52 protein-coding genes and 1 riboswitch are annotated in these 56,446 nt (G+C 73.3%); of the genes, 28 read left to right on the forward strand and 24 right to left on the reverse strand.

The features are described 5' to 3' along the window. Window positions 1-22: 22 nt before the first annotated feature. Window positions 23-733, forward strand: a complete 711-nt coding sequence (locus tag QJS33_RS00555) for a TetR/AcrR family transcriptional regulator (protein ID WP_306365804.1) — start codon at window positions 23-25, stop codon at window positions 731-733. A gap of 121 nt (window positions 734-854) precedes the next feature. Here QJS33_RS00555 and QJS33_RS00560 read toward each other — a convergent pair whose 3' ends face one another. Both QJS33_RS00560 and QJS33_RS00565 read right to left on the reverse strand, forming a co-directional pair. Further along, window positions 855-1,349 (reverse strand): hypothetical protein, encoded by a 495-nt coding sequence (locus QJS33_RS00560; RefSeq protein ID WP_306365805.1) that lies wholly within the window; start codon window positions 1,347-1,349, stop codon window positions 855-857. A 185-nt stretch (window positions 1,350-1,534) separates the two neighbouring features. Further along, complete coding sequence (locus tag QJS33_RS00565; protein WP_306365806.1) at window positions 1,535-1,894, reverse strand: helix-turn-helix transcriptional regulator; 360 nt, start codon at window positions 1,892-1,894, stop codon at window positions 1,535-1,537. A 92-nt stretch (window positions 1,895-1,986) separates the two neighbouring features. On the opposite strand from QJS33_RS00565, the gene QJS33_RS00570 reads away from it, so the two are divergent. Both QJS33_RS00570 and QJS33_RS00575 read left to right on the forward strand, forming a co-directional pair. Next, on the forward strand, window positions 1,987-3,294 hold the full coding sequence (locus tag QJS33_RS00570; protein WP_306365807.1) for an MFS transporter: 1,308 nt from the start codon (window positions 1,987-1,989) through the stop codon (window positions 3,292-3,294). A 3-nt stretch (window positions 3,295-3,297) separates the two neighbouring features. Beyond that, window positions 3,298-4,512 carry an FAD-dependent monooxygenase gene (locus QJS33_RS00575; RefSeq protein WP_306365808.1) on the forward strand — a complete coding sequence of 405 codons (1,215 nt, stop codon included), beginning with the start codon at window positions 3,298-3,300 and terminating at the stop codon, window positions 4,510-4,512. 4 nt (window positions 4,513-4,516) lie between these two features. On the opposite strand, the gene QJS33_RS00580 is transcribed toward QJS33_RS00575, so the two are convergent. After that, window positions 4,517-5,272, reverse strand: coding sequence for a TetR/AcrR family transcriptional regulator (locus QJS33_RS00580; RefSeq protein ID WP_306365809.1), 756 nt, complete (start codon window positions 5,270-5,272; stop codon window positions 4,517-4,519). A 185-nt stretch (window positions 5,273-5,457) separates the two neighbouring features. On the opposite strand from QJS33_RS00580, the gene QJS33_RS00585 reads away from it, so the two are divergent. Continuing rightward, the gene (locus QJS33_RS00585) at window positions 5,458-7,056 is read left to right on the forward strand and encodes an MFS transporter (protein ID WP_306365810.1); all 1,599 of its coding nucleotides are present in this window, start codon (window positions 5,458-5,460) and stop codon (window positions 7,054-7,056) included. Window positions 7,057-7,122: 66 nt separating this feature from the next. Here the strand turns inward: QJS33_RS00585 and argJ are convergent, their stop codons facing one another. Beyond that, entirely contained in the window at window positions 7,123-8,283 is a 1,161-nt protein-coding gene (gene argJ, locus QJS33_RS00590; protein ID WP_306365811.1) for a bifunctional glutamate N-acetyltransferase/amino-acid acetyltransferase ArgJ, read from the reverse strand. 171 nt (window positions 8,284-8,454) lie between these two features. Here argJ and QJS33_RS00595 point away from each other — a divergent pair, with 171 nt between their 5' ends. Further along, window positions 8,455-9,486 (forward strand): serine hydrolase, encoded by a 1,032-nt coding sequence (locus tag QJS33_RS00595; RefSeq protein ID WP_306365812.1) that lies wholly within the window; start codon window positions 8,455-8,457, stop codon window positions 9,484-9,486. Between the two features lie 94 nt (window positions 9,487-9,580). On the opposite strand, the gene otsB is transcribed toward QJS33_RS00595, so the two are convergent. After that, window positions 9,581-10,402, reverse strand: coding sequence for a trehalose-phosphatase (gene otsB, locus QJS33_RS00600; protein WP_306365813.1), 822 nt, complete (start codon window positions 10,400-10,402; stop codon window positions 9,581-9,583). Window positions 10,403-10,661: 259 nt separating this feature from the next. Further along, window positions 10,662-10,946: a DUF3263 domain-containing protein gene (locus QJS33_RS00605; protein ID WP_306365814.1), complete on the reverse strand. Its 285-nt coding sequence runs from the start codon at window positions 10,944-10,946 to the stop codon at window positions 10,662-10,664. Between the two features lie 208 nt (window positions 10,947-11,154). Between QJS33_RS00605 and QJS33_RS00610 the strand changes: the two genes are divergently transcribed. Continuing rightward, the gene (locus QJS33_RS00610) at window positions 11,155-12,294 is read left to right on the forward strand and encodes a S8 family serine peptidase (protein ID WP_306365815.1); all 1,140 of its coding nucleotides are present in this window, start codon (window positions 11,155-11,157) and stop codon (window positions 12,292-12,294) included. A 617-nt stretch (window positions 12,295-12,911) separates the two neighbouring features. Continuing rightward, window positions 12,912-13,505 (forward strand): GrpB family protein, encoded by a 594-nt coding sequence (locus tag QJS33_RS00615; protein WP_306365816.1) that lies wholly within the window; start codon window positions 12,912-12,914, stop codon window positions 13,503-13,505. A gap of 13 nt (window positions 13,506-13,518) precedes the next feature. Here the strand turns inward: QJS33_RS00615 and QJS33_RS00620 are convergent, their stop codons facing one another. Further along, window positions 13,519-13,983, reverse strand: coding sequence for a hypothetical protein (locus QJS33_RS00620; protein WP_306365817.1), 465 nt, complete (start codon window positions 13,981-13,983; stop codon window positions 13,519-13,521). A 162-nt stretch (window positions 13,984-14,145) separates the two neighbouring features. Next, window positions 14,146-15,582, reverse strand: a complete 1,437-nt coding sequence (locus QJS33_RS00625; protein ID WP_306365818.1) for a trehalose-6-phosphate synthase — start codon at window positions 15,580-15,582, stop codon at window positions 14,146-14,148. Between the two features lie 352 nt (window positions 15,583-15,934). Beyond that, a riboswitch (SAM riboswitch) is annotated at window positions 15,935-16,076 on the forward strand. A gap of 13 nt (window positions 16,077-16,089) precedes the next feature. Here QJS33_RS00625 and thrC point away from each other — a divergent pair. Next, the gene (gene thrC, locus QJS33_RS00630) at window positions 16,090-17,349 is read left to right on the forward strand and encodes a threonine synthase (RefSeq protein ID WP_306365819.1); all 1,260 of its coding nucleotides are present in this window, start codon (window positions 16,090-16,092) and stop codon (window positions 17,347-17,349) included. A 73-nt stretch (window positions 17,350-17,422) separates the two neighbouring features. Next, window positions 17,423-17,701, forward strand: coding sequence for a ubiquitin-like small modifier protein 1 (locus QJS33_RS00635; protein WP_306365820.1), 279 nt, complete (start codon window positions 17,423-17,425; stop codon window positions 17,699-17,701). A 287-nt stretch (window positions 17,702-17,988) separates the two neighbouring features. Here QJS33_RS00635 and QJS33_RS00640 read toward each other — a convergent pair whose 3' ends face one another. Continuing rightward, complete coding sequence (locus QJS33_RS00640; RefSeq protein ID WP_306365821.1) at window positions 17,989-18,735, reverse strand: TetR/AcrR family transcriptional regulator; 747 nt, start codon at window positions 18,733-18,735, stop codon at window positions 17,989-17,991. Between the two features lie 145 nt (window positions 18,736-18,880). Here QJS33_RS00640 and QJS33_RS00645 point away from each other — a divergent pair, with 145 nt between their 5' ends. The 7 genes from QJS33_RS00645 to QJS33_RS00675 all read left to right on the forward strand — a co-directional run bounded on the left by QJS33_RS00645 (window position 18,881) and on the right by QJS33_RS00675 (window position 25,758). Continuing rightward, the gene (locus QJS33_RS00645; RefSeq protein WP_306365822.1) at window positions 18,881-19,663 is read left to right on the forward strand and encodes a DUF2306 domain-containing protein; all 783 of its coding nucleotides are present in this window, start codon (window positions 18,881-18,883) and stop codon (window positions 19,661-19,663) included. Window positions 19,664-19,722: 59 nt separating this feature from the next. Then, the gene (locus QJS33_RS00650) at window positions 19,723-20,205 is read left to right on the forward strand and encodes a GNAT family N-acetyltransferase (protein WP_306365823.1); all 483 of its coding nucleotides are present in this window, start codon (window positions 19,723-19,725) and stop codon (window positions 20,203-20,205) included. Between the two features lie 79 nt (window positions 20,206-20,284). After that, window positions 20,285-20,887, forward strand: coding sequence for a PadR family transcriptional regulator (locus tag QJS33_RS00655; protein WP_306365824.1), 603 nt, complete (start codon window positions 20,285-20,287; stop codon window positions 20,885-20,887). Window positions 20,888-20,994: 107 nt separating this feature from the next. After that, window positions 20,995-21,960: an ATP-binding cassette domain-containing protein gene (locus QJS33_RS00660; protein WP_306365825.1), complete on the forward strand. Its 966-nt coding sequence runs from the start codon at window positions 20,995-20,997 to the stop codon at window positions 21,958-21,960. Continuing rightward, window positions 21,957-22,757 carry an ABC transporter permease gene (locus QJS33_RS00665; protein ID WP_372339557.1) on the forward strand — a complete coding sequence of 267 codons (801 nt, stop codon included), beginning with the start codon at window positions 21,957-21,959 and terminating at the stop codon, window positions 22,755-22,757. Before QJS33_RS00660 ends, QJS33_RS00665 begins: the two co-directional genes overlap by 4 nt. Window positions 22,758-23,060: 303 nt before the next feature. Continuing rightward, window positions 23,061-24,689 (forward strand): chaperonin GroEL, encoded by a 1,629-nt coding sequence (groL, locus tag QJS33_RS00670; protein WP_306365826.1) that lies wholly within the window; start codon window positions 23,061-23,063, stop codon window positions 24,687-24,689. 466 nt (window positions 24,690-25,155) lie between these two features. Next, window positions 25,156-25,758, forward strand: coding sequence for a Uma2 family endonuclease (locus QJS33_RS00675; protein WP_306365827.1), 603 nt, complete (start codon window positions 25,156-25,158; stop codon window positions 25,756-25,758). Window positions 25,759-25,848: 90 nt separating this feature from the next. Here the strand turns inward: QJS33_RS00675 and QJS33_RS00680 are convergent, their stop codons facing one another. The 3 genes from QJS33_RS00680 to QJS33_RS00690 form a co-directional block, all read right to left on the reverse strand. After that, entirely contained in the window at window positions 25,849-27,567 is a 1,719-nt protein-coding gene (locus QJS33_RS00680; protein ID WP_306365903.1) for an ABC transporter ATP-binding protein, read from the reverse strand. Between the two features lie 47 nt (window positions 27,568-27,614). Then, window positions 27,615-29,333, reverse strand: a complete 1,719-nt coding sequence (locus tag QJS33_RS00685) for an ABC transporter ATP-binding protein (RefSeq protein ID WP_306365828.1) — start codon at window positions 29,331-29,333, stop codon at window positions 27,615-27,617. 63 nt (window positions 29,334-29,396) lie between these two features. Further along, window positions 29,397-29,816: an NUDIX domain-containing protein gene (locus QJS33_RS00690; RefSeq protein ID WP_306365829.1), complete on the reverse strand. Its 420-nt coding sequence runs from the start codon at window positions 29,814-29,816 to the stop codon at window positions 29,397-29,399. A 503-nt stretch (window positions 29,817-30,319) separates the two neighbouring features. On the opposite strand from QJS33_RS00690, the gene QJS33_RS00695 reads away from it, so the two are divergent. From QJS33_RS00695 to QJS33_RS00705, 3 genes are all read left to right on the forward strand, one after another. Further along, window positions 30,320-31,645, forward strand: a complete 1,326-nt coding sequence (locus tag QJS33_RS00695) for a glycoside hydrolase family 6 protein (protein WP_306365830.1) — start codon at window positions 30,320-30,322, stop codon at window positions 31,643-31,645. A gap of 499 nt (window positions 31,646-32,144) precedes the next feature. Further along, window positions 32,145-33,245: a zeta toxin family protein gene (locus QJS33_RS00700; protein ID WP_306365831.1), complete on the forward strand. Its 1,101-nt coding sequence runs from the start codon at window positions 32,145-32,147 to the stop codon at window positions 33,243-33,245. A 422-nt stretch (window positions 33,246-33,667) separates the two neighbouring features. Continuing rightward, window positions 33,668-34,255 (forward strand): LURP-one-related/scramblase family protein, encoded by a 588-nt coding sequence (locus QJS33_RS00705; protein WP_306365832.1) that lies wholly within the window; start codon window positions 33,668-33,670, stop codon window positions 34,253-34,255. A 37-nt stretch (window positions 34,256-34,292) separates the two neighbouring features. Here the strand turns inward: QJS33_RS00705 and QJS33_RS00710 are convergent, their stop codons facing one another. Then, window positions 34,293-35,243: a R2-like ligand-binding oxidase gene (locus QJS33_RS00710; RefSeq protein ID WP_306365833.1), complete on the reverse strand. Its 951-nt coding sequence runs from the start codon at window positions 35,241-35,243 to the stop codon at window positions 34,293-34,295. Window positions 35,244-35,453: 210 nt separating this feature from the next. On the opposite strand from QJS33_RS00710, the gene QJS33_RS00715 reads away from it, so the two are divergent. Further along, window positions 35,454-35,690, forward strand: coding sequence for a hypothetical protein (locus QJS33_RS00715; RefSeq protein ID WP_306365834.1), 237 nt, complete (start codon window positions 35,454-35,456; stop codon window positions 35,688-35,690). Between the two features lie 216 nt (window positions 35,691-35,906). On the opposite strand, the gene QJS33_RS00720 is transcribed toward QJS33_RS00715, so the two are convergent. From QJS33_RS00720 to QJS33_RS00755, 8 genes are all read right to left on the reverse strand, one after another. Further along, window positions 35,907-37,553: a DNA repair helicase XPB gene (locus QJS33_RS00720; protein WP_306365835.1), complete on the reverse strand. Its 1,647-nt coding sequence runs from the start codon at window positions 37,551-37,553 to the stop codon at window positions 35,907-35,909. A gap of 91 nt (window positions 37,554-37,644) precedes the next feature. Continuing rightward, window positions 37,645-38,049 (reverse strand): DUF4190 domain-containing protein, encoded by a 405-nt coding sequence (locus QJS33_RS00725; RefSeq protein WP_306365836.1) that lies wholly within the window; start codon window positions 38,047-38,049, stop codon window positions 37,645-37,647. A 42-nt stretch (window positions 38,050-38,091) separates the two neighbouring features. After that, window positions 38,092-38,529 carry a hypothetical protein gene (locus tag QJS33_RS00730; protein ID WP_306365837.1) on the reverse strand — a complete coding sequence of 146 codons (438 nt, stop codon included), beginning with the start codon at window positions 38,527-38,529 and terminating at the stop codon, window positions 38,092-38,094. Between the two features lie 130 nt (window positions 38,530-38,659). Then, window positions 38,660-39,082 (reverse strand): hypothetical protein, encoded by a 423-nt coding sequence (locus tag QJS33_RS00735; protein ID WP_306365838.1) that lies wholly within the window; start codon window positions 39,080-39,082, stop codon window positions 38,660-38,662. A 49-nt stretch (window positions 39,083-39,131) separates the two neighbouring features. Further along, window positions 39,132-41,594 (reverse strand): helicase-associated domain-containing protein, encoded by a 2,463-nt coding sequence (locus QJS33_RS00740; RefSeq protein WP_306365839.1) that lies wholly within the window; start codon window positions 41,592-41,594, stop codon window positions 39,132-39,134. 215 nt (window positions 41,595-41,809) lie between these two features. Continuing rightward, window positions 41,810-42,109: a hypothetical protein gene (locus QJS33_RS00745; RefSeq protein WP_306365840.1), complete on the reverse strand. Its 300-nt coding sequence runs from the start codon at window positions 42,107-42,109 to the stop codon at window positions 41,810-41,812. Then, complete coding sequence (locus tag QJS33_RS00750) at window positions 42,094-42,315, reverse strand: sigma factor (protein ID WP_306365841.1); 222 nt, start codon at window positions 42,313-42,315, stop codon at window positions 42,094-42,096. Before QJS33_RS00750 ends, QJS33_RS00745 begins: the two co-directional genes overlap by 16 nt. Before the next feature lie 18 nt (window positions 42,316-42,333). After that, window positions 42,334-44,064 (reverse strand): L-aspartate oxidase, encoded by a 1,731-nt coding sequence (locus QJS33_RS00755; RefSeq protein ID WP_306365842.1) that lies wholly within the window; start codon window positions 44,062-44,064, stop codon window positions 42,334-42,336. Between the two features lie 266 nt (window positions 44,065-44,330). On the opposite strand from QJS33_RS00755, the gene QJS33_RS00760 reads away from it, so the two are divergent. From QJS33_RS00760 to QJS33_RS00775, 4 genes are all read left to right on the forward strand, one after another. After that, window positions 44,331-45,116 carry a hypothetical protein gene (locus tag QJS33_RS00760; protein WP_306365843.1) on the forward strand — a complete coding sequence of 262 codons (786 nt, stop codon included), beginning with the start codon at window positions 44,331-44,333 and terminating at the stop codon, window positions 45,114-45,116. 360 nt (window positions 45,117-45,476) lie between these two features. Then, on the forward strand, window positions 45,477-45,860 hold the full coding sequence (locus QJS33_RS00765; protein WP_306365904.1) for a cold-shock protein: 384 nt from the start codon (window positions 45,477-45,479) through the stop codon (window positions 45,858-45,860). Between the two features lie 188 nt (window positions 45,861-46,048). Then, window positions 46,049-46,804: a DUF3027 domain-containing protein gene (locus QJS33_RS00770; protein WP_306365905.1), complete on the forward strand. Its 756-nt coding sequence runs from the start codon at window positions 46,049-46,051 to the stop codon at window positions 46,802-46,804. A gap of 102 nt (window positions 46,805-46,906) precedes the next feature. Then, window positions 46,907-49,978, forward strand: coding sequence for a sacsin N-terminal ATP-binding-like domain-containing protein (locus tag QJS33_RS00775; protein ID WP_306365844.1), 3,072 nt, complete (start codon window positions 46,907-46,909; stop codon window positions 49,976-49,978). Window positions 49,979-50,237: 259 nt separating this feature from the next. On the opposite strand, the gene QJS33_RS00780 is transcribed toward QJS33_RS00775, so the two are convergent. Continuing rightward, the gene (locus QJS33_RS00780) at window positions 50,238-51,092 is read right to left on the reverse strand and encodes an MOSC domain-containing protein (protein ID WP_306365845.1); all 855 of its coding nucleotides are present in this window, start codon (window positions 51,090-51,092) and stop codon (window positions 50,238-50,240) included. 158 nt (window positions 51,093-51,250) lie between these two features. Between QJS33_RS00780 and QJS33_RS00785 the strand changes: the two genes are divergently transcribed. From QJS33_RS00785 to QJS33_RS00795, 3 genes are all read left to right on the forward strand, one after another. Next, window positions 51,251-51,682 (forward strand): hypothetical protein, encoded by a 432-nt coding sequence (locus tag QJS33_RS00785; protein ID WP_306365846.1) that lies wholly within the window; start codon window positions 51,251-51,253, stop codon window positions 51,680-51,682. A gap of 69 nt (window positions 51,683-51,751) precedes the next feature. Further along, a complete protein-coding gene (locus QJS33_RS00790; protein ID WP_306365847.1) occupies window positions 51,752-52,114 on the forward strand; it encodes a helix-turn-helix transcriptional regulator in 363 nt (120 codons plus the stop codon). A 52-nt stretch (window positions 52,115-52,166) separates the two neighbouring features. After that, complete coding sequence (locus QJS33_RS00795) at window positions 52,167-52,823, forward strand: SRPBCC family protein (protein WP_306365848.1); 657 nt, start codon at window positions 52,167-52,169, stop codon at window positions 52,821-52,823. A 49-nt stretch (window positions 52,824-52,872) separates the two neighbouring features. Here QJS33_RS00795 and QJS33_RS00800 read toward each other — a convergent pair whose 3' ends face one another. Beyond that, window positions 52,873-54,369, reverse strand: a complete 1,497-nt coding sequence (locus tag QJS33_RS00800; protein ID WP_306365849.1) for a class I SAM-dependent methyltransferase — start codon at window positions 54,367-54,369, stop codon at window positions 52,873-52,875. 62 nt (window positions 54,370-54,431) lie between these two features. Continuing rightward, the gene (locus tag QJS33_RS00805) at window positions 54,432-54,713 is read right to left on the reverse strand and encodes a DUF2530 domain-containing protein (RefSeq protein WP_306365850.1); all 282 of its coding nucleotides are present in this window, start codon (window positions 54,711-54,713) and stop codon (window positions 54,432-54,434) included. Window positions 54,714-54,933: 220 nt separating this feature from the next. On the opposite strand from QJS33_RS00805, the gene QJS33_RS00810 reads away from it, so the two are divergent. Beyond that, window positions 54,934-56,385 (forward strand): NCS2 family permease, encoded by a 1,452-nt coding sequence (locus QJS33_RS00810; RefSeq protein ID WP_306365851.1) that lies wholly within the window; start codon window positions 54,934-54,936, stop codon window positions 56,383-56,385. The last annotated feature ends 61 nt before the right edge of the window (window positions 56,386-56,446 follow it).

The following is a 56,446-nucleotide window of genomic DNA, read 5'->3' on the forward strand; positions in this document are numbered from 1 at the left end:
CCGCTCTGTTAGGCTGCGCCCCATGAAGGCAAGCCAGACCGCCCGGGAGCGCGCCCGCGCCGAGCTGACCGGCGAGATCACCCGGACCGCGCGCCGACATCTCTCCACCGAGGGCGCCGCCGGACTCTCCCTGCGCGCCGTCGCCCGCGACCTCGGCATGGCCTCCTCCGCCGTCTACCGGTACTTCCCGTCCAAGGACGATCTGCTCACGGCGCTGATCATCGACGGCTACAACGCGCTCGGCCGGGCGGTGGAGGAGGCCGACGCCGATTGCGACCCCGCCGACTTCACGGGGCGGTGGCGGGCCTCGTGCCACGCGGTGCGCGACTGGGCCCTGGCCCGTCCGCACGAGTACGCGCTGCTCTTCGGCTCACCCGTGCCCGACTACCGCGCACCCCAGGACACCGTCGGCCCCGCCACCCGGCACAGTGCCGTCCTCGCACGCCTCGCGACGGAGGCGTGCCGCGCGGGCGCACTGCGCCTGATGGGCCGACCGGACCCGGACCCGGGACCGCTCGATCCGTCCCCGGCCGTCCGAGAGCTCTTCGGCGACAGCCCGGAGGAGGTCGTGGCCCGCGCGCTGTCCGTCTGGACGGGCCTGCACGGGTGGATCGGTTTCGAGGTCTTCGGCCAGTTCGACGGGGTGCTGGAGGACCGTGAGGGCGCCTTCGCCCGGCACGTGGCCCACCTCGGCGACATCCTGGGGCTCACCGGACGGTACGGGGAGCGCTGATCCCGCGGGCCGCCGTTCGCCCGGGCCCCGCCGCGGCCCGCCTCCTCTGCCTCCCCGGAGGAAGAAACGCGACCTTCGTGCCAAGGGGTGCCCCCGAGCCGGCCCGAGCCCGGGGCCTTCGTCATCCGCGGGCCCCGGCCCCGTCCCCGCCCCCCGCGGTCGCGAGTCGGGGCGGCCCCAGGATCGGGCGCACCCGGTGCCAGTCCCAGCAGATCAGGTACACGGCCCCCACGAGCATCAGCGACGTGACCACCGGGGTCCCCACCCCGAAGTCCAGCGACACCGTGATCACGACGATGCCGGTGATGATCGGCAGGTACACCGCCGCGCCGAGCGCCGCCGTGCGCGGGACGAGCAGTAGCAGCGCCGCGCCGACCTGGCACAGGCCGATGAAGACGTACAGCGCGCCGAAGTCCTGGTGCAGCGCGGTGAACATCACGTAGATCTCGCCGAGCGACTCCGCCACGGTGAAGGGTTCGTCGACGATCTTGCGGTACCCCGAAGGCAGGAACCCGAGTGCCAACAGAATCCGGACGAACCAGGTGAAGTAGCCCAGCGCCCGGACCCCGTGCACGCGTGAGTGGAGCCTGTCGAGTGCGGCCGACAGTCGGCCCATGGGGCCCATGGAACTCATAGAGCCCGTAGGGGGCATGGGGGGCATGGGGTTTCTCCCTCCGGGGGCGGAACCGGTCCCTCCATCGTCGCCTGCGCGGCCACGGAGCGCGTCCGCCCGCGGTCCGGTTCCCGTCACCGACGAAAGTCAGCCTCACCCTGCCCCCGCCCCGACGGAAGTCGGCGCCGTCACTCGTGGAAGGGCTCGCCGGTCACCACATGGTCCGCGTGGCTGAGGGCTTCCAGGACCAGTCTGCGCAGGTGGCCGTCGGTCAGGCTGTAGATCACGTGGCGGGACCGCCTCCTCGACTCCACCAGCCCCGCCAGGCGCAGCTTGGCCAGGTGCTGTGACACCGCCGTCCGCGAGGCCCCGCAGGCCTCGGTGAGGCGGCCGACGTCGGCCTCCTCCTCCGCCAGCAGCCACAGCAGGTGCAGCCGGGTCTGGTCGGCCAGCAGGGCGAACACACCCGCCGCCACGGCGAGCCGCTCGGGTTCGGGTGGGGCCGGGTGGGACAGGCTGGGCGCCCGTTGTTCGTCGCTGGTCCGCATGTGCGCAGTCTAGGCGGGCGGACCTTCCGTCAATATGTGCGTACTTGCGCACATGTATGATGCGAAAAACGCTCCCCTCGGAGGTGCCCCTCATGTGGCGTGTCCTCGTGGACTTCCCCGCCTACCGGCGCATGTTCGCCGCCCAGGTCATCGCCCTCGCCGGAACCGGCCTGGCCACCGTCGCCCTCGGGCTGCTCGCCTTCGACCTCGCCGACGACCGCGCCGCCGCGGTCGTCGCCACCGCCCTGACCATCAAGATGATCGCCTACGTCGGCGCCGGCCCCCTGCTCACCGCCGCCCTGGCCCGCGTCCCCCGGCGGGCCGTCCTGGTGGGCGCCGACGCGGTCCGGGCGCTCGCCGTCGCCGCGCTGCCCTGGGTCGACCAGGTGTGGCACGTGTACGTCCTGATCGCCGTCCTCCAGTGCGCCTCCGCCGTCTTCACCCCCGCCTTCCAGGCCGTCATCCCCGAACTGGTCGACGACCGCGGCTACACGGGCGCCCTCGCCCTCTCCCGCCTGGCCTACGACCTGGAGGCCCTCGCCTCGCCGCTGCTCGCCGCCGCCCTGCTCACCCTCGTGCCGTTCCACGGCCTCTTCGTGCTCACCGCGGTCACCTTCGCGGCCTCCGCGGTCCTGGTGCTCACCACGGCCCTCCCCACCGACACCGGCGACCCCCGCCGGGCCGCCGCCTCCTGGCGGGTCTTCGCCACCGACCCCCGGCTGCGCGCCGTCGTCCTCCTCGACCTCGCCGCCGCCGTGATCACCGCCCTGGTCCTGGTGGACACCGTGGTCCTGGTCCGCGCGCACCTGGGCGGCACCGACGCCGGGGTGGCCGTGGCGCTGGCGTTCTTCGGCGCCGGCTCCATGGCCGTCGCCTTCGCCCTGGGTTTCCTGGTGGACCGCTTCGGCCCCCGGAAGCCCATGGTCGCCGGTCCCGCCGTGCTGGCCGCCGGGTCCGCCGTCCTAGCGGTCGGCTGGGCCCTCGCCCCCGGCTTCGCCGTGCTCGGGACGGGCTGGACGGTCCTGGGCCTGGGCTGTTCGCTGATCGCCGCCCCCGCCGGGCGGGTGCTGCGGGACGCCGCCCCCGAGGGCGCCCTGGCCGGGGTGCTGGCCGCGCGGTTCGCGCTCTCCCACGCCTGCTTCCTGGTCACCTACCCCCTCGCCGGATGGGCCGGGGGCCTGGACCCTGCGGCGGTGTTCGCCGGGACGGGTGCCGCGGTCGCGGTGTGCGGCTCGGTCGCGGCGCTGCTGTGGCGTCCGAGGCCCGTGAGTGCCCAGCGGCCTCCGTGCCGTACGTGCCCGGCGACGGGGCCGGGCGGGAGATACACGGCCCGTGGCCGGGTAGGGTCCCTTTGCCGGGGCCCGTGTCCCGGCACGGGCGTCCACCACACCAGGAGGTAATGCGTGCCCACCCGGAGCAGGACCGTTCTCGTCGTCGGCGCAGGCGTGGCCGGTTCCGCCTTCGCCCACTGGGCCGCCCGGCACGGCTTCGCCCCCACCGTCGTGGACCGGGAACCCCGGCTCTCCTCCCGGCTGTCCCGCCTGGAGATCGGCTTCGGCGGCGTCGGCGTCCTCGCACGCATGGGCCTGCTCGACCGCCTCGCCGACGAGGTCGGCCCACCGCCCGTCGTGGAGTTCCGCTTCGGTGAGGACGGCGAACCCGTCCGCTGCCCCGCGCCCTCGGCCGAGCACTCCATGGTGATCCGCCGCGACCCGCTGCTGCGCGAGCTCCGGGACCTGACCTCCGCCGACGCCGAGTTCCTGTTCGGGGACTCGGTCACCGCCCTGCGGGAGACCCCCGACGGTGTCGACGTGGAGTTCGAGCACGCCCCGCCCCGCCGGTTCGACCTGGTCGTCGGCGCGGACGGCCTGCACTCGACCGTGCGCGGCCTCGCCTTCGAGGGGACCGCCGACGACCACATCCACGACCTCGGCGTCACCGTCGCGGTGTTCACCGTGCCCGACTTCACCGGCCAGCGCGCCCTGTCCACCGTCCTGGTCAAGCCCGGCCGCGGCGCCATGCTCACCGACATCCCCGGGGAGGACGCCCTGGAGGCCGTCCTGCTCCGCCGCAGGCCGCACAACGAACGCGGCACCGGCCGGGAGACCCCCCGGGACCTGGCCCGGGCCTTCGCCGACGACGGCGGGGAGGTCCCGCGCATCCTGGCCGAGATGACCCGCGCCGACGTGCAGATCGCCTCCATCCGCCAGGTCCGGCTGGACACCTGGAGCCGCGGCCGGGTGGTGCTGCTCGGCAACGCCGCCTTCTGCGCCGACCCCATGTCCGGCATGGACACGGTGCTGGCCCTCAAGGGCGCCATGTCGCTGGCCGGTGAGCTCGCCCGGGTCGACGGCGACCACCGGTCGGGTTTCTTCGCCTACGAGGCCGCCATGCGCCCGCACGTGGAGCACGCCCAGCGGATGGGCGAGGACACCGTCGACGGGGTGGCGCCCTCCGGCGGGTCGAGCGGTCTGCGGGTGATGCGCACGGCCCTGCGCGCGGAGATCCTGGCGACCAAGGTGATCTCGTTCTTCACCGGTGGCGGCGGCACCGCTGAGACGGGCCCCGAGTTCCCCTTCGATCGCTACCTGCCGGCGGGGGAGCGCGGCACCGTCTGACACGTCATCCGGCCGCGCCCCGGTCCGCGGCCGGGGTGTTCCAGTCGGAGCCGATGACCTCGGGGACCAGTTCCAGCTGGCGCATGAAGCTGCGCAGGAGTCCGTCGAGTCCCGGGGCGCCGGCCTGCTCCCACTCCTGGTGGCCGTTGGCGAGCGCCGCGAAGAAGATCGCCGACACCAGCTCGGGACGGGGGTCGGCGGGCCCGGTCCCGGTGCGCAGCGCGATCGCCTCGGCCAGGCGGGTCTGGCGGCGCCGGCAGTAGGTCATGCCGGTGCGCATCAGTTCGGGGCTCTCGGCGATGATCTCCGCCGCCCCGCCCTTGAAGTGGTGCATCGCCGTCCGGCCCAGCGTTTCCCAGTGGTCGCGCATGGCGTTGCACAGGGCCTCGAAGGGGGTCTCGTCGGCGGGCCGGGCCAGGAAGTGCTCGATGAGCACCTCGTCGACGCTCCCCATCGCCTCCAGGACCACGTCCTCCTTGGTGGGGAAGTAGCGGAAGAACGTGCGCTGGGAGACGCCCGCGCTGGCGGCGATCTCCTCGGTGGTGGTGTTCCCGTAGCCCCGTTCGTGGAACAGGCGCAGCCCCGTCTCGATGAGCGCCCTGCGCGTGCGCGCCTTCTTCGCCTCGCGCAGTCCCGGGCGGCAGTCCCCGGCGGTCTCTCGGGAAGCCTCTCCGGCGGCTTCTCGGGCGGCCTCCCCGGAAGCCTCTCGGGCGGCCTCCCGGGAGGCCGCGCCGACGGTGCCGGGGCTCGTCGTGCTCATGGGCGCGCCTCCCGCTTCCCCGTGGTCTCCCCGCGGTTCTCCCCGTGGTCTGCCCGCGGCGTGCCGCAGGTTCCCCACGAGGATACCCCTGAGGGAATGTGCTGTCAGTCACTGTAAAAAGTCAGTGGCTGACAACTGGCAGTCGCTGCCATAATCTTGGGCGAGCCGACTTCCAAGGGGGACCCATGACCGCAGAGACCGTTCCGCCCGAGACCACGGCTCCGCCCGGCCGGCGGACGTCCGGTTGGACGCGCAGCCCCTGGGCGACGCTGGTCGCCATCGCGTTCGGCGTGATGATGGTGGCGTTGGACGGCACGATCGTGGCCGTCGCCAACCCCGCCATCGGTGCCTCGCTGGGCGCCTCACTGGCCGAACTCCAATGGGTCACCCACGGCTACCTCTTGGGCCTGGCCGTCTTCCTCATCACCGCGGGCAAGCTCGCCGACAGGTTCGGCCACCGCCGCGTCTACCTGGTGGGCGTGGTCGGGTTCGTCGCCTCGTCGGTGGCGATCGCGCTGTCCTCGGGGGTCATCATGCTGGTGGCCTTCCGCATCGCACAAGGCGTTTTCGGCGCGCTGCTGCTGCCCTCGGCCATGGGCCTGCTGCGCTCGGTGTTCCCGCCCAGCAGGCTCGGCCAGGCCTTCGGCGTGTTCGGCAGCCTCATCGGTGCCTCGACCGCCGCCGGGCCGATCATCGGCGGCCTGCTGGTGGGCTCGTTCGGCTGGGAGGCGGTCTTCTACATCAACGTCCCGGTCGGCGCGGTCGCGCTGGGCCTGGGCCTGTGGCTGCTCTCCGCCAACCGCCCCACCGACGCCGACAGCCGCATGGACCTCCCCGGCATCATCCTGGTCAGCGTCGCCGTCTTCGCCCTGGTGTGGGCGCTGGTCGAGGCGCCGGTGGTGGGCTGGGCGCACCCGGTCACCCTCGTCTCGCTCGGCGCCGCCCTGCTCCTGGGCCTGGCGTTCGTGCTGTGGGAGCGCCGCCCCGAACAGCCGCTGCTGCCGCTCTCCCTGTTCGCCGACCGGTCGGTGTCCATCGGCGTGGTGCTCACCGTGGTGATGGCCGTGAGCCTGATGGGCTCGCTGTTCTTCGTGACCTTCTACCTCCAGGGCGTGCGCGGGCTGACCCCCGCACAGACCGGGATGCAGCTCATCGCGATGACCGCCACCATGGCCGTCACCTCGCCGCTGGCGGGACGCCTGCTGGACCGGGTCGGCGCGAAGCCGCCCACCACGGCGGGCCTGCTGTCCGGGGCGGTCGGCATGTTCCTGCTCTCGGGCATGGACGCCGACACCGGCATCCTGTACACCTCCGCCGCGTTCCTGCTGTTGGGCGCGGGCCTGAGCCTGGTCATGACCGGTGCGACCGCGGCGATCATCGGCAACGCCCCCGTACGGCTGGCCGGGGTGGCCTCGGCGCTCCAGCAGGCCGCCATGCAGCTGGGCGGATCGCTGGGCACGGCCGTCCTGGGCGCGGTGATGTCCGGGACGATCCTGGCCACCCTGCCCGGACACCTCACCGCGGCCGGACAGGACGCCCCCTCGGCGGCCGACCTCGCCGCCGCGCAGAGCACCGTCGCCCAGGGCGGGGCGGTGATCCCCGAGGGGGCCGCCGCGGAGGTCGCCGACGCGGTCACCCGCGCCAGCAACCTGGCCTTCCTGGACGGGCTCCAGCTGGCCTTCCTCATCGCGTCCGGGCTGCTCATGGCCGGTGCGATCCTGTCGCTGTTCATGCGTGCCGGGCGGATGGAGGACGACCAGGAGTCCCCCGTCGTCCACGTGTGAGCCCCCGGGCGGGAGGGGGCGGGGCCGCACGGCCCCGCCCCCTCTCTCACACACGCCCGGATCGGATCAGGTGGTGTAGTCCGCGTTGATGCGGATGTACCCCTCCGTCAGATCGCAGCCGTAGGCGGTGAACCCGCCCCCGGCGATCCCCAGGTCCACCGAGATCACCACCTCGTCGCCCTTCATGTGCTCGGTCGCCCGCGCCAACACCTCGTCGGTCGACTCCGCCGGGTAGGTCTCCACGTCCCCGAAGAGGATGCGGGTGTTCTCCGGCAGGATGTCGGTCTCGTCCGAGCACTTGCCGATCGCCATCGCCACCCGCCCCCAGTTGGGGTCGGCGCCGTGCACGGCCGTCTTGACCAGCGGTGAGTTCACGACGGCCTTGGCGACCCGCTTGGCCTGCGCGTCGTCGCGCGCCCCGGTCACCCGGACCTCCAGGAGCCTGCTCGCGCCCTCGCCGTCGGAGGCGATCATCCGCACCAGCCGCAACGCCACCTCGAACAGCGCCGCCTCGAACCCGGCGGGGTCCACCGGCCCCGCCAGGCCGTTGGCGAACAGCGCCGCGGAGTCGCTGGTGGAGGTGTCGCCGTCGATGCTCAGCGCGTTGAAGGTGCGGCCCACCACCCGGCGGAACACCTCGTCCAGCAGCGGCTGCTCGATCTCGGCGTCGGTGAAGAACCACGCCAGCATCGTCGCCATGTCCGGTTCGATCATGCCCACGCCCTTGGCGATCCCGGTCAGGGTCGCGTTCCCCACCCGCGCCGAGGCGATCTTGGGGTGGGTGTCGGTGGTCATCATCGCCGCCGCGGCCCGGTCCAGGTCGGCGGGCGGGAACTCCTCGGGCAGCCCGTCCAGGTGGGCGCGGACCTTCTCCATCGGGTACGGGCGGCCGATCACACCGGTGGACGCCACCAGGATCTCGTCGGCCCGCACCCCGGCCGCCGCCGCCACCCGCTCCTGGAGCTCGCGCGCGTTCTCCTCGCCCACGCCCCCGGTGGCCACGTTGGCGTTGCGGGCGATCACCGTGACGCCCCGCGCCCGGCCGTCGGCCGCCGCGCGACGGCTGAGCACCACGCTGGGCCCCGCGAACCGGGACCGGGTGAACACGGCCGACACGTGCGCGGGCACCTCGGACACCACCGCGAAGAAGTCGTCGTTGGGGTCCTTGATCCCGATGTTCCCGGCGACACCGCGGAAACCGGCGGGAACGGGGGTCTTGCTGCTCAATCGTCCTCCTCGGGGTCGTGGGCGCCAGACTACTCCGCTCGGGACCAAGGCCCTGATTACGGCCCTGACCTGCGAGGGTTTCGTCCTGCGCGGAGTCCGGCACGGTGTGACAACGAGCAGACAACGGGGTATCCGCGGGAGTGAGTGGAGAACGTCGGGGGGAGGCGTGTGGTGCGTGATGGAGATTGGCTCACGGAGACGGGGGCGCGGATACGCGGTGTCCTGAAGGTGATGGTGGACGCGGGCTGGCTGCCCGGCGGCGCCGCCGTCATCGGCACCGGGGGCATGTGGGAGTTCGTCGCGGTCGGCCGGATCGACGAGGACAGCGACACCGCCCCCGACGTCGCCTACGACGTCGCGAGCCTGACGAAGGTGATGGCGACCTGGCCGCTGGTCGGTCAGGCGGTCGCCGAGGGGATGCTGGATCTGGACACCCCGATGTCCGAATACCTGCCCGCGGACGGGCTGCCCGGGGCCGCGGTCACCACCCGGCAGATCCTCACGCACACCAGCCGCCTCAACCAGGTGACCTGGTTGGAGAGGTACGTGGGCACCGGCCAGGACCTGGCCGAGGCGATCCTGGCCGACCCGCTGGAAGAACCGGGGTACCGGTACATCGACCGGGGGTTCATCCTGCTCGGACTGGTGCTGGAGCGGCTGTACGGGACGGGGCTGGACCGGCTGGCCGCGGACCTGTGGGACGAGCTGGGCATGCGGTCCACGGAGTTCGGCCCGCTGGCGCGCTCGCCCGGGGTGGCGCCCACCGAGCGCCGGCTGCCCGGCGCCGGGCCCGCCTGGGGTGTGGTGCACGACGAGGCGGCGGCGCTGATGGGCGGGGTGGCGGGGCACGCGGGCGCGTTCACGACCGCCATCGACCTGGGCGCGTTCGCCCGGGAACTGCTGCGCATCCACGAGGGCGGGGACGGGCCGGTGCCGTCGTCGTTCGTGCGGGCGAGCTGGCGGCCGCACGTGGACGCCGGACAGCGGCTCTGGCGCGGGCTGGGGTGGCTGGTGACCCCGGAGGGGGTGGTCTACCACAACGGGTTCACCGGGACGAGCCTGTTCATGCACCCCGAGAGCAGCAGGTACGTGGGTGTGCTGACCAACGCGGTGTACTACGGCCGGGACCGCACGGGTCTGGTGGACCTGCGCTCGGCGGCCCGGTCGGCGGTGTCGCCGCAGGCGCACGACTCCACCCCGTAGGCCGGGGCGGTCGTCCGGGACGGCGACCCGGCGCAGCGGGCCGCGGCCGTCCCGGGGCGCGGGACCGGTCGGCCGCCGCGCGGCGCGGCCCCGATCAGGGGCGGGCCAGGGCCCGGGTGAGCACTTCGAGGAACCCGGCCAGCCCGGCCGGGCCCGGCACCGTCAGGTCGGCTGCCTCGGCGACCCGGGCGGCCTCGCCGGAGGCCGCGCACACGGTCAGCCCGGGGATCCCGTCGGAGCGCAGCCGGGCCACGGCGTCGAAGGCGGGCAGGTCGCCCAGGTCGTCGCCCGCGTACAGGACCGACCCGGCGGCCCGCTCCGCCACCAGCGCGGACAGGGCCGCGCCCTTGTCCACGCCCGCGGGGCGCAGTTCGATGACCATGCGGCCGGGCTCCACCCGGAGCCCGGCCCGCTCCGCCAGCGCCGCCAGGTGCGGGGCGAGCAGCTCCAACGCGGCGTCCGGCTCGGCGGTGCGGCGGGTGTGCACCGCCAGCGAGCGGCCCTTGTCCTCGATCCAGGTGCCCTCGGGCGCGCCGAGGGAGTCGATGAGGCCGGGCAGTTCGGCGCGGACCACGGCCACCCCCGGCGGCGGGTCGGCGGCCGCCACACGGCCGTTCATCCAGCGTTCGGCGCCGTAGTGGCCCAGCACGGTGATGCCCGGGACGCGGTCCAGCCCGCCCAGGTCGATGGCGGTGGCGGCCGGGCGCCCGGTGATGACCGCGATCGTGCCCAGCCGCTCGGCCAGGCCCGCGAGCAGCTCCACGATCCCCGGCTGGGGCGCGGAGGTGCGCGGGTCGTCGACGATGGGTGCCAGGGTGCCGTCGAAGTCGAAGGCGGCCAGGGCCTTGGCGGGGTCGGTCAGCAGGGCGTCGAGCGCGGTGCGCCCCTCGGCCGTGCTCGGTTCGGGCAGCTGCATGGCGGACCTTTCCGGACGGGCGGCGCCTCCAACCTATCCGGGGCGGGTGAACGGGGGGCGTCCCGGAACGTGGCGGAACCGGCGCCCGATGGCCGTGCCGTGTTCGGCCGCCGTTCATCGGCTCCGGTGCACCATGGGGATTCGTGTGGGATGAGAGAGGCGGGTGCGCACCTGAGGGTGCGCACCCGCGTTCTTGTCTGGTTTCGGACCTGTGGTCGCATCCATGGTGCTTCGGGCAGGGAGCGACCGAAAAGGGGCCTCAGAGTCGGATGCCCAGCCGCCGTGCATTGCGTTGGCGCTGGCGGTCGGCGCGCACCCGGCGCAGCCGCTTGACCGTCATGGGATCGAAGGCCAGCGCCTCGGGGCGGTCGACCAGCCCGTTCAGCAGCTGGTAGTACCGCGTGGCGGAGAACCCGAACTCGTCGCGGATCGCCTGTTCCTTGGAGCCCTCGAACTTCCACCACTGGCGCTCGAAGGCCAGGATGCGCTGATCGCGTTCGGCCAGTGCCGACTGACCGTCTTCGGTCGGACCGATATTCGGCATGGGACACCCCCTGGGCGGGAAATTGGTTTGTCCGGATCGGCCCGACTCATGCTAGCGACTCGACATGCCGGATGAGGAGCGGAAAACCCAGGACTGGCAGCGGGGATACAGTTGCCTTTCCTACCCCCACGGCCACTTGTCCACGCCGGAAACCTGTGCTCATGACAGAATTACGGTGGTACAGGGGAGCAACATTAGGGAGCCTGTCGTGCTCGGGGGCATCAGCCGTCACAGGGAACACACCGGGATCGTGGCCATCGCCGCGATCGTCGTCCTCGGTCCGGCCGCCGCCCCCGCGGCGGCCGACGGGGTTCCCGATTTCCGCCCCGAGCAATGGGGTCTCCAGTCCGTCGGTGCCCAGGAATTGTGGCCGGAAACACAGGGACAGGGCATCACCGTGGCCCTGCCCGGGGCCTCGGTCCACGCCGACCACCCGGACCTGGTCGACAACCTGACCGTCGACGAGGAGTTCGGCGGCAACGACGGCGACGCCGACACGGGCAGTGCCGCGGCCGCCCTGGTGGCGGGCCACGGGCACGGCATGGACGCCGACGGCGGTGTGCTCGGCGTGGCCCCCGCCTCCGGACTGCTGGTCATCCCGACCGGGGACCGGCTGGCCGCCGCGGTGCGCCACGCGGCCGACTCCGGGGCGCAGGTCGTCCTGCTGCCCGAGATCCCCGAGGGGACCGACCTCACCGGGGCCACCCGCGACGCCGTCGCCGCCGGGGCCCTGGTGGTCGGCCCGGCCGACGACCGGGCCGACCCCAACGTGCTGGCCGTCGGCGGTATGGACGAGGACTCCGAGCTGATCTCCGGTTCGCCGGACCCCGGGGCGATCGAGCTGGTCGCCCCCGGCGCCGACCTGGAGACGGCCGGACCCGACATGGGGCAGGTCGAGGTCACCGGCACCGAGTACGCGGCGGCGATGGCCGCCGGGGCCGCCGCGCTGCTCCGCTCGGCCCACCCGCAGCTGCGCCCCGAACAGATCCGCGAGGCCCTGGTGGAGGGCTCCCAGCCCGGCCCGGACGGACTGCCGAGCCTGCACCTGCCGTTCGCGGAGGCCCAGGCCGCCGGAACCGCCCAGGACGTCCCGCTCTTCGACGAGGAGCTGGCCGACCGGGCCGAGGAGGGCCCCGCGGTGCCGGTGTGGGTGTGGTTCGCGATGGTCGGCCTGGTCCTGGTGCTGGGGGTGGCGCTGATCGTGGTGTGGGTGCGCCGATCCTCCGCCGACCCCTACGGCGTCAAGGCCGAACGCGCCCTGGAGGAGGCGGAGATCGCCGAGCAGCGCGCCACCGAGGCGCCGCCCGCCTCCCGTCGGAAGAAGGGCGGCCGCCGCCGCAAGGGTTGATCGCGGTCGGCCGGGTCGGTCGCGGTCCTCCCCGACGTCCCCGACCCCCGGACCCGCTGCGCGGCTTCCGGCCGTGCGAGTGCGCCCCCGAGGTTCCGGACACCGGGGCCCACCTCTATCCGTCCCCGGACACCCCGGCCGAAGGCCCGAGCGGGAACATTCGGGCCGTTCCCGTGCCCATTCCGCCGGACCGCCCCGCCGAATCCGTCGGGGCGTACCGCGGCCGCCCGGATCGGCCGCCGGGCGAGGGGCGCGGCCGCCTCCTGCCCGGCGTGGAGTTCTTTCGGGCGAGGGGCCGAGCGGCGTTTCGTCGAACACCCGTCCCGCGACCTCGCCGCCGGTGCCCGGGGCAGGAGGCACAGGCGGCTGCGCGAGCCGCCCGAGCTGGTCGGATCCCCGGTCCCGGTGGTCGCTTTGTCGGGAAGGCGGGTCTCGGAAGGAAAGATGCGCGAAAAAGGGAGAATCAGAAGAAAAAGAAGAGGAATTCTCTCCATGTGTACCCGAGGCGTTGCTCTCCGTGGTGACTCAAGTGCTGGTGGCGTTACGAATACACGTGCATATGTAAGCGACGCCGGATGCTCTTGACTCAGGCGGGTGAACGGAGAAACCTTTGTGGAATGTCTCCCCTCGAAGCATCGCCGTTGCCCTCCCGCGGGGAAACGCGGATCGATCCGGCCCCCCGACACCGCAACCTCGTCAACGGTCGGGTCCACATCCTGGACTACGACCCCAAGTGGCCCTACCTGTTCGAGCGCGAGGCCGACCGGGTGCACGGCATCCTCGGCGACCGCGTCCTGCTCTTCGAGCACGTGGGCTCCACCGCCGTCCCCGGCCTGCCCGCCAAACCCTGCGTCGACCTGCTGCTGGTCGTCGCCGACTCCGCCGACGAGGACTCCTACCTCCCCGACCTCACCAAGGCCGGGTACACGCTGGTCGTCCGCGAACCCGACTGGTACGAGCACCGGGTGTTCAAGGGTCCCGACGTCAACCTCAACCTGCACGTCTTCAGTGAGGGCTGTGAGGAGATCGAGCGGATGCTCCGCTTCCGCGACCACCTCATCGCGAACCCCGAGGCCCGGGAACGCTACGTCGAGGTCAAACGGGAACTGGCCGAACGCACCTGGGAGAGGATCCAGGACTACGCCGACGCCAAGAGCGCGGTGGTGCGCGAGATCCTCGCCGAGGCCGGAGCCCCGCTGCCCGAGGCCTGACCGGCGCCGCCGGTCAGGTGCGGCCCCGGGCCAGGTCCACCAGCACCTTCGCGGACAGGGCCGACCACACCAGGCAGTACAGGCCGAAGACCGTGCCGCCGACCCCCGAGGACAGGTCCCGGTAGATCATGCCGACCGCGCCCGCCAGCGCCATGAGCGCCACCGCCCCCACCGGCGGCAGCGACAGCCACCGGGGCACCCGGCGGGCGACGGACAGGGAGCACAGCAGGAAGAGCAGGGCCACGGCCAGTCCGACCCCGGCGTTGGCCCACTGGGCGGCGGCCACCTCACCGGGGCCGAATCCGGCGTAGGAGTCGGCCGGAACCTCGGGGCCGCCGGTCACCCCCAACCGGCCGGCCAGGGCGTACCCGACCTTGGACACGGCGTAGAGCAGGGACCACAGCGCCGCGGCCACCGCCCAGCGGGCGGCGCGGTCCGGCGGTCGGGCGGCGGTTCGGTGCGGGGTCCGGTCGTCCATGGACCCAGCATCGCCCACGGCGCGGCCGCGTTCCTCCCCCGCACGGGGGACCGGTTCCCCCGGCGGTGGGATTCCGCCGGGAGCCGGACGACGGGTACGGTGGCGGGCCGGACCGTGCCGCAGGCTCCGCTGAGGGCGTTGGCGGGCGACGGGCGGGAGGGGTCAGCCCAGGGAGCGCAGCTGGTCCTGGAACCACCGGCGCGGCGGCAGCGCCACCGCGGCCTCCGCCAGACGCTCCCGCCGGGCCCGCCGCTCGGCCGCGGGCATCGACAGCGCCCGGTGCAGTGCCTCCGCCGTCTCCACTGTGTCGTAGGGGTTGACCGTCAGGGCGTCCGCGCCCAGCTCGTCGGCGGCCCCCGCCTCCCGCGACAGCACCAGCACCGAGTCCCGCTCCGACAGCACCGGGCCCTCCTTGGCGACCAGGTTCATGCCGTCCCGGATCGGGTTCACCAGCAGCACGTCGGCCAGCTGGAACGAGGCCAGCGAACGCGGGTAGTCGTCGTTGACCTCCAGGATCAGCGGCGTCCACTCGGCCGTCGCGAACTCCTCGTTGATCTCCTTGGCCACCCGCAGCACCGTGTCGGTGTACTCGCGGTACTCGGGCACGTCGCCGCGGCTCGGGTAGGCGAACGCCAGGTGGGTCACCCGCCCGCGCCACTCGGGGTGCGCGCGCAGCAGCTCGCGGTACGCCTCCAGGCCCCGCACGATGTTCTTGGACAGCTCGGTCCGGTCCACCCGCACGATGAGCCTGGTGTCCCCGACCAGCTCCTCCAGGGTCTCCCGGCGGACCGCCACCAGCGGATCGGCGGCGCTCTCGCGCAGCCCCGCCTCGTCGGCGCCCAGCGCGTGCACGCCCACCCCGATCACCCGGCCGCCGTACTCCACGGTCCGGTTGCGGAAGTCCACGTCCGCGCGCAGGATCTCCGCGCAGCAGCGCAGGAAGGCATCGGCCCAGCGCGGGCTGAGGAAGCCCAGCCGGTCGGCGCCGAGCATGCCCGACAGCAGCTCCCGGGCGATGTCGTCGGGCAGCATCCGGAAGTACTCCGGCGGCGCCCACGGGGTGTGCGAGAAGTGCGCGATGCGCAGGTCGGGGCGGCGGGCCCGCAGAATGCGCGGCACCAGCGCCAGGTGGTAGTCCTGCACGGCCACCCGGGCGTTGTCGGCGGCCCCCGACACCAGCGCTTCGGCGAAGGCGTTGTTGTAGGCGGTGTAGTCCTCCCACCGCCGCCGGAACCCCGAGCCGAAGGACGGCTTGTTCGGGGTGTCGTACATCATGTGCTGGAGGAACCACAGCGTCGAGTTCGCGATCCCGGTGTAGGCCCCCTGGAACGTCTCCTCCGGGATCTCCAGCATGTGGACGCGCATGCCGCCCAGGTCGTGGTCGCGGTCCAGCCGGGCCCCCGGGGACTCGGCCGCGGCCCGCCGGTCCCCTTCGGACAGGGCGGCGCACACCCAGATGCTGTCGATCTCGGTGGCCACCGAGATCATGCCGGAGACCAGCCCGCCACCACCGCGGCGGTGTTCCAGGGCGCCGTCCTCGGTGATCGAGAAGGACACCGGTCCTCGGTTGGAGGCGATGAGGATCTGTGCCTTGTCCACGTGGTCTCGTCCTCTCGGGAGCGCGGGATCCGGTCGAGCGCAGGATACGGAAACGGCCCCCGTGTCCGATGCCGGGCCCGGTGCGGAAGGGGCGGACGACGGACGGCGGAGGGCGCACCCTAGGTCTCGCCGGTCGACGCGTGCCCCAAACCCGCCCCAGGTCACGGGCACACGATGTCACACGGCGGAAACAGGGCACGTGCACGGGTCCGGCCCGGACCTGCTCCGTCTCACCATGTGAGTCGGTTCGTGTTACCCGGATCACGCCCCGTGGAAAACCGGTCAACGCGTCCGTTACAGTGACCATGCCGGTTCCGGGAGGAGCCGGTGCGACACCACGACAACTTCATATTGCTCATCCAGAGGGGTGGAGGGACCGGCCCTGCGAAGCCCCGGCAACCATCTCGGCGTACATCGCTCGCGGACACGCGAGGCGGCCGGGACAGGTGCCAACTCCGGCCTGGGGACAAGGTGTCCGCCAGGGAAGATGAGGGGAGACGCCTCGCCATGGCGATGACCGCCACCGAACCCACCTCCGTCCGCGCCTTCGGCCCCGCCGCCGCGCTGTCCTGTCGCGAATGCGGCGAGCGCTACGACCTCGCCCCCCGGTTCGCCTGCGAGTTCTGCTTCGGCCCGCTGGAAGTCGCCTACGACTTCGGCACCGTCACCCGGGCCGACATCGAGAGCGGCCCCGCCAACATCTGGCGCTACCGCCACCTGCTCCCGGTCCCGACGAACGTCGCCGAACTGCCCAACATGAACCCCGGCCTCACCCCCCTGGTCAAGGCCGACCGCCTCGCCGCCGAACTGGGCCTGGACTCCCTGTACGTCAAGGACGACTCCGGCAACCCCACCCACTCCTTCAAGGACCGGGTGGTGGCCATCGCCGTCGAGGCGGCCCGCAACTTCGGGTTCACGACGCTGTCCTGCTCCTCCACCGGCAACCTGGCCGGCGCCGTCGGCGCGGCCGCGGCCCGTGCCGGGTTCGAGTCCTGCGTGTTCATCCCCGCCGGACTGGAGGAGGCCAAGGTCGTCATGGCCGCCGTTTACGGCGGCAAGGTCGTGGCCATCGACGGCAACTACGACGACGTCAACCGGTTCTGCTCCGAGCTCATCGGGGACCCGGCGGGCGAGGGCTGGGGCTTCGTCAACGTCAACCTGCGCCCCTACTACGGCGAGGGCTCCAAGACGCTGGCCTACGAGATCGCCGAGCAGCTCGGCTGGCGGCTGCCCGAGCAGATCGTCGTCCCGATCGCCTCCGGCTCCCAGCTCACCAAGATCGACAAGGGCTTCCAGGAACTGGTCAAGCTGGGCCTGGTCGAGGACCGGCCGTACCGGATCTTCGGCGCTCAGGCCACCGGCTGCTCCCCCGTGGCGCAGGCCTGGGAGAAGGACCTGGACGTCATCCAGCCGGTCAAGCCCGACACCATCGCCAAGTCGCTCGCCATCGGCAACCCGGCGGACGGCCCCTACGTGCTCGACATCGCCCGCCGCACCGGCGGCTCGGTGGAGCACGTGGGCGACGACGAGGTCGTCGAGGCGATCTCGCTGCTGGCCCGCACCGAAGGGATCTTCGCCGAGACCGCGGGCGGCGTCACCACCGGTGTGCTGCGCAAGCTGGTCCGCGAGGGGCGGCTCGACCCCGGGGCCGAGACCGTCGTCCTCAACACCGGTGACGGGCTCAAGACCCTGAACGCGGTGAGCGCCGGGGTGACGGCCACCATCGCGCCGTCCCTGACGGCGTTCACCGAGGCCGGGTTGGCCTGACCACCTCCGCTCCCCGGGGCGGCGCCACGCCCCGGGGCCCTCTCCACGACCACCACTACAGAAGAAGGACGCCATGAGCGCCAGCGTTCGCGTGCCCACCATCCTGCGCACCTACACCGACGACGCCGCGGAGGTCACCGCGCAGGGGAGCACCCTCGCCGAGATCCTCGACGACCTGGAGGCCAACCACCCGGGCATCCGGGCGCGCATCCTCGACGACACGGGGAAGGTGCGGCGCTTCGTGAACGTGTACGTCGGCGACGAGGACGTGCGCTTCGCCCAGGGGCTCCAGACCGAGATCGCCGAGGGTGCGCAGATCTCGATCATCCCGGCGGTCGCGGGCGGCTGCTGACGGGGACCGCCGGCCGTCGGCCCCCGTCGCCCCCGACGGCGGCCGCCGACGAGCCGCGGAGCGGCCTCGTCAGGGCCTTCGGAACGGATCTCCCTGCCATCGCGCCCGCCACCCGCTCCCGACGGGCCCCGGCGCCGTCCTCCGTCGACCTCCGGCCCCTCCGTGCCGCGCCCCCTTCTGTACCGCGTCTCCTCTGAACCCCGCCGGCCCGCGAGGTCCGGCGGCTCCCCGGCCCCGCGTCCACCGGACGCGGGGCCGCCCTCGTCCCCGGGTCCGTCGCGGGCGGTTCAGGTGGTGCGCGCGGCGGACCAGGAGGTGATGCCGTCCAGGAGGCGCTCGACGGCGAACCGGGCGTCGGCCGGCAGCCCCCGCCCGTCGGCGACCGCCCGGGCGTCGCCGAACCCGGGTGCGGCGGCCGCCGCGGCCAGGCCGGGGAAGCGCTCCGGGTCCACGATCCGGGCCAGTATCCGCCGGGCCTCGGCGCTCTCCCGCGCACCGGCGCCGGTGAGGTCGGCGGCCACCTGCGCCATACCGCGGATCGCCGCGATGAGGTGCAGGGCGGCGGCCATCGCCTCGTCGCCGGTCAGGCCGCCGTCGAGCAGGCGGCGCACCACCAGGTCGAGCCAGGCCAGTTGGTGGGGGCCGAGCGGGGCGTGCTCCAGTGTCACCCGCAGTATCCAGGGACGGGCGCGGAACGCCCGCCACAGGGCGTCCGCCCAGGCCAGTACCGCCTCACGCCAGTCCCCGGCACCGTCGAGGTCGGGTGGGGTCCCGGCCGCGGCATCGACCATGAGTTCCAGCAGGACGTCCTTGTTGGGGACGTGGTTGTAGAGGGACATGGTGGCGCAGCCCAGTTCGGTGGCCACCCGCTGCATGGAGAGCGCCTCCAGCCCCTCGGCGTCGGCGACGCGGATCGCGGCGTCGGCGATCCCCGTCACGGTGAGCCGGGGCCGCGGGCCGCGCCTGCCCGCGGCGCGCTCACCCCAGAGCAGGGCCAGTCGCCGTTCCAACTCGCTGCCGTTGTCGTCCGCCACCGTTGTCCACATCTGTTGGTCCGGGCCTTGCCGCCATCCTAGAACTACGTATGATGTACGTGAAAAGACGTATGATGTACGTGGTTTTCACCCCGGGCCGGTCCGAGGAGAGCGCGGACCGGCCCGGGGTGAGGGAGGAGTCCCTGTGACCGTCACCGACCCCGTCGCGTCGCGGCCGCCGCCGCGCGCCGCCGTCCGCTGGTGGCGGCGGCCCTGGATCGGCCCGCTGATGCTGGTGGCCGCGGTGTTCCTGGGCGTCTCCGTCCCGCGCTACCTCACCTTCGACCCCGCCCTGTCCCGGCTGGAGGGGCCGCCGGGCGATCCCGTGTACCACCCGGTGCTGGTCGCGCACGTGCTGTTCGGCACCGTCGCGATGGTCGCCGCCTGCTTCCAGGTCTGGCCGCGCTTCCGGGCCGGGCACCCCTGGGGGCACCGGATGACCGGCCGGGTGTACGTGCTGGGCGGGGTGCTGCCGGGCGGGCTCACCGCGCTGTACGTCGGGGCGCACACGCCCTTCGGGCCGGTGGTGATGGTCGGCAACCTGTCCATCGCGGTGCTGTGGCTCGCCGTCACCCTGCTCGGGTGGCGTGCGGCCCGGGGCCGGAGATTCACCGACCACCGGGTGTGGATGCTCCGGAGCTTCGCGCTCACCATGTCCATCGTGCTCAGCCGGGTGCTGGGCGGGCTGGCGATCCTCGCCCTGGTGCCCTGGCTGGAAACCGGCTTCGGGGGCGATGAGGACCTGCTGGTGCAGAGCGCCACGGCCATCGGGGTGTGGCTGAGCGCGCTGCTCTCCCTGGGTCTGGCCGAGGCCGGCATCCGCCGTTGGGGCCGCCGCCCGGGCCGTTCGGGTGATCCGGGCGCCGCGCGCCCCGAACGACGGCCGGGCCGCCCGCGGCCGGAGCCGGACCGACCACCGGCCGTGTAGGGGCGGCGGGTCGTTAAAAGCCTTTGTCCGGGCGCGGGGCGGCTGAGTACGGTTCCGCTATGGGTATCGAGATCAGGGATTTCCGGGACGGCGACCGTGAAGAGGTCCTGGAGCTGTCGGTGCGGGCCTGGGAGCCGGTGCACGCGTCGCTGCGGCGGGTGCTCGGCGCTCGGATCTACGACCGGATGATCCCCGACTGGCGGGAGAGCCAGCGGGCGGAGGTCGGCGGCGCCCTCGACGACGCGGACATCACCGTGCGGGTGGCCGTCCGAGACGGCGCGGTCGCCGGGTTCTACGCCGTGGTGATCCGGCCCAAGGACGACACCGGTGAGGTCACCCTGCTGGCCGTGCACCCCGACCACCAGCGGGCCGGGGTGGGGGAGGCGCTCACCCGGCACGCGGTCGACTGGATCCGCACCCAGGGCATGGGCATGGCCGTCATCGAGACCGGAGGGGACGAGGGGCACACCCCGGCCCGGCGGACCTATGAGAAGGCGGGTCTCACCGAACTGCCGATCTCCCGCTACTTCCAGGCCCTTTGAGATCCGGGCCGTGGTGTGCCGCGCCGTAATCTGGAGGCCCACCGGGGACCGGCCCCGGGGATCTCCGGATGAGGCGGCGATGTCGGCGACGCGGTTGTTGGTGCTGGGTGTGGTGCGCATGTCGGGGCGTGCCCACGGGTATCGGGTCGGCCGCGAGCTGATGGACTGGGGCGCCTCGGAGTGGGCCAACGTCAAGTGGGGGTCCATCTACCACGCACTGCGCAAGCTCACCGCCGAGGGCAGGCTGCGCGAGGTCACCGCCGAGGGCGACGACGTGGTGGAGCGGGTCTCCTACGAGATCACCGAGGACGGCGAGGCCGAGCTGCACCGGCTGCTGCGCACGGCGCTCTCCCACGCGGGTGACGACCACGGGCTGCTGTGCGCCGGGATCACCCTGATGACCTCACTGCCGCGGGCCGAGGTGATCGACCTGCTCCGAAGCCGGATCGCGGAGCTGGAGAGGAGCGGTGCCGAAGCGCTGAAGACCGCACGGCTGAGCACCGAGGAGTGGGACAAGCCCGAACACGTGCGCCCGCTCTTCAGGCTGTGGGAGCTGTACGTGGGGGCGGCCGTCGAGTGGACCCGCGGGCTCATCCGCGAACTGGAGGAGGGTCGCTACACCATGGCCGACGACAGTCCGCGGGCCTTCGGGCAGCCGCCCGCGGAGAGTCCGCGGGGGTAGGGGCGCACCGCGGACCGGGCACCCGCGCGCCCCTCGTATTAAAACTTGAATATGCGTTGGGGGTGGGGCAGACTCAGGCGTATTCAACTTTGAACAAGGAGCCGCGGATGATCCGTACCCGGGATCTCACCAAGCACTTCCGCGTCGGCAGGGAGACCGTCGAGGCGGTCCGGGGCATCGACATCGACATCGCCCAAGGCGAACTCGTCGCGCTGCTCGGTCCCAACGGCGCGGGCAAGTCCACCACCCTGCGCATGCTGACCACCCTGCTCGAACCCACCTCCGGCACCGCCGTCGTCGCCGGGCGCGACGTGCGCACCGAGCCGGCCGAGGTGCGCCGCCGCATCGGGTTCGTCGGCCAGGGCCACGGCGCCGGCGAGGACCAGCGAGCCGGGGAGGAGCTCTACACCCAGGGCCTGCTCTACGGTCTGGACCGGGCGACGGCCAGGGCGCGCACCGCCGAGCTGCTCGACATGCTGGAGCTGTCGGGGGCGACCGACCGGGACGTCACCAAACTCTCCGGCGGGCAGCGGCGCCGCCTCGACATCGCGATGGGGCTCATCCACCGGCCGCCGCTGCTGTTCCTCGACGAGCCGTCCACCGGCCTGGACCCGCACAGCCGCGCCAACCTGTGGGAGCACATCACCCGCCTGCGGACGGAGTTCGGCACCACCATCGTCCTGACCACCCACTACCTCGACGAGGCCGACGAGGCGGCCGAACGGGTCCTGGTCATCGACCACGGCCGGGTCATCGCCGACGGCACCGCCGACGAGCTCAAGGGCGGGGTCTCCGGCGACCTCGTCACCTTCACCGTCGCCGACGAGGAGGCCGCGGCCACCGGCGCCGCGATCGCCGGGAAGCTGCCGACCGCCCAGGAGGTCCAGGTCGTCCCCGGCCGCGAGACCGAGGTGCGGCTGAGGATCGAACGCGGCGACGCCGCCCTGCCCGAGCTGCTGCGCTCCCTGGACGGCTCCGGGGTCGCCCTGACCACGGTGCGGGTGCAGCGCCCCACCCTCGACGACGTCTTCCTGACCCTCACCGGCCGCAGCCTGCGGGAGGAGAACCCGTGACCACCGACACCACCACCGCCACCACGGCCGACGCCGCCGTGCGGCCGTCGTCCCCGTTCCGGGACACCTGGCTGGTCTTCGTCCGGCAGTTCCGACCGCTGCTGCACCGCCCGGTCTTCCTGCTGTTCGGCATGCTCCAGCCGATCCTGTACCTGGTGCTGTTCGCGCCGCTGCTCACCGGCCTGGCCGGGGCCCAGGGGCAGAACCCCTGGCAGTGGTTCGTGCCGGGGCTGCTGGTCATGCTCGCTCTGTTCACCGGCGGTTTCGCCGGGTTCGGGCTGCTGCCGGAGATCGCCTCGGGGGCGCACGAGCGGCTGATGGCGACCCCGGCCAGCCGGGTGGCGCTGCTGCTGGGGCGGGTGCTGCGCGACGTGGCCGTCATGGCGATGCAGATGGTGCTCATCGTCGTCCTGGTCGCACCGTTCGGGTTCCGCGTCCCGGTGCTCGGCTTCGCCGTCGGCCTGCTGCTGCTCGTCGTGCTGGGGATCGGCCTGTCGTCGCTGTCGTACCTGGTCGCCCTCAAGGTGGAGCAGACCTACGTGTTCGCGCCCATCGTGCAGACCGCCGTGATGCCGCTGATGCTGCTGTCGGGGGTGCTGCTGCCGATGGACCTGGCACCGGGCTGGCTGTACGCGCTCTCCCGGGCCAACCCCATCGCCTACGTGGTGGACGCGGAGCGGGCGCTGTTCGCCGGCGAGTGGACCGCGGCCGTGGGCATCGGCTGGGCGGTGGCCCTGGTGACCACCCTGCTGGTCCTGGCGCTGGGGTCGCGGGCGATGCGCCGGATCTCCGCCTGACCTCGCCCTACCGGCCCCGACCTCGTCCGCCGCGAGCGGAAAAATCCGCTGCATGGGAAGTTTGTGCAGGTGAACGCGTGTCGAAGAGGTGGTGGAATCGTGACCGCATCGTTTGCACTCTCCCATGCCGAGTGCTAAAAAGGGATCTGGTTAGCACTCGCCCCGGCTGAGTGCTAAACCGGATCGAGGCTGCGAGACCGCGGCCGCCGGCAACAGGGTCGCCGGAGGGTTCGCGGTCGTCCGTCGCGGGCGCACGCCTCGTCCCATCGCGTATCAGCCCGGTCACGGGAGGACAAGAACTCAATGGCAGCCAAACTGATCGCGTTCGACGAAGAGGCCCGTCGCGGCCTTGAGCGCGGCATGAACCAGCTTGCGGACGCCGTCAAGGTGACGCTCGGCCCCAAGGGCCGCAACGTCGTCCTGGAGAAGAAGTGGGGCGCCCCCACCATCACCAACGATGGTGTCTCCATCGCCAAGGAGATCGAGCTCGAAGACCCGTGGGAGAAGATCGGGGCCGAGCTCGTCAAGGAGGTCGCCAAGAAGACCGACGACGTCGCGGGTGACGGCACCACCACCGCCACCGTCCTGGCCCAGGCGCTCGTGCGCGAGGGCCTGCGCAACGTCGCCGCCGGCGCCAACCCGATCAGCCTCAAGCGGGGCATCGAGGCCGCCGTCGCCCGCATCAGCGAGGAGCTCGGCAACCTCTCCAAGGAGATCGAGACCAAGGAGCAGATCGCCTCCACCGCCTCCATCTCCGCCGGCGACCCGCAGATCGGCGAGACCATCGCCGAGGCGATGGACAAGGTCGGCAAGGAAGGCGTCATCACCGTCGAGGAGGGGCAGACCTTCGGGCTCGAACTGGAGCTCGCCGAGGGTATGCGCTTCGACAAGGGCTACATCTCGCCCTACTTCGCCACCGACCTGGAGCGCATGGAGACGGTCCTGGAGGACCCGTACATCCTCATCGCGAACTCCAAGATCTCCAACAACAACGAGTTCCTCCCCATCGTGGAGAAGGTGCTCCAGGCCGGCCGTCCGCTGGTCGTCATCGCGGAGGACGTCGAGCAGGGTGCGCTTCAGACCCTGGTCGTCAACAAGATCCGCGGCACCTTCAAGTCCGTCGCCGTCAAGGCCCCGGGCTTCGGTGACCGCCGCAAGGCCCAGCTCGGCGACATCGCCGTGCTGACCGGCGGCCAGGTCATCACCGAGGAGGTCGGCCTCAAGCTGGAGAACACCGAGCTCGACATGCTCGGCCGTGCCCGCAAGATCGTCGTCACCAAGGACGAGACCACCATCGTTGACGGTGCCGGCGACGCCACCGCCATCGCCGGTCGCGTCAACGAGATCCGCAACGAGATCGAGCGCACCGACTCCGACTACGACCGCGAGAAGCTCCAGGAGCGCCTCGCCCGCCTGGCCGGCGGCGTCGCGGTCATCAAGGCCGGTGCCGCCACCGAGGTGGAGCTCAAGGAGCGCAAGCACCGCATCGAGGACGCCGTCCGCAACGCCAAGGCCGCGGTCGAGGAGGGCATCCTCCCCGGTGGTGGTGTCGCGCTGCTCCAGGCCAGCGTCCCCGCGTTCGCGAAGCTGGAGCTGGAGGGCGACGAGGCCATCGGTGCCGACATCGTTCGCCGCGCCATCGCCGAGCCGCTGAAGCAGATCGCCGTGAACGCCGGCCTTGAGGGCGGCGTCGTGGCGGACAAGGTCCGCAACCTGGAGCCCGGGTTCGGCCTGAACGCCGCCACCGGTGAGTACACCGACCTGTTCAAGGACGGCGTCATCGACCCGACCAAGGTCACCCGTTCCGCTCTGCAGAACGCGGCCTCCATCGCCGGTCTGTTCCTGACCACCGAGGCCGTCATCGCCGAGAAGCCGGAGAAGGCGGCCCCCGCGGCCGACCCGACCGGTGGCATGGGCGGCATGGACTTCTAAGTCCCACCGCTTCCGGGGTCGGGATACGCGACCCCAGCCCGCGACGACCGGGCGGCCCTTCGGGGCCGCCCGGTTTCGCGTGTCCGGGGCCCGTTCCGGTGCCCGGGGCCGTACGCTCCCGGGGTCTGCCCGCCGGTCGGTCCCGGACGATGAGGGCGCGGACGGCGGTCGACCTCCCGGCGCGGCTCCACCGCCGTGCCCACCACCACCGCCGCAGGCGCGGGCGGCACCACGAACGCCATCGGGTCGCCGAACCCGGTCGGCGCACCCCAGGCGGTCGCGACCACCGCCGCCACCCTGCTGCCCGCCGCCGCCCCGGGCGGCCCGGCCGCCGCCGTCCCCGGACCCGGATGCCCTGATTCCTGCGCCGGGAGGAGCCCGGAGGTTATTCTGCGAAGTGTCGGGCGGGCGGGTGCACGCAGCGTTACGCTCCTGCCCGGAGGTGCAAGACGAGATGAGCCTGGCTATGACGGAGATCGCTCCGGAGACGGAGACGTCGCGATGGGACTACCTTCTCGGCACCTGGCGAGAGCTGGACGTGCCCGACGGTTGGCGGGCCGAGATCCTCGACGGCAACGGAGTCGTACTGGTGGCCCCCCCTTCCGATCCGCACAACTACATCGCAGTCCGGGTGACTCGAACTCTGAACCGCGCGATCCCTGATGATTGGGATGTGTATCAGACACTGGGCATCCAGATCCCGGCCGTCGAGCGTCTGTTCGTGCCCGACCTGGTCGTCATGCCCGAGAAGGTGGTGCTCGACCCGACCCGGTCCCCCTGCCCCGCGCACGAGGCCGAACTCGTGGTGGAGATCGTCTCCAAGAGCAGCGGGGACACCGACCGCAAGCGGAAGCTCTGGGGCTATGCCCATGCTCCTGTGCCGCTTTACCTGCTCATCGATGCCTGGGCCGATGCCGGGCCCTCGGTGACGCTCTACGAGAACCCCGGCAACGGCATGTACCACAAGGCGACCAGCGTGCTCTTCGGCGAGACCATCGAGCTCCCCGACCCCTTCGGGATCGAGCTCGATACCTCCCGTTTCCCCGCTCCGGACCAGTGGCCGACGTGACGTCGCCGGGGCGTCGCCCCTGATGTCCGACGGACCGGCCGGGCGCCCCACGGGGCGGCCCGGCCGCCGCCGTTCCCGGGCCCCGCAGGGTCAGGAGTCGCCGTGCCAGGCGTGCCAGAGGGCGGCGTAGGAGCCCCCGGCGGCGAGCAGTTCGTCGTGGGAGCCCAGCTCGGAGACACGGCCGTCCTCGACCACCGCGACGCGGTCGGCGTCGTGGGCGGTGTGCAGGCGGTGGGCGATCGCCACCACCGTGCGTCCCGCCAGCACACCCGCCAGGGAACGCTCCAGGTGGCGGGCCGAGCCCGGGTCCATCAGCGAGGTCGCCTCGTCCAGCACCAGCACCTCCGGATCGGCGAGCACCACACGGGCCAGGGCCAGCTGCTGCACGTGGGCCGGGTCCAGGGCCAGGTGGCCCGAGCCGACCCTGGTGTCCAGGCCGTCGGGCAGGGCGCGCACCCAGCCGTCGGCGTCCACCGCGGCCAGCGCACGCCACAGGGCGTCGCGGTCCACCTCGTCGCGGTCCAGGGCCAGCGCCAGGTTCTCGGCGACGGTACCGCGGAACACGTGGCTCTCCTGGCTGAGCAGGATCGCCTTGTCCCGGCGGGCCTGCGGGGCGAGCCCGGTCAGGTCCTCGCCGCCCACCCGGACGGTCCCGGAGGCGGGTGTGTGGATGCCCGCGATGAGCTTGCCCAGGGTGGACTTGCCCGCCCCGCTGGGGCCCACCACGGCCAGCCGCTCGCCCGGGGCCAGGGACAGGTCGACCCCGTGCAGGACCTCGGCGTCGGTGTAGCCGAAGCGCAGCCCGGAGATCTCCACGGCGCCCGGTGTCCCCGGGCCGCCGGAGCCGGCATCCTCGGCGGTGTCCTCGACCAGCTCCACGCCGATCAGGCGGCGCAGGCTCGTGAACCCCATCATCAGACTGTCCACCTGGTCGATGAGCAGGTCCACCGGCCGCACCACCTGCACGGCCAGGAACACCGCCGTGGCGATCTGCCCGACCGTCAGCTCCCCCTGGGCGTGCAGGTACGCCGCGGCCAGGAACGTCACCGCGGTCGGCAGCAGGTAGGAGAACTCCAGCGTCGGATACCACACGGTGCGCAGCCACAGCGTGTACCGCTCGGCCAGGTAGGCACGGCCGATCCGCTCGTCGGTACGCCGCCGCTGGCGGTCCTGGCGGCCCAGCGCCTCCAGGGTGTGCGCCCCCTCGACGGTGTCGGTCACCCCCTGGGTGAGCTCCGAGTAGGTGTCCAGCTCGCGCAGGTAGCCGCCCGGCGCGCGACGGGCGTACCAGCGGGTGGACAGCCAGACGATCACCGCCGACGGCAGCCACGCGAGCAGCAGCACGGGGTGCAGCACGGCGAGCGCACCGAAGATGACGACCACCGTCACCCCGCTCACCACCATCACCGGGATCGAATGGCGGACGGTGTGGCTGAGGTGGCCCACGTCGCGGCCGGTGCGCGCCATCAGGTCGCCGCTGCCCGCGCGCTCCACGGTGCCCAGCGGCAGGCGCAGCACGGCCCGCACGAAACCCTCGCGCAGCTCGGCCAGGACCGCCTCGCCGAACCGGATGGACAGCGCCACCGACACCAGCGTGAGCGCAGCGTGGCAGAGCAGGGCGCCGACCACGATGAGCGCCATCGTGTCGATCCGCCCCGGGTCGGCCGACGCGCGCACCGCGTCGATGATCCGGCCCAGCATCCACGGCGGTGCCAGCGCGGCCAGTGCGGCCAGCCCGTACAGGCCGACCACCGCGGCCAGGACGCCGCCGTGGCCGCGCAGCAGCCCGGACAGCCGGGCCCACACCATCGGGGACGGGGCGACCGGCAGCAGGCCCCGGCGTTCGTCGGTGGTGGTCACGGCTGTTCCTCCAGCACGGTGCGCAGAACGGTGGCGGTGTATCCGGGTTCGGACGCCAGCAGGTCGTGGTGGGCGCCCTCGGCGGCCACCCGGCCGTCGCGGACGAACCGCACGTGGTCGGTGCGGTCCAGCAGCAGCGGGCTGGTGGTGACCAGCACCGTGGTGCGCCCGGAGCGCTCGGCCGCCAGCCGGGCGCCGATGGCGGCCTCGGAGTGGGCGTCCACGGCGGAGGCGGGCTCCACCAGCACCAGGACGTCGGGGTCGTGGGCGAGCGCCCGGGCCAGCCGCAACCGCTGCTGCTGGCCGCCGGAGTACTCGCGGCCGCGTTCGGTGAGCAGCGCGTCCCACCCGTCCGGGGACTGGCGGACCACGTCCTCGGCGGCGGCGACCCGCACCACTTCGGCCAGGCGCTCTTCCGGCAGGCCGCCGTCGGGCGCCAGCTCGTCCCGCAGCGGACCGGAGAACAGGTGGGCGTCGTTGGCGGCGACCAGGACACGGTCGCGAACCTCGCGCAGCGGCAGGTCGGACAGCGGGACCGAGCGCCCGGTGGCCTCCTCCACCAGGTGCCCGCCCTCGGCGTAGCGGCCCAGCCGGGCGGAGATCGCGGTGGCGTCGGCGGGGTCGGCGCACACCACGGCGGTGAGCAGTCCCGCCGGGACGCGCACCCCGCTGGCCGGGTCGTACAGGCCGCAGGGGCCGGTCGGCGCCTCGGCGGGCGTCTCGGGGTCGGGGTGGTCGTGGTCCAGGGACAGCACCCGCGTCACCCGCCCGGCGGCGACCCGCGCGGAGATGTACAGGGACACGCTGTGCATCAGGTGGCGGACGGCCACGGCCAGGTTGGTGGTGAACCCGTAGAACGCCACCAACTGCCCGACGGTGATCTCCCCGTTCAGGGCCAGACGCGCGCCGTACCAGACGATCCCGACCAGGAGCAGCCCCGGGTACAGCTCGCGCAGGGCCTGGAGGGCGGCGTCCATCCAGCCCACCCGCACCCCGGCGGCGCGCACCTCCTGGGACTCCTCGCGGTACCGCTCGCCGACGGTGCGCTCACCGCCCACGCCGCGCAGCACGCGCAGCCCGGCCACCAGGTCGGAGGCCCGGGTGGTGAGCTCGGCCTTGCGGGTGCGCTGGTGCTCCTGGCGCCGGGCCAGGGGGCGCAGGACCGGGGCGATGCCGAGCATGATCAGCGGTACGGCGACGAGCACGATCAGGCCGAAGGTCACGTGCGAGGTGAGCATGAGGACGGCCACGACCACCATGGACACCAGGGCGGCCACGAACACCGCGGACCGCTCCCAGAAGTCGCCGATCCGCTCGATGTCCTCGGTGCCCACCGCGATGACCTCGCCGGAGGGCAGCCGCCGTGTCAGGGTGGGGCCCAGGTCCGCCGACCGCGAGCAGATCACCTGCACGGTGCGGTACGAGGAGGCGTACCAGTTGAAGCACTCGGCCCGGTGCGCCAGCGGGATGAACACGGTGCAGACGACGATGATCGCGCCCAGGACCCCGGCCCAGGTCAGTACCGACCGGGTGTCCAGCCCGGAGTCCAGGGCCGCGCCGACGGCGGCGGACAGCAGGACGGAGCCGGCGCTGTACGCGCTCGTGAGCGTCCCCGCCCACAGCAGCGGGCGCCACTCCTTCCGTGCCATCCAGAGCAGGAAACGGTCGGCGGAGCGGTGGTCGGGAACGCCCGGAGGCTGGGGAAGGTCGCGCACACACGGACTGTAATCGCGAGCGCGGAGCCGGGGCCACTCATTTTCCGGCGGCGAAGGCCCTGTTCAGCGCACCTCTCCGGTGGTGTGCAGCCGCTCGATCAGGCGCTGGGTGGCGGGTGCGCAGCGTCCCCGGTCGGCGTGGCCGACCCAGGCGATCTCGGACACCTCGGCGCTGGGGTGCGGCTCGCCCTCGTGGTCGGCGGCGTAGCAGGCCATCCGCACCCGGGTACCGGGCGCCTGGTCGTGGGCGACCTCGTCGACGACGGTGACGAGGCGGAAGGTGCCGGGGACGAGGGTGACGCCGACCTCCTCGCGGGCCTCGCGGGCCACGGCCTGCTCGTCGGTCTCCCCGGGCTCGCGTTTGCCGCCGGGGGAGTAGAGGACGTCGCGTCCGCGGGAGCGGACGCACAGGACCCGGCCGTCGCGGACGTGGACCCAGGCCAGGGCGTCGATGACGGCGGGCGGTGTGGTGGAGGCGGACATGGGTTCCAGGGTAGGGGGGCGGACGCCCGGAGCCGGTGGAGCGGGCCGGTATGAGACGGGGACCACGCCCACGGGCCGTCTGTGAGTGGGCGGGTCTGCGCTTGCAGATGGTCCGTGAGCGGGGGTCTGTGCCTGCGGGTGGTCTGTGGGTGGGAGTGCCTGCGCCCGTGGGTCGTCTGTGGGCGGGGGTCTGTGCTCGTGGGTCGTCCGTGAGCGGGGGTCTGTGCTCGCGGGCGGTCCGTGAGCGGGGGGCTGCGCCCGTGGGCCGTCCGTGAGCGGGGGGCTGCGCCCGCAGGCGGTCCGTGAGTGGGCGGATCTGCGCCCGTGGGCCGTCCCTTGAAGGTGGTGGGCGGCGGGTGGTGGGCGGGCCGAGGTAACCATTGGGAAACGTCGCCGTTGCACTCCTGGGCGGGCGCGGTGGGCCCGGGTTAGGTTACGTGCGGACTGGGAGCGCTCCCAGGTGGTGGGGACCATCCGAAGCACGAGCCGTCCAAGGAACACACATGTCCCGCACATCCCGCTTGCGCGCGGCGCTGGGCGCCGCGGCCGCCGGATCCATGGCGGTCCTGGCCGCCGCGGCCACTCTCGCCACGGCCCCGGCCGCCGCCGACACCGGCTTCTACGTCAACCCCGACACCTCCGCCGCCCGCTGGGCGGCCGAAAACCCCGACGACCCCAGGGCCGCCCTCATCGAGGAGCGCATCGCCTCGGTCGCCCAGGGCACCTGGTTCACCCGACACGACCCCGAGACCGTCCGCGGCGAGGTGGACGAACTGGTCGGCGCCGCCGCCGCGGCCGGGCAGGTGCCCATCATGGTCGTCTACAACATCCCGGGCCGCGACTGCGGCAACCACAGCGGCGGCGGAGCGCCCTCCCACGAGGCGTACCGCCAGTGGGTGGACGAGGTCGCCGCCGGGCTCGGCGGCCGACCCGCCTACATCATCGTCGAGCCCGACGCCCTGCCCCTGGTGAGCGGGTGCAGCGAGCCGGAGGACACGCAGGCGCTGCTGGATTCCATGGCCTACGCCGGCAAGGCGCTCAAGGCCGGGTCCTCCCAGGCCCGGGTCTACTTCGACATCGGCCACTCGGCCTGGCTCAGCCCGTCCCGGGCCGCCGAGCTGCTCAACGGGGCCGACATCGCCGCCAGCGCGGACGGGATCTCCACCAACACCTCCAACTACCGGCACACCGCCGACGAGGTCGCCTTCGCCGAATCCGTCATCGCCGCCACCGGGGTCCCCGGGCTGGGCGCGGTGGTCGACACCAGCCGCAACGGCAACGGCCCCGCCCCCGACGGCGAGTGGTGCGACCCGACCGGCCGGGCACTGGGCACCCCGAGCACCACGGACACCGGCAACCCCGTCATCGACGCGTTCCTGTGGGTCAAGCTCCCCGGTGAGGCCGACGGCTGCGCCGGGCCCGCCGGGTCGTTCGTCCCCGACCTCGCCCACGAGATGGCGGTCAACGCCGGCGACCCCCCGCAGGAGCCCACCGAGGAACCCTCGGGCGAGCCCTCCGAGCCGCCCGCCGAGGGCGACTGCACCGCGGACTACCGCGTCGACAACGACTGGGGCAGCGGCTTCCAGGCGACCGTCACCGTCACCGCGAACGTGCCGGTGGACGGCTGGCGGGTCGAGTGGGAGTTCGCCGACGGCCAGGCCGTCACCCAGGCGTGGAACGCCCGGGTGACCTCCTCCGGGGGCGCGGTCACCGCGCTGAACCCGGAGTGGGGCGGCGCCCTCGGGCAGGGCGCCACCGCCGAGTTCGGGTTCACCGGAACCCACACGGGTGCCAATCCGGTGCCCGAGGTGGCCTGCTCGGCGGCCTGACCCCGCGGGCCGGGCGGACACCCCCCGCCGCCCGGCCCGTGCGGGGCCCGGAGTAACCGGTTACCGACGACGTGGACTTCTGAGAACCCTGTGACCTGTGCGACCCCCGAGGCGCAGGGGTCCTGCAACGTCCGGTACCGGCCCGGGTGGACACCCCTGCCGCCCGGCCCGTGCGGGGCCCGGAGTAGCCGGTTACCGACGACGTGGACTTCTGAGAACCCTGTGACCTGTGCGACCCCCGAGGCGCAGGGGTCCTGCAACGTCCGGTACCGGCCCGGGTGGACACCCCTGCCGCCCGGCCCGTGCGGGGCCTGGAACAGCCGGTTACCGACGACGTGGACTTCTGAGAACCCTGTGACCTGTGCGACCCCCGAGGCGCAGGGGTCCTGCAACGTCCGGTACCGGCCGCCGAAACCGCCCACCGGTCCCGCGGTAACGCACTACCATCACTCTGTGTCAGCGGCTGCGGGGCCGCCACGGGCCCCGGAAGGGTGACGACATGGCGACGGAAACGCCCCCGGTGCCCGGGGCGCTCGAACCCGGGGCGGCCGCCCCGGCCGTGGAGCCCCCTCCGGCCTCCACGGCCGCCCCCCTCCTGGCGGAGAGCCCCACGGGGGGCGTCCCCCCGCAGACCGAGGGCCGACGCCTGGCCGGGGAACGCGCCTACAACCTGTTCAGCGCCGCCATCGGCGCCTGCACGGCCAGAGGTCTGCGCGACCGGGCCGCCGACCTGCTGGCGCGGGAGGCCCGCCTGCCCTTCCTCACCACGGACGAGGTCGAGCGCGCCGACGACGACCTCACCCGGACCCTGACCGGGCTGCGCTCCGCCCCGGTCCCGGACGCCGGTGAGGAGGTGGGTCCGCTCCCCGCGGCCGACGCCGCCGACCTCTTCGACCTGGGGCTGCGCGACCGGCTCACCGGAAAGGCCCGCGAGCACCCGCGGCTGCTGCTGTTCGGCGGTCAGCCGGGGTCGGGCAAGTCCACCCTCCAGCGGCTGCTGCTGCCGGTGCTGCCCGAGGGCACCGTGAGCTACGACGGCGACGACCTGATGCGGCTGTCCCCGGACTACGAGCGGGCGATGCTCCGCGACGACCGGGCCGCCTCGCGCGCGGTCGCCGCCCAGGTCGGGGTGCTGCACGCATCCGCCATGGAGCACATCCGCTCCGGCCGGGTGGACGTGCTGTGCAGCCACCCGCTGGGGCGCGCCGACTGGGCGGCCGAGTGGGTGCGGGGCTTCCGCGAGGCGGGCTACCGGGTGGAGGTCGCCTTCCTGGCCGTCCACGCCTCCGTCAGCCGGTTCGCGATCGTGGACCGCTACCAGCGCTCCCGCGAACAGCAGGGGTTCGGTCGTTGGCTGCCCGAGCACCTGCACGACCGCTTCTACCAGGGCGTGCCCAACACGGTCGAGTTCCTGGAGACCCACCGGCTGGTGGACTCCCTCTACGTGCTCTCCCGCGAGGGCGAGGTCCTCTATGCCAACCACCTGGACGCCGACGGCGACTGGCGTGCGGAGCCGTTCGGGCGGATCGCCCTGGAGGCCCAGCGCGGTCGCCGTGAACTCTGGCACCCCGACGACGGGGAGCCTCGGGTCGCGCCGTAGAGCCCGGCGGGTTCGGCAGCCGGTTCCGCGAGCCGCCGCCGGGCCGCGTCCGGGGCCGGGACCTCCACCCGGGCGCCCGACCCGGCCGACCGCGCCGAGACCACCTCGGGTGAGGGGCCGTCGACCTCGAACCGGGTCCATCCGTCACCGCCGCGCTCCCCGAGGCGCAGCCGAGGGCGGCCGTCCCGGGCACGGCCCGGCTCTCCCTCGCCCGACCGCCTCCGGGTGTTCGAGCAGGCCGTTCGGTGGGCGGTCCCACCCCGGGCGGGGCCGGTCCGCGAACGCCGCGAGGCCCTGTCCCCGTTCGGGGACGCGGGGCCGCCGGTCGTCGACCCGGTGGACATCGCCGAGGTGGCGGCCCGGGTGCTGCGGGACGGTACCCGCTCCGGGCGGGACCGGGGCATACGCCCTAAAGTGCCCGCATGGATTTCTTCTCCGCGAATCCCCTGCTGGTGAGGCAGCCGAAACGCTTCTTCGTCGACGAGTCCGAGTACCACTGCTTCGACGGGCACGGCCGACAGCTCGCACACGTCCGGGAGGAGGGGCTGGACACCGGCAAGCGGATCGCCCGCCACCTGGCCGCGTCCTACGGGGTCTCCGCCAACCGCCGGGTCGTCGTCCACGACGGCCGCGGGCCCCGCCTCACCATCGAGAAGCAGTGGTCGTGGATGACCGCCACGACCACCGTGCAGTGGCCGGACGGGCGGCCGGTCGGCAGCATCGAGCAGGACGTCGCCTTCTTCAAGGCCGGGTTCGGCCTGCTGGACCCGTGGAAGCGGCCGCTGGGGTCGATCAAGGGCGACTTCTTCGCCCGCGACTTCCGGATCAACGACCCCGGCGGGCACGAGGTGGCCCGGGTGGACCGGCGCGTCCCCGACCTGGGCGAGCTGCTCACCTCGGCCGACTCCTACGCCCTGCACCACCGCTACCCGACGCTGCCCGAGCCGCTGCGCACCATGGTGGTCGCCTCGGCCATCGCCATCGACCTGGTGCTGCTCGAAGGGCGCTGACCGCAGGGCCGCCGGACCGAGGGCCGGGCCCCCGCCCTCACAGTTCCGCCATCGCCGCCCGGTCCTCCTCCCCGAACTCCTCCTCCAGGCGTTCGGGGGAGGCGTCCAGGTCGATCTGCGCCACGGGCACGCCGCGGGCGGACTCGATGGCGCCCAGGCGGCGCAGCGCCCGGTCGGAGGCGTAGCGCACCAGCTCGCCCGGGGGCAGCTCGTATCTCGCGCTCTCGGGGGTGGCCTCCGCGGCGTTCTCGCCCCTGTCGACGGTGGTCATCACGTGCGGCAGCAGTTCCTCCAGGCGTTCGCTCACCACCGCCCAGTTGGCGTCGTCGGCGGCCACGTGCCGCCGGCAGGTGAACGTGCCCCACGCCATGTGGCGGCGCTCGTCGTCGCCGATCAGGCGCACGATCCGCCGCATCCCGGGGAAGATGTCGCGCACGGTGCAGATGTGGTTCCAGGCGTAGTACCCGGTGAGCGCCAGGGAGCCCTCGACGATGTGGTTGTAGGTGACCGAGGCGCGCACCTGGTTGCGCGGGCTCGGGTCGTCCAGCAGCGCCTCCAGGGAGGACGGCAGCTCCTCGTAGAACAGCACCCGGTAGCCCGGGTTCTCCTCCACGTACCCGTGCAGGTCGTCGTACACGCCGATGGCGTCCAGCCACAGCCGGAACGCCTGGACGTGCTTGGCCTCCTCGAACGCGAACTGGGTCAGGTACATCTCGTCGCCCAGCCGCCCCTCCGCCGCCATCGCGCGCAGGAACGGCTGGAGGTCCTCGGTGACGGCCTCCTCGCCCGCGGCGAAGAAGGCGCACAGCCGCAGGATGCGCTTCTGCGCGGCCTCGCCGATGGTCTTCCAGTCCTCGGCGTCCCGGCTCAGGTCGATGGCGGCCGGGTCCCAGAACCTGGCGTTGCCCTTGACGAACAGTTTCAGGGGCAGCGAGTCCCAGTTCAGGCCGCCGTCGCGGAGGGAGTGGAAACCGGTGCGGTCGGACATGGATGGACCTCCGAGGGGGTGCCGGGGGCGCCGGGGGGCTTTCCAGCCATGATTGGACACGAAACGGGTTCGTGTAAAGAGGGGGAGTGTCCTGGATCACGAAAATCGCGCACCCGTCAATACGGTCGGCATGGGCCGACCGGCCGCCTCCGCCGAAACGGTACGGTCGGGGTGTCCCGCCCGCACCGAACGATCCGATCGGGGTACGACGTGTTCTGTGGTGATCCCGGCACCTCCGGCTACACCGCCTGCGCCGCCCAGACCCAGCTCTTCTCGCTGGCCTCCGCGATCCCCGCGCTGCTCGGCCTGGTCCTGCTGGTCGCCGCCTTCGCCGCCCCGGGGGTGCGCGACGACCGCACGCTGCGGACCCGGACCCTGAGCTACTCCCTCATCGCATGGGTGATCGCCGCCGGGACCTACGTCATCGGCGGGCTGCCCTCGTTCTAGGGCGTGTTCCGCGGATGCTCACCCTGCCGCGCGATGCCCCGGCACCTCCCCCGCCGCGTTCTCACCGGTCGGCAGGAGAACCCGCACCGACTCCTTCTCCGGCCTCGCGATGCCTGCACCGGAACCCCGCTCGCGACGAGCGGCATCCACGGAACACGCCTCAGGAAGCGGCCCGCGGATGCCCCCGGGCCGCGAGGCGGGACACGTCCCGCCCCCTCAGACCTCGCCGCCGGCCAGGATGTCGGCGGCGTCGGTGATCCGGTAGGCGTACCCCTGCTCGGCCAGGAACCGCTGCCGGTGCGCCGCGTAGTCCTGGTCCAGGGTGTCGCGCGCGATCACCGCGTAGAACCGCGCCGACCTGCCGTCGGACTTGGGCCGCAGCACCCGGCCCAGCCGCTGCGCCTCCTCCTGCCGGGACCCGAACGACCCCGACACCTGGATCGCCACACCCGCCTCGGGCAGGTCGATCGAGAAGTTGGCGACCTTGGACACCACCAGGATCCGGAGCTCCCCGGACCGGAACGCGTCGAACAGCCGCTCCCGCTCCTTGGTGCGGGTCCCGCCCTTGATCACCGGAGCGCCCAGCGCTTCGCCCAGCTCGTCCAGCTGGTCGATGTAGGAGCCGATCACGAGCACCTGCTCGTCGGCGTGCCGCTCCACCAGCTCCCGCACCACCGCGGTCTTGGCCTCGGAGGACGCGCAGAACCGGTAGCGGTCCTCCGGCTCGGCCGTCGCGTACGCCAGCCGCTCGGACTCCGCCAGGTCCACCCGCACCTCGACACAGTCCGCCGGGGCGATCCAGCCCTGGTTCTCCATGTCCTTCCACGGGGCGTCGTACCGCTTGGGCCCGATGAGGGAGAACACGTCGCCCTCGCGGCCGTCCTCGCGCACCAGCGTCGCGGTCAGCCCCAGCCGCCGCCGGGCCTGGAGGTCCGCGGTCATCCGGAAGATCGGCGCGGGCAGCAGGTGCACCTCGTCGTAGACCACCAGTCCCCAGTCGCGGGCGTCGAACAGCTCCAGGTGCGTGTACACGCCCTTCCGCTTGGCCGCCATGACCTGGTAGGTGGCGATGGTGACCGGACGGACCTCCTTGCGGGTGCCCGAGTACTCGCCGATCTCGTCCTCGGTGAGCGTGGTCCGCTTCAACAGTTCGGTCTTCCACTGGTGCACCGACACGGTGTTGGTGACCAGGATGAGCGTGGTCGCGCCGGTCATCGCCATCGCGGCGGCGCCCACCACGGTCTTGCCCGCCCCGCAGGGCAGGACCACCACGCCCGAACCGCCCGCGTGGAAGCCCTCGGCGGCGGCGCGCTGGTAGTCGCGCAGCTCCCAGCCGTCCTGGACCAGGTCGATCCGGTGCGCTTCGCCGTCGACGTGGCCGGCCGTGTCCTCGGCGGGCCAGCCGATCCTGAGCAGCCCCTGCTTGAGGTTGCCGCGCTCGCTGGGGTGCACCGCCACGGAGTCATCGCCGAGCCGCTCGCCCAGCATGCCCTTGAGCCGCTTGGAGCGGAGCACCTCCTCCAGCACCGGCCGGTCGGAGGAGCGCAGGACCAGACCGTGCACCGGGTCGCCCTCCAGCCGCAGCCGACCGTACCGGTCCATGGTCTCGGCGATGTCCACCAGCAGCGAGTGCGGCACGGGGAACTTCGAGAAGCGGATCAGGGCGTCGACGACCTGCTCGGCGTCGTGCCCCGCGGCGCGGGCGTTCCACAGCGCCAGCGGCGTGATCCGGTAGGTGTGCACGTGCTCGGGGGCGCGCTCCAGTTCCGCGAAGGGGGCGATGGCGCGGCGGCACTCGTCGGCGGACTCGTGGTCGACCTCCAGCAGGAGGGTCTTGTCGGACTGGACGATCAGGCAGGACACACGGAACCTTCCGTCAGGAGGGCGGCCATCGGGGACGGCCATCGGGGGCGGTCCCAGGTGCAACGCACGGCGGGCCCCGATCATGCCCGGGTCAGGACGTCGCGATGTCCGTCGCGATCAGGGTGATGAAGAGCACGATCCCCAGGGCCAGGACGCCGAAATTGATCCACACCGAGAGCCAGGCGTTCCTGGTCAGGTGCTCACCGCGGTCGAGGTCGTACTTCTCGCCGAGGGCCATGGCCCCGAACACGACGCCGGGGATCGCGGTGAGACCGCAGCACAGGACCAGCTGGACGCAGGACAGGATCAGCGCGGTGGTGGCCCGGCCCTCGTGCTCGGGCTTGGCCGCGGGCACCGGGTACGGGGACACGGGGCCGTAGCCGGGCGCCGGGCCGTAGGGCGCTGCGGGATAGCCGTAGGGGTCGTGGCCGGGGGCCGAGTAGCCCCCGGTCGCGTCCTTGTACGGGTCGTACGGGTCGTACGGGTTGTCGTTCACGGGGATCCTTCGGGTGAGGGGTGCGGGGACGGCCGATCCGGCTCAGTAGCCGAGCATGAGGGCCATCACGAACACGAACAGGACGATGATCATCACGGGCACGCCCAGCAGGCCGTAGGCCAGGTTGCAGGCCCAGGTGTACCGCAGGTACCGCTCGACCTCGGGCGCGTCGGGGACCTTGGTCAACGCCACGACGGCGAGCGCGATCCCCGGGACGTTGGCGCCCAGGAGCAGGAACCACACGCCCAGGTAGGCGCCCAGCAGCGGCGGGATCAGGGTCAGCGCCGCCACCACCAGGGCGGCGACCGTGCCGCCCACCCGGGCGGGCGGTCCCGTCGGAGCCGGGCCGGCGGGCGGGCGGGCGTGCCCGGCGGGCGCGGCCGGGGACGCGGTGCGCGTCGGCACGGGGGAGACCGAGCGCAGGGCCCCGCCCTGTTCCCGTTCCCAGAAATCCCTGGGACCCCCGGATCGCCCCGGCATGCGCTCCCCCTCCCGCGGGCCCTCGGCCCTCACCACCACAGGTGTACCCGCCCGTACCCGGTGGGACGCGGAGGACCCGGCGGAGGTTCCCCGGCCCGCGGTCACGACGCGGTCCCGGCCGGCGGCCGGTTCAGTAGTTGGTCACCGGCACGATGCCCTGGATCCAGGACCCGCTCTGAGTGAACACCACGAAGGTCAGCACCAGCATGACGAACAGCATCACCCCGGCCGCCCCCAGGCAGTACCAGGAGTACCGGGTGAGCATCTCGGCCCGGCCCGGCCGCCCCCGGTCGCGGGCGTGGGCGGCCCGGATCGCGAACACGATGCCCGCGACGCCGAAGATCCAGTTGCCACAGCACAGCAGCGTGAACGCGTGCAGGATCAGCGCCATCGTGGAGCTGTTGGCCGCACCGGCGGCGGACGGACCGGGTGCGGCCCCCTCCCCGCGCGCCGGGGCGGCGTCCGCCGCCCGGCCGCGCTCACCGTCGCGCCCGTCGTCGCGGCCGTGCTCACGGGGGGACGAGGCTCCGGGGGGCAGGGACGCATTGCTCATGGGGGTGTCTCTCGCTTGTCCGAGGGCCGACTGGCAACCGCGTTCCACCCTACGGCGTACCGCTCCGATCGTCCTCCTCCAGCTCGGCCACGGCGGTGATCCGGTGGACCGCGAAACGCTGCACCGCGCCCCGGGTCTCGTCACGGGCGGTGACGAACCCGCCGTCGACCGACGAGGGCTCGATGATCCGGCCGCCCTGGCGGCCGTCGGTGTCGGTGTAGCCGATCCACAGGCGCCGCCCGGTCGCGGCGGCCCGGGACAGCGCCTCCAGCACCGCACCCGCCCGGGAGCCGGGCGGGCCGTCCTCGGGCAGGGGGACGGGGCGGCGGGCCACGGTGGCGGCCTGGTCCCCGGCCCGCACCGCACGCACGATGTCGCGCAGCCGCTCGACGGTGGGGGCGGCGGACGGCGGCTCGGGCGGCACCTCCACGGGTTCGGCGCGGCGCGCTTCGGGGCGGGAGAGCCGCATGGCCCCGTCCCCGCCCTCGGCGACGGGGTGGTGGCCGAGCCTGCGCAGCCCGTCCACCAGCGCCGCCCGGTTCACCCCGGCGGCCACCACGGTCGGCGCCAGCCGCACCAGCCCCAGCGCCTCGGTGCGCCGGTCGCCCATCACCTCGTCCAGCAGGGCGGGTTCGTCGCAGCGCAGGTAGGCGGAGGCCGTGCCGGCGCGCAACCGCCCGTGCCGCCGTCCCACGTCGGACACCAGGTACCGCAGCGCCTGCGGCAGCGGGGTGCGCGAATGGCGCTCCAGCAGGGTGAGGATGTCGGCGATGCCGCGTCCGGCGTCCAGCCCCCGCCGCACCGAGGTCTCGGTGAACCGGTACACGGTGGCGCCGCCGGTGGACTCCACGTCCGCGATCAGCGCCAGCTCCCGGGCCAGTTCGCTGACCAGCGGGCCGGGCGCGACGGCGGTGAGGTCGCCCTGCACCAGGACATGGTCCAGGGGCCGGGGCAGGTGCCCGGCCAGCAGCGCGGCGGCGGCCTCGGGGTCGCCCTCCAGCAGCGGGCGCACGTGCCCGGCCAGGGCGCCCCGGCCGGTGAACCCGAGCACGGCGGCCTCCGTCACGGCGGTCTCCACCAGTTCGGTGTACACGGGCGAGCGGCGGCGCGGCCGCCGCCAGGAGAGCCGGGCCGACAACGACTCCGCGGCCGGGGAGAACCCGGGTTCGGCGGTGCCCAGCTCGGCGAGCACATCGCGGCGGGCCTGCGGTGCCGCCGGGCGGACCAGCCCGGGGCCGAGCACGTTGCGCACCCGCCCGCCGGAGTCCCGGGAGCCGCTCAGTGCGGGCACCCGGTCGGTGTCCAGCCACGCCTGGGCCAGGCGCAGCCAGCGGCGCTCGGGCGGGCTCTCCCGCCACAGGTCGTACTCGCGGGTGGGCAGCCACTCGCCCTCGACGCGGTCGTCGGCGCCCAGCAGCCCGGCGGCGTGGGCCACCTCGACGAGCAGCGCGGCGGTGGTGTCGTCGGTGTCCATGGTGCGCGCGGCGCGGCGCAGGTCCCGTACGCCCAGGCCGCCGTTGCGCAGTACCGCGGCGGGCTCGTCGGCCCAGGACTCCAGCAGTTCCTCGACGGCGCGCAGCACCGTGAACGCCTGCCCGGCGGCGAACCGGGTCACCCCGGCGGGGTCGTGGGCGGTGCCCGCGAACGCCGGGGGAGCGGCCGCCACCTCGCGGAACAGCACTCCCGAACGCAGGTGCACCCCCACCTCCCGGGGCAGGGTGAGCGTGTCGTCGCCGCTGGGCAGCAGCAGGGCGCGGGCCAGCAGCTCCTCCACCGGCGACCCGGCGTCGGCCACCCCGACGTCGCGGCGGGCGTCGGCGACGGTGCCGTGCGGCGGTCCCCAGGTCATCCCGTCCAGCAGCCGGCGGGCCTGCTCGCCGACCCCGGACAGCAGGGCGCCGAGCCCGACGGGGTCGGACAGCAGACGGGCCAGCGCCTCGACCGGGGTGGGCGCGGAGGTGTCCGGGGCCAGGTCCGCGGCCAGCCGCTTGAGGCGGCCGTGCGGCAGCGCGGCCAGCAGCACCCGGGCGGGCGGCCCCAGCCGGGCCGGGGCGGGCAGCAGGTCGCGCAGCACCTGGACGGGGCGCAGCCGGTCCCGGTCGGGCCAGACCAGCGCCGAGCGCAGCAGGCCGTCCAGGGCGGCCGCGACGGCGTCCCGCACCGTCCCGTCGTCATCGCCGGGCGCCAGCGCGGCGGTGATCCCGGCGGCGGTGACGCCCACGGGTTCGGCCATCCGGTCGTCGCCCAGGGCGACGACGGACTCCAGGACCTGGAGGGTGAAGGCGTCCAGCCCCTCCAGGGCCCGCAGGACGGTGTTGCGGGTGGTGGCCCGGGCGGCCAGTGCGCCGATGCCGTCGGGGACGGGACGGCCCAGGTCGGGCCGGACGGACAACAGGGCGGCGAGCTCCTCGTCGGAACGTTCGCGCAGCCAGGAGGTGAAGGTCGGGGGGCGGCCCGGCCCGGCGGTCCCCGTGTCCGGTCCGTGCAGGTCGGGAGGTGCGTTGTCGGTCATCGGGACCAACGCTAGGCGATACCTGCGACGAGGTGGGAGATCCGGGAGGGAGAGAAGGGAGAGAAGCGTCCCGGCGGCCCGGATGTCCGGGCCGCCGGGACGGCACCGGGGAGGGGCCGGATCCCGGAATGTTCCGGGTCCCGGCGAGACGGCTGCGGCCCCGCCCGTCCCCCACACCCGTTCGGCCGGGCGACCGCGTCGCCTCGACCGCGGACTCACCGCGCCGGCCGGGCGGCGAGCCAGTCCTCGTAGAGGGTGGTGGCGATGGTCGCGCCCGCGCCGGGCAGCAGGGCGCCCGGCTCGACGACGGTGCCGAAGTACGGGTTCTCCCTGCCCGCGACGACCTCGCGCGGGTCGCCGTCGAGCGCGAGGCGGGCCCGGACCAGGTCCTCCATGGTGATCTCCTCCGGTCCGGCCACCTCGGTCACGCCGCCGGTCGGCGCGCCCAGGGCGCCCCCGGCCACGGCGGCGGAGACGTCCGCGGCGGCGATCGGCCGCATCACCGTGTCCGCCACGCGCACGACACCGTCGACCGGTCGTAGGCCTGCCGGCGGATCCATGCCTCCTGGAGGACGTCCTCGGCCTCGGCGGCCGACCCCAGGACCCGGTAGGCGATCACGAACAGGCGGCCCCGGACGCCCCGGAACACCGCCCCGGCCCTTTCCAGGTCGGGTCCGGGAGTGACCGGGGCGGCGTCGTGCTCGGACTCCCGCGACGGCATGGGGTCGTGGGCTCCTCGTTATTCGACGAGTTTTCCGGTGCTGGACACCTCGTGCATCAGCTCCGCGATCTCCGCGGGGACCGCGGGGATCTCCTCGTGTTCCAGCTTGCCGGGGCCGGACCAGACGAGGTTGACCCGCAGCGACGGGTCCGTCTCGGGGAAGTCGGACCGATTGTGGCAGCCCCGGGTCTCCCGGCGCTCCAACGCCGCCTCCAGCGTGGCGCGTCCGGAGAGCGCCATGGACTTCAGGTCGAAGGCGTGCGCTAGGTCCTGGAACCCGGCGAGGTCGGGGTGCACCCCCAGCCCGCCGATGCGCTCCTCGACCCCGTCCAGGGCGTCGAGCCCGGCCCGCAGGCCCGCCTCGTCGCGGACCACCCCGGCGTGCTCGGTCATCAGGGTGCGCACGGCGCGCTGGAGGGAGCGGGTGTTCTCACGCCCCTTGGCGGCCAGCAGGCCGTCGACCTCGGCGCGGGCCCGCCCGATCTCCTCGGCGGAACGCCGGTGGGCGGCCAGCCCCAGCGAGTACTCCGCCGCGGCCCGACCGGTGAGGCGGCCGTAGACGAGCAGTTCGATGAGGGAGTTGCCGCCCAGCCGGTTGGCCCCGTGCAGGCCGCTGGCGGCCTCGCCGATCGCGTACAGGCCCGCGACGTCGGTGGAGTGGTCCCCGGGCCGCACCCACACCCCGCCCATGGAGTAGTGGGCGGTCGGGGCGATCTCCATCGGCGACTCGGTGATGTCGAGCATCTGGTGTTCGAGCAGGGTGCGGTGCACACGCGGCAGCCGCTCCAGGATCGTCTCCTGGGGCAGGTGCGAGACGTCGAGCCACACCCCGCCGTTCTCGGTGCCGCGCCCCTCCCTGATCTCGGTGTAGGCGGCCAGCGCCACCCGGTCGCGGGTGGACAGCTCCATGCGCTCGGGGTCGTAGCGGGACATGAAACGCTCGCCCTGCCCGTTGCGCAGGATGCCGCCCTCGCCGCGGGCCGCCTCCGACACCAGGGTCCCGGCCGCGTTCTCGGGCCACAGCAGCCCGGACGGGTGGAACTGGACGAGCTCGGGGTCGCGGACGCGGCCGCCCGCCTCGACGGCCAGGCGGAAGGAGTCGCCGGTGTTCTCGTCGCGGCGGGAGGAGGTGCGCCGCCAGATGCGGGTGTGCCCGCCGGCCGCCAGGATGACGGCGTCGGCGAGGATCACGTGCCGGGTCCCGTCCTGTAGCCCGAACCCGTAGGCGCCGAACACCGTGCCGTCCTCGACCAGCAGCCGGGTGATGTACACGTCGTCCAGGACGGGGACCTCCAGCCGGGCCGCCCGGTCGACCAGGGTCCGCTGGATCTCCAGCCCCGTGTAGTCCCCGGCGAACGCGGTGCGGCGGTGGGTGTGCGCCCCGAAGAACCGCTGCGAGATGCGCCCGTCGGCCTCGCGGGCGAACCGCATCCCGTAGCGCTCCAGGTCCTCGATCCCGCGGGCCGCGCCCTCGGTGACGGTGAGGACCGTGCGCGGGTCGCCGAGCAGGTAGCCCTCCTGGAGGGTGTCGGCGGCGTGCTGGCGCCAGGTGTCCTGCGGGTCCATGGTGCCCAGCGCCGCGTTGATGCCCCCGGCGGCCAGCGCGGTGTGGGTGTCGTACCGGGGGCGCTTGCCCACGGCCAGGACGTCCACTCCCCGCTCCGCGAGTTCGATGGCGGCGCGCAGGCCGGCGCCGCCGGTGCCGATGACGAGGACGGATGTGGTGGTCCGCCGTTCCGAGATGTCCATGGGACTGCCTCCGGTTCGAGGTGGTGGTCCTTACCCCTTCACCCGTACAGACCTCGTGGGCGGTCCGTTCCGTGACGTGCGGCGGGGGTGATCACCGGCACAACGGTGAATGGCCCCGGTCACGGACGCCGTTCTGTGCCCCTCCGTGCCCCCGTGGCCCCGCTGCCCCGACAGCCCCCGGTCACGGACCGTATACGGCCCGCATTAGTCGACCGAAATAGGAAAAGGGGCTTAAAAGGCAGGTCATCCTCCGCCACTATGGGGACATGACCCAGCGCTCGGAACAATTGGTACTCGACTATCTGTCCGAGGTCGGCTTGGTCCTGCACGGTCGGTTGACCGCCAGGGAACGGACCGCCTACCTCACCTCCGTGCGCGCGCGGATCGACGCGCGCCGCGCCGCCGCGCCCGACGACGGCGTGGACGCCGTCCGCGGCATCCTGCTGAGCTTCGGATCCCCCCAGGACCTGGTGGAACGGGAGCTCGCCGGCCGCGACCTCGACATCGAGGACGAGGAGCTCATCCCGCCCAAGCCCCGGCACGCCGACCGGCCGCCGCCGCCCTGGCGGGGCGGCCCCAGCAGCGGGATCATGGGCCTGCTGGAAGGGCCGGGCCGCACCGAGATGCGGCTTGAGGGCGGTGCGCGCAGCGAGGCCGGCGTCCTGCGCGGAATCGTGCTGTGCCTGCGCCACCACCCCGGCGAGCTGGTCGCCCTGGCCCTGCTGCTGGCCACCGCGCCCTGGGGCTGGGGGCTGTCCTTCCTGTGGGTGCTCGGGATCACGTTCGTCCTGCTCAGCCGGGTGTGGGGGGTGCGGGACAAGTGGGTCGCGGTGCTGGTGCCGCTGCTGGCCTGCCTGGCCGGGATGGTGCTGTGGAACGGCGAGGCCGACTTCGTCGACCAGTACATCCAGCGTTCCCTGGCCGACTACGGCGTGATCGGGCTGGGTCTGGGCTCCCTGCTCTCGGTCGGCTGCCTCTACCCGCGGGCCGCCCGGTCGGCGCGGGCGGCCGAGCGGCGGCGCGCCTCCTCGCGGCCCGCCGGTCATCGGTAGGCAAAAGGAGGGGAATAACCTTTTCCGGTCGGCCCGTTACCGCGCGTTCGAGCACGTGATCTCGGGTACTCAAGGCGTACACCGCCGTTCTCGCTTCGGTGGTGGCCATGTCGGTGAGACGGCCCGGCGTCCAGTCCGGGCTCCGCACCACGTTCCTGGCGGCCCGGTATCTCCGCCGAGTCCCGTCCCGTACTCCGCACCCGCGGGGAGGGGCCGCCGGAACACACGAGGCCCGGATGAGCCGCATCCGGGCCTCGTTCCGCGTGTCCGGGGGGACGGTTTTTCCCTCGCGTTCCGTCACTCCCGGGCATTAGCCTGGCATTCAGGCTGACGGCAACGAGTGAAAGCATGAGGTCCTACGTGCCCACCGGCAAGGTCAAGTGGTACGACGGCGGTAAGGGTTTCGGTTTTCTCACACGCGACGACGGCGGAGAGGTCTTCGTGCACTCCACCGCACTGCCCCCCGGCACCGAAACGCTGCGCCCCGGCCAGCGGGTCGAGTTCGGGGTGGCCGAAGGACGCAAGGGCGCCCAGGCGCTCCAGGTCAAGCTGCTGGACACCCAGCACTCGGTGGCCAAGGCCCGGCGCAAGAAGCCCGACGAGATGGTGGTCATCACCGAGGACCTCATCAAGCTGCTCGAAGGCCTCTCCAACGGGTACCGGCGCGACCGCCACCCCGAGCGCCGCGAGGCCGCCCGCATCGCGGCCGTGCTGCGGGTCGTCGCCGACGACCTGGAGGCCTGACCCCCTGAACGGAGCGGCTCCGGTCCGCGGACCGGAGCCGCTCCGTGTCCCCAAGGGCCGACCAAGAGGGTGTATCGGACGAACCTTGACCCGCGTTGTGGTCAAATCGGTGCCGTGGATCAGTGAGAATGGGGAACGTGAGCCCTTCTCGACGTTCTCCTGTACCTGACAAGGCGTGTATCGAGGCGGTGGACCTGGCCCGCTCGGTGGCCGCCGAGGTCGGGCGACCCGAATGGGTGGGTGAGCACCTCGCTCCCCAGGTCGAGGACACCCGTCTGATCACCCACTACTTCACCTGCCTCGACCCGGCGTACCCCGGCTGGACCTACGCCGTCACCGTGGTCCGCGCATCGCGCGCCAAGGACGTCACGGTCAACGAGGTCGTGCTGCTGCCCGGAGAGGGCGCCCTCGTCGCACCCGAGTGGGTGCCGTGGAAGGAGCGGCTGCTGCCCGGCGACCTCGGTCCCGGCGACCTGCTGCCCACCGACGAGGACGACGAGCGCCTCGTGCCCGGCTACGCCCAGGTCGCCGACAGCGAGCTGGACGAGGACGGCGTGGACCGGCAGATGGTCTGGGAGCTGGGCCTGGGCCGCAAGCAGGTGCTCTCCGAGACCGGCCGCGAGCAGGCCGCCGAGCGCTGGTACAACGGCGAGGCCGGGCCGCGCACGCCGATCGCCGAGGCCGCGCCCGCCCGCTGCATCACCTGCGGCTTCATGACCCCGCTCGCCGGGGAGCTGCGCCAGATGTTCGGGGTGTGCACCAACGGGTTCGCGCCCGACGACGGCCGCGTGGTCTCCCTGGACCACGGCTGCGGCGCCCACTCCGAGGTCCGCATGCCGCAGTCGCGCAACGAGCCGGTCGCCCCCGTCGTCGACGAGATGGGCTACGACCACATCGTCTTCGACGACACCACGGAGCTGGAACTGGTGGCCTCCGACTCCTGACGGTCCGGCCCGGGCACGTCCCGACACCTCGCCCGACCAAGGGTGGGCTAGGGTCTGATGTGCATCGTGCCGGGCCGTGCCGGCCGCCAGGAGGGACCACCAATGGCCGAGCCGCTCGCCACCGGGGTTGACCCCTACGACACCGCCGAACTGCGCCGACGCGTACTCGCCGCGTGGACGGACGCCCCCGCCCGGTTCCGCGAGGACGCCAACGCCGAGGAGGACTTCGCCCTCGGCGGGTACCGCGACCGGGTCGTGGTCGAACTGGCCCAGAACGCCGCCGACGCCGCCCGCCGCGCGGGCGTCCCCGGGCGGCTGCTGCTGTCGCTGGAGGGCCGCCGCCTCGTCGCCGCCAACACCGGCGCCCCGCTCACCGCGGAGGGCGTGGAGTCGCTGGCGACCCTGCGGGCCTCCACCAAACGCGGTGGGGACGACTCCGTCGGCCGGTTCGGCGTGGGGTTCTCCGCCGTGGCCGCGCTCAGCGACGACGTCACCCTGAGCTCGGCCGGGGCCGCCGTCCGCTTCAGCGCCGACCTGGCCCGGGCCGCCGTCGCCGAGGCGCTGGCCGGGTCCGACCCGGCCGGGCTGGCCGCCGAGATCGAGCGCCGCCGAGGGCACGTGCCCATGCTGCGTCTGCCCTTCGCCGTCGACGGGGCCGCCGCCGGCGGGGCGGCGGACGTGGCGGGCTACGACACCGTCGTCTCGCTGCTGCTGCGCGACGACGCGGCCCGGGACCGGGTGCGCGACCTGCTGTCCGGAACCGGTGAGGCCCTGCTGCTGGCCCTGCCCGGACTGGCCGAGATCCGTGTCCTGGTCGACGGCGCCGAGCGCGTCGCCACCCGCCAGGCGGACGGCGGGGAGCCGGTCACGACCCTGCGCGACGCCGAGGGCACCCGCACCACACGCTGGCGCACCCTCACCCGCACCGGGGAGTTCGACCCGGCCCTGCTCGCCGACCGGCCCACCGAGGAGCGCGGCCGCACGGCGTGGTCGCTCACCTGGGCGGTGCCCGTGGACGACGACGGCGGCGTGGCCCCGCTGCCCCCGGACGTGGAGCCGGTGGTGCACGCGCCCACCCCCACCGACACCGGGCTGGACCTGGCCGCGGTGCTCATCGGCACCTTCCCCCTGAGCAGCGACCGCCGCACGGTGCAGCCCGGACCGGCCACCGACCTGCTGCTGACCGAGGCCGCCGAGGCCTACAGCGCGCTGCTGCGCCGGTTCGACGCCGCGGTCGCCCTGGACCTGGTGCCCGGTACCCGGGTGGGCGGCGGCCACGTCGATGCCGGGTTCCGCGCCCGGGTCGCCGGGCCCCTGCGCACCACCCCGTTCCTGACCACCGAGTCCGGGGCGCCGGTCGCCCCGGGTGAGGCGGTGCTGCTGGACACCGGGGGAGCGGGGTTGTCCGCGGTCCTGGCCGAGCTGATCCCCGGGCTGCTGCCCGGCCGCCTCAACCCCCGCCACCCCGGGCTGGCGGCGCTGCGCGTCCACCGGCTGGGCGCCGCCGACATCGCCGACCTGCTCGCCGACACCGTCCGGCCGCCGTCCTGGTGGGCGGGCCTGTACGCGGCGCTGGCCGCCGGGGCGGACACCGACGAGCTGGGCGCGCTGCCCGTGCCGCTGGCCGACGGACGCCTGGTGCGCGGCCCCCGGTCCCTGCTGGTCCCCGCTGAGGAGGGCGCGGCCCGGATCGACGCCGAGGCCCTGGCCGCGCTGGGGGTGCGGCTGGTGCACCCCGGGGCCGTCCACCCGCTGCTGCTGCGCCTGGGCGCGGTGGAGGCGGGCCCGGCCGCGGTGCTGGCCGACGCGCGCACCGAGGCGGCGGTGCGCGGCTCCCTGGACGCCGAGGACCCCGAACCGCTGGCCGAGGCCGTGCTGGGCCTGGTCGCCGCCTCCGGGACCACCGTGGCCGACGCGCCCTGGCTGGCCGAGCTGGCGCTGCGCGACGACGAGGACGGCTACTCGGTGGCCGCCGAGCTGCTCGTCCCCGGCGCCCCGCTGGGCGAGGTGCTGGCCGACGACGCACCCTTCGGCACCGTGCACGCCGACCTGGTGGACCGGTACGGCACCGACGTGCTGCGGGCGGTCGGCGCGCTGTGGGAGTTCACCCTGGTGCGCGCCGAGGAGGCCGCACTGGGCGAGGACGTCCTCGACGTGTTCGAGGAGGCGCCCGACGCGCTGGACGAGTGGGCCGACGAGGTCCTGGAACGGGTGGGCGACCCCGAGCTGCCGCCGGTGGTCCCCGAACTGGTCTGTGTGGCCGACCTCGACTACGTGGCCGACGACCGCTGGCCGCAGGCCCTGGAGATGCTCTCCCGGGGTGCGCTGCGCGAGGCCGTGACCGACCCGGCCCGGGTGCTCCTGCCCGACGGCCGGGTGGCGGACGTGCCGTCCTACACCGCCTGGTGGCTGCGCACCCGGGCGCTGGTGGGCGGTGCCGCCCCGGCCGAGCTGCGCGCCGCCGAGGCCGAGCCCGCGCTGTCGGGGCTGTACGACGAGGCGCCCGCCGACATCGACCCGGAGTTCGCCCGGGCGCTGGGCGTGCGCACCACCCTGGCCGAACTGCTGGCGGACCCGGAGGGCCCGGACGACCTGCTGGCCCGGCTGGCCGACCCGGAGCGGCACGTGGACCGGCCGGCGCTGCTGCGGATCTGGACGGCGCTGGCGGGGGTGGACGCCGACCTGGTCACCCCGCCCACGCGGGTGCGTGCCGTGCTCGGCGGGGCGATCGTGGTGGCCGACGCCGAGGAGGCCGTGGTGGTGGACTCCCCGGACCTGCTCCCGCTGTTCGCGGAGCGGCCGCTGGTCCTGGCCGCCGACCCGGAGGGGCTGGCCGACGTGCTGGACCTGGAGCTGGCGAGCGAGTCGGTGGACGGGGAGGTCTCCGCGGGGGGCACGCTGCGCCAGGTGCCGGCGGTGGCCGACCTGTTCCTGGACCCCGAGGGGGAGCAGCCGGACCGCACCTACCTGCACCACGCGGAACTCGTCGTGGACGGGGTCGAGGTGGAGTGGTACGCGGGCGACGGCGTCGTGCACGCCTCCTCCGTCGACGGCCTGGCCCGCGCCCTGTGCTGGCGCGCCGAGCAGTGGGACCGCCGCCACCTCCTGGCGGCCGCGCTGCGCGAGCCGGACGCGGCCCCGCTGCTGCTGGCCGAGGCCGACCTGGAGCAGTGAGCGCGCCAGGCCGAAGCGAGGCGCCAGCGGGGTTCCGGAGGCCCCGGAGGAGCGGTCTTCGAGGAGAAGTCCCTGGCCGCAGGCCATCCGTTGAGGGTGGTGGCGGGCGACGGGCGGGCGAGGACCGCGACGGAGGGGACGAAGGTTCCCGCCCTCCAGTGGCGCCGAGCAAGGTGGCAAGTCCGTGGCCGCAGGCCGTCCGTTGAGGGTGGTGGCGGGCGACGGGCGGGCCGAAGCGGAGCGGAGGCTCGAAGGGGCGCTACTGGAGCACCTCGGCCAGACGGCCGCCCAGGCCCGACTCGGCCTCGCCCCAGGCGGTGACCTCCGGTTCGTCGCCGACGGACAGTACACCCGGCCGGGTGACCGCGAACTTGGCGCCGAAGGAGACACCGCCCTCGTCGGCCCGCCGGTACCCCGCCAGGGTGCGCAGCGGCTCCGGGCCGCGCTTCTCCCCGGTGCCCTGGTCCACGGTGGTGACCGCGCAGCGGATGCACACCTTGGCGTAGCCCAGCTCGGCCGTGCCCAGGCGGACGGCGCGGACCAGGTCCTCGGTGTGCGGCTCGGCCCAGCCGGACACCACGATGTTGGGGCGGAACCGGCGCATCGGCACGGGTTCGGCGCCGCGTTCCAGGATGCGGCCGTTGAGCAGGTCCAGGGAGGACTCCGAGACCATGAGCACGGCGGTGCTGTCGGCGAAGCCGCTGGTGCCCGGGGTGAGCCCGCCGCTCTCCCGCCTGTGGTCCTCGGGCACCCGGACCAGGCGGCTGGGCGCGCCGAACACCTCGGTCAGCCAGGCCGCGGCGGCCGCGCCCTGGTCGACGCCGACGAACGGCTGCCTGTGCAGGGTGACGCCGAGCCGGGGGCCGTCGGGGTCGACCTCCAGGTCCAGCGGCTCGATCCCGTCGGTGGCCAGCCGCAGCGTGCCCTCGCCCGCCTCGGGGCGGATGCGGGCCATCCGCGGGTCCTTGCGCTGGCTGCGGAAGTCGCCGGAGTCGTCCACGACCATGAAGGAACGGTCGTGGCGGATGCCGGCCGGGGTGAGTTCCGCGGTGTCCAGGGAGACTCCCGCGCACCCCTTGACCGGGTAATGGACGAGTTCGGAGATTCGGGCCATGCCGAGCACGCTAGCGCATGAGGGGGACCCCCGGTTTGCCCCCGGGCGCCGTACCCGCTGTACTTCTCATCGAGGCCTGGAAGGAACCGGGGCACGATCCGGTACGTCCTCCCTGGCGTAACCAACCCCGCCGACATCCGAACCGACAGGACCCCTCCATGCGCACGATCCCCATCGCCCTGCTCGCGGCCGCCGCCCTCGTCGCGGTGGCGGGCTGCTCCTCCGACGACCCGGGCTCCTCCGGCAACGGCGGAGTCGAGGAGGGCGCCCCGCCCGCGGGCAGCGAGCAGACCTTCGAGCCCGGCCGGCAGATCACGGTGGAGCTCACGATGGCCGCCTCCGGCGACGGCGGCCGGAGCACCTCGTTCTTCTCGGGCTACCGCCCCACCGTCGAGTTCGAGTACGAGGAGCAGTCCACGACGTGCTACGCGCAGCTGCCGGTGGAGCTGCGCGAGTTCCCGCCGGGGGAGACGCACCGCATCGGGCTGGAGTGCGACGACGCGGTCGCCGCCCACCCGGACACCCCGGCGTTCCAACTGGTGGAGGGCGGCAAGGAGGTCGGCTCGGGTGTGATCGTCTTCACCGGCTGACCGCCGGGGCCGCACGACACAAGTAGATCAGTCTTGGCTTATATAATCTGATGCTTATATGGTGGTCCCATGCACGCCTTCGACGTCCTGGGCGACCCCGTGCGTCGGCGTCTGCTGGAGCTGCTCAACGAGGGTGAGCGCGCCTCCGGCGAGCTGACGGAGGTCGTCCGGGCCGAGTTCGGCATCTCGCAACCGGCCGTCTCCCAGCACCTGCGGGTGCTGCGGGAGAACGGCTTCGCCACCGTGCGCAGGGACGGCAACCGGCGGCTGTACGCCGTGGACGCCGCGCCCCTGCGCGACGTCGACGCCTGGCTGCGGCGCTTCGCCGCCCGCTGGGAGCCGCACCTGATGGCACTGGAGACCGAACTCGCCAGAGGCGACCGCGAGCGCCGCACCTCCGGAGACGGGGAGGAAGGGCGGCACTCGGGGTGACCCCGGTCCGGACGACGCCGGACCGGGAACCGACCCGACAGGGGAGTGGACCATGGATGTTCAGCAGCGGATCGACGAGGCCGGGCGCACGGTCACCATCACCGAGGCGGGGGACGAGAGCACCGTCACGATCTCCCGTGACTACACCACCGGCGTCGAGGACCTCTGGGACGCCTGCACGAACCCCGAACGCCTTCCGCGCTGGTTCGCCCCCGTCCACGGGGACCTGGAGCTCGGCGGCGAGTACCGGGTGGAGGGCAACGCGAGCGGCACCGTGTTGGCCTGCGACCCGCCCGGATCCTTCCACATCAGCTGGGAGTTCGGCGGCGCGCGCAGCGACGTCCACGTGACGCTGACCCCGCTGCCCGCCGAGGGCGGCAAGGAGCGCACCCGGTTCGAACTGGCGCACGTGGCCCCGTTGAGCGAGTTCTGGGAGCGGTTCGGTCCGGGCGCGGTGGGCGTGGGCTGGGACCTGTCCGTCCTGGGCCTGGGCCTGCACCTGGAGACCGGGTCCGACATCCCCGCGGAGATCGACGAGTGGGGCACCTCGCCCGAGGCGATCCGGTTCATGGAGTCGAGCGCCCGCGCCTGGGAGGCCGCCCACCTGGCCGCCGGAGCCGACCCGGAGGCGGTGCGCGCCTCCGCGGAGCGGACCATCGCGTTCTACACCCAGGCGCCGGACGAGGCCCCCGGGGAGGCCCCCGAGTAGGGGACCGCGGCCGTGGTCCGCCCGTGAGCGGGAGGCGGCGGGCGGGCGCTCAGCGGGTGACGGTGAAGAAGCCCTCCGAGATGAGTGTCCGCAGGGCCTCGGGCACCCGCTCGCGCACCTGCGCGGGGTCCTCGTTGATGAGCTGGGCGATGGCGTCCAGCAGCGGACCCACCGGCATCGTCCCGTCGCAGACCCCGGCCAGCGCGGCCTCCACGGTGCCCACCCGGGCCACCCGGTGGAGCCCGCCGCGCTGGCGCAGCACGATCTTCTCCGGATCCGGGGCACCGGGGACGCCGATGCGCTCCTCCACCACACCCGGGGCCAGCGCCACGTGCGCCGACAGCAGCGCGGCGTCGGTCAGCCGGTGCGCCGTCATCGCCCCGTCCACCACGGACGGGAGGTAGGGGCCCACCGGCTGCTCGATGTCGTGGCGCAGCTCCTCCACGCGCACGGTCGCGTCCTGCGCGACGTCGTTGCGCAGGCTGATCCAGCCGAACCCGATGCCCTTGATGCCCTCGCGCTCGAAGTAGTCCAGCCAGGCGTCGTAGCGGCGGGTGTACTCGGGGGTGCCCTGCTCGCAGGAGTCGCGCAGCCACAGCTCCACGTACTCCGCGGGGTCCTGCACGTCGCGCTGGACCACCCAGCCCGAGCAGCCGGCCCCGGTGACCCAGCCGCCGACCCGGTCCTGCCAGTCGTCGCCGTCGGAGTGCACCCAGTTGGCCAGGATCTGGCACCAGCCGCCCTCGGTGAGGTGGGCGGGCGCCCGGCGCACCAGCTCGGCGCAGACCGTGTCGCCCGGCAGGTCGGACTCCCGGTAGGTGTAACGGGAGGCGTCGGGGGTGATGACGAACGGCGGGTTGGACACGATCAGGTCGAACCGCTCGTCCGCGACCGGCTCGTACAGCGACCCCGGGAGCAGGCGCACGTCGTGCACCCCGGACAGGGCCAGGCTGATCGCGGCCATCCGCAGCGCGCGCGGGTTGAGGTCGGTGACGGTGATCTCCCGGGCGCGGGAGGCCAGGTGCAGGGCCTGCACCCCGCAGCCGGTGCCCACGTCGAGCGCGCGCTCGACCGGGCCGTCCACGATCAGCCGGGACAGGGTGGCCGAGGCGCCGCCCGCGCCCACCACGTGGTCGGGCCGGGGCACCTCCCCGACGCCGGGGCGCACCTTGGGGTCGGAGACGACGAAGCCGGGGCGGCCCTCCTCCAGCTCCCAGGGGCCCAGGTGGACCAGGGAGCGCACGACGGGCCCGTCGGCGCGGTCGTCCACGGTGACCAGGCCGGCCTCGGCGAGTTCGTCCACGGGGAGGATGGCGCGGGCCGCGCGGACGGGGATGGGGCTGCGCAGCCACCACAGGCGCAGCAGCAGCCCGAGGCGCTCCTCGCCGCCGGTGGCGCGCAGCGCGGGGACGAGCTCCTCGCGGGCCAGCGCACGGGCCGCGGCGTCGCCCAACCGGTCGCGGACGCCGGACACCGTGTAGTCGGCGTCGATGAGGATGGCGCGCAGTCGTTCGGCGAGTCCGCGCGGGAAGGCTGTCTCTGGCACCCGTTCATTATCGGTCACCGGATCCACCAGGGCGTTCGGGGCCGGTCGTGCGCGGCGCCGGGTCAGGTGGCGGACCGGTCGTGCGCGGCGGGCCCGCGGTCGGCGCCCCGCTCGGCGGCCTCGGCCCGTTTGCGCAGCAGGCGGGGGATGTAGAGGAAGCCGAAGACGCCCAGGCCCATGCCGGTCGCGCACACGCCGATCCACCAGCGTTCGGTCTCGGGGAGCGCGTCGCCCATGAACAGCAGGACGATCAGCGCGACCGCCCAGGCCGCGGTGCCGAGCGCGGCGGGTACGCGGTAGTCGCTCTCGTGAACTTCGGGGTCCGGCCGACGGGGTTTGCGCACGCCCCCAGATTAGCCGTACACCCCCGACCACTCCATGGAGTGGTGGCGCCAAGCGCGCTGAGCAGGGAAATCTTCGTCACATCCGATCACTGGATCATCCGAGCATATGGTGTTTTCTATGAAACTCGTGTGAAACACGTGTCTATCGTTGTATGAAGATGCAACTAATCTGGCCCAGAATCCTAGTTGTCCGGTAACACGACCAGGTCAGGCTGACACCGTGAGCGCTTCAAGCACATCCCCCATCTCGAAGGGCCCCCGCGGGCCCTTCGATCGCTACTTCCACATCTCCGAGCGGGGCTCCACCCTCGGCACCGAGATCCGCGGCGGTCTGGCGACCTTCTTCGCCATGGCCTACATCGTCGTCCTCAACCCGCTGATCATCGGCACCGCCGAGGACGTCAACGGCGAGACCCTGGGCATCCCCCAGGTCGCGGCCGTGACCGCCCTGGTCGCGGCGATCTCCTCCCTTCTCATGGGCGTGGTGAGCCGCTACCCGTTCGCCATCGCCGCGGGCATGGGCCTCAACGCCGTGGTCGCCTACGGGGTCGCGCCGCTGATGCCGTGGTCCGACGTCTTCCTGCTGATCATCGTCGAGGGCCTGCTCCTGCTGGTCCTGGTGCTGACCGGCTTCCGCACCGCTGTCTTCGCCGCGATCCCGCCCGGCCTGAAGATGGCGATCGCGGTCGGCGTGGGCCTGTTCCTGGCCCTCATCGGCCTGGTCAACGCCGGGTTCGTCCAGGCGGGCGAGGGCACCCCGGTCCAGCTCGGCAACGGCGGCCTCCAGGGCTGGCCGATCCTGATCTTCGTCATCGGCCTGCTCATCGCCATCGCCCTCTACGTGCGCAAGGTCCGCGGCGCGATGCTGCTGAGCATCCTCATCGCGACCGTGCTCGCCATCGCCGTGGAGACCGCCCTGGGCGACGGCGGCGAGGGCCTCGGCTGGGGCCTGACCGTTCCCGCGCTGCCCACCGGTGTGGGCAACCTGGTCGCCCTCCCCGACTTCTCCCTCGTCGGCCTGTTCGCCGAGGGCGGTCTCAACGTCTTCGGCCGCTGGTCGGAGATCGGCTTCGCCACCGTGCTGATGCTGATCTTCACCCTGCTGCTGGCCGACTTCTTCGACACCATGGGCACCATGGTCGGTGTCGCCCACCAGGGCGGGCTGGCCGACGAGGACGGCAACATCGCGGGCACCCGCGAGGTCCTGGTCGCCGACTCCCTGGGCACCCTCTTCGGCGGTCTGGGCTCGGCCTCCGTGGCCACCCTCTACGCCGAGTCGGCGGCCGGCGTCGGTGAGGGCGCGCGGACCGGTATCGCCCCGATCGTCACCGGCGCGATGATGCTCCTCGCGACGTTCTTCACCCCGGTGGTGTCCCTCGTCCCGTTCGAGGCGGCCACCCCGGTGCTGGTCATCGTGGGCTTCATGATGATGACCCAGGTCGTGAACATCGACTTCAAGGACCCGGCGATCGGCCTGGGCTCCTTCATGGCCATCATCATGATGCCCTTCACGTACTCGATCGCGAACGGCATCGGGTTCGGCCTGCTCACGTTCGCCTTCGTCAGCCTGGTCACGGGCAAGGGCCGCCAGGTCCACCCCCTGCTGTGGCTGATCTCGGTGGTCTTCCTCGTCCACTTCGCCGAGGCGCCCATCTACGCGCTGATCGGTTAGACCCGGTGAGGCGGGAATTCCCGCCACGGTGAACGGCGTTGACCCAGGTGATGAGTCAACG

It is taken from the genome of Nocardiopsis sp. CC223A, from assembly GCF_030766825.1.
Taxonomy (GTDB): Bacteria; Actinomycetota; Actinomycetes; order Streptosporangiales; family Streptosporangiaceae; genus Nocardiopsis.

Coding starts and splice junctions, on each gene's coding strand:
- QJS33_RS00790 (WP_306365847.1), top strand. CDS start 51,752: ATGCACGCCTTCGACGTCCTGGGCGACCCCGTGCGTCGGCGTCTGCTG.
- QJS33_RS00740 (WP_306365839.1), bottom strand. CDS start 41,594: ATGACCGACAACGCACCTCCCGACCTGCACGGACCGGACACGGGGACC.
- QJS33_RS00760 (WP_306365843.1), top strand. CDS start 44,331: ATGACCCAGCGCTCGGAACAATTGGTACTCGACTATCTGTCCGAGGTC.
- QJS33_RS00560 (WP_306365805.1), bottom strand. CDS start 1,349: ATGGGCCGACTGTCGGCCGCACTCGACAGGCTCCACTCACGCGTGCAC.
- QJS33_RS00675 (WP_306365827.1), top strand. CDS start 25,156: ATGACGGAGATCGCTCCGGAGACGGAGACGTCGCGATGGGACTACCTT.
- QJS33_RS00710 (WP_306365833.1), bottom strand. CDS start 35,243: ATGTCCGACCGCACCGGTTTCCACTCCCTCCGCGACGGCGGCCTGAAC.
- QJS33_RS00660 (WP_306365825.1), top strand. CDS start 20,995: ATGATCCGTACCCGGGATCTCACCAAGCACTTCCGCGTCGGCAGGGAG.
- QJS33_RS00795 (WP_306365848.1), top strand. CDS start 52,167: ATGGATGTTCAGCAGCGGATCGACGAGGCCGGGCGCACGGTCACCATC.
- QJS33_RS00750 (WP_306365841.1), bottom strand. CDS start 42,315: ATGCCGTCGCGGGAGTCCGAGCACGACGCCGCCCCGGTCACTCCCGGA.
- QJS33_RS00615 (WP_306365816.1), top strand. CDS start 12,912: ATGTCTCCCCTCGAAGCATCGCCGTTGCCCTCCCGCGGGGAAACGCGG.
- QJS33_RS00690 (WP_306365829.1), bottom strand. CDS start 29,816: ATGTCCGCCTCCACCACACCGCCCGCCGTCATCGACGCCCTGGCCTGG.
- QJS33_RS00655 (WP_306365824.1), top strand. CDS start 20,285: ATGTCGGCGACGCGGTTGTTGGTGCTGGGTGTGGTGCGCATGTCGGGG.
- QJS33_RS00570 (WP_306365807.1), top strand. CDS start 1,987: ATGTGGCGTGTCCTCGTGGACTTCCCCGCCTACCGGCGCATGTTCGCC.
- QJS33_RS00605 (WP_306365814.1), bottom strand. CDS start 10,946: ATGCCGAATATCGGTCCGACCGAAGACGGTCAGTCGGCACTGGCCGAA.
- thrC (WP_306365819.1), top strand. CDS start 16,090: ATGGCGATGACCGCCACCGAACCCACCTCCGTCCGCGCCTTCGGCCCC.
- QJS33_RS00780 (WP_306365845.1), bottom strand. CDS start 51,092: ATGGCCCGAATCTCCGAACTCGTCCATTACCCGGTCAAGGGGTGCGCG.
- otsB (WP_306365813.1), bottom strand. CDS start 10,402: ATGCAGCTGCCCGAACCGAGCACGGCCGAGGGGCGCACCGCGCTCGAC.
- QJS33_RS00585 (WP_306365810.1), top strand. CDS start 5,458: ATGACCGCAGAGACCGTTCCGCCCGAGACCACGGCTCCGCCCGGCCGG.
- QJS33_RS00695 (WP_306365830.1), top strand. CDS start 30,320: ATGTCCCGCACATCCCGCTTGCGCGCGGCGCTGGGCGCCGCGGCCGCC.
- QJS33_RS00650 (WP_306365823.1), top strand. CDS start 19,723: ATGGGTATCGAGATCAGGGATTTCCGGGACGGCGACCGTGAAGAGGTC.
- QJS33_RS00705 (WP_306365832.1), top strand. CDS start 33,668: ATGGATTTCTTCTCCGCGAATCCCCTGCTGGTGAGGCAGCCGAAACGC.
- groL (WP_306365826.1), top strand. CDS start 23,061: ATGGCAGCCAAACTGATCGCGTTCGACGAAGAGGCCCGTCGCGGCCTT.
- QJS33_RS00620 (WP_306365817.1), bottom strand. CDS start 13,983: ATGGACGACCGGACCCCGCACCGAACCGCCGCCCGACCGCCGGACCGC.
- QJS33_RS00700 (WP_306365831.1), top strand. CDS start 32,145: ATGGCGACGGAAACGCCCCCGGTGCCCGGGGCGCTCGAACCCGGGGCG.
- QJS33_RS00775 (WP_306365844.1), top strand. CDS start 46,907: ATGGCCGAGCCGCTCGCCACCGGGGTTGACCCCTACGACACCGCCGAA.
- QJS33_RS00755 (WP_306365842.1), bottom strand. CDS start 44,064: ATGGACATCTCGGAACGGCGGACCACCACATCCGTCCTCGTCATCGGC.
- QJS33_RS00680 (WP_306365903.1), bottom strand. CDS start 27,567: ATGGTGTGGGCCCGGCTGTCCGGGCTGCTGCGCGGCCACGGCGGCGTC.
- QJS33_RS00565 (WP_306365806.1), bottom strand. CDS start 1,894: ATGCGGACCAGCGACGAACAACGGGCGCCCAGCCTGTCCCACCCGGCC.
- QJS33_RS00735 (WP_306365838.1), bottom strand. CDS start 39,082: ATGAGCAATGCGTCCCTGCCCCCCGGAGCCTCGTCCCCCCGTGAGCAC.
- QJS33_RS00580 (WP_306365809.1), bottom strand. CDS start 5,272: ATGAGCACGACGAGCCCCGGCACCGTCGGCGCGGCCTCCCGGGAGGCC.
- QJS33_RS00785 (WP_306365846.1), top strand. CDS start 51,251: ATGCGCACGATCCCCATCGCCCTGCTCGCGGCCGCCGCCCTCGTCGCG.
- QJS33_RS00635 (WP_306365820.1), top strand. CDS start 17,423: ATGAGCGCCAGCGTTCGCGTGCCCACCATCCTGCGCACCTACACCGAC.
- QJS33_RS00555 (WP_306365804.1), top strand. CDS start 23: ATGAAGGCAAGCCAGACCGCCCGGGAGCGCGCCCGCGCCGAGCTGACC.
- QJS33_RS00730 (WP_306365837.1), bottom strand. CDS start 38,529: ATGCCGGGGCGATCCGGGGGTCCCAGGGATTTCTGGGAACGGGAACAG.